This is a genomic window from Fontibacter flavus (assembly GCF_042432905.1).
In the GTDB taxonomy this organism is placed as follows: Bacteria; Bacteroidota; Bacteroidia; order Cytophagales; family Cyclobacteriaceae; genus Fontibacter; species Fontibacter flavus.
The window spans coordinates 1-49,907 of sequence record NZ_JBHLWI010000053.1 but is presented as its reverse complement, the minus strand read 5'-3'; the positions used below and the strand labels follow the sequence as shown (position 1 = coordinate 49,907).

Below are 49,907 nucleotides of genomic sequence, written 5' to 3'. Positions count from 1 at the left end.
TAAAAACTAACGATTCAAATATAAAGTTGACTCAAATTCAAGTTCAAGACCCTGTGAAGTCCCTATACGCTCCAAAAATGCGGCTTTTTCCAAAAACTGAAAGTTTTTTCACAGCCTGACGGTTTGCAGCTACACGCAGGTGGGGATTTTTAGCACTGAACTTCATTAAAAGAACAGAACTTTGGTTTAGCATTTCACTTTCATAGAAGCACTGAACCCCACTTGCGTGTAGGTGTTGTTATGCGGTCGGCTTTCTTTTTTTCATTCCTTTTGTTTGAATGTCAATCCTTCATCTTCAAGTGCTTTTTTGAAAGTCGGCATTGATGCTTTTCCAATCCCGTGAAGTCTTAGTATTTCTTTTTCAGTATGGTTAGATAGCTTTTCTATTGTGTCTATTCCATAATGAAGTAAAGCATTTCTTGCAGGATTACTCAACAAAGCTAAAAATCCCGAAGCTGGTTCTTTGAGTTTTTCACAGGTCGGGCAAGTTGGACAATCGGTACTTTTATAGAAAGTGTGTCCATATTTACAAGTTCGTTTTGTCTTTTCTTTCTCCATTCTATCTCTTTCGTTTGTAATGCAGTTGCGTTAACCCTTTGTCAAATGATTTTGCACTTACAAATTCAAGTTGTTGTTCGGGTCTATTGTCTTTGAATAATCTTGTCCCGTTACCAACCAAAATCGGTATTACTGAAATTACAAATTCGTCTATCAAGTCGTGCTGTAAAAGTTCATTTATAATTTCTGCTCCGCCATCACAATAAATGTTTTTTCCACTTTGCGATTTTAGTTGTTGCACCAAGTCCGTTAAGTTTCCTGTATAAAAAGTAGTTCTGCCAACTTTTGGTCTTTCGGTTCTTGTTATTACATAAACGTCCCGTTGTCCGTTGTCGTAATGGGAAGAGCTGATTTCTTTAAGCACATAATCATAGGTCTTTCTCCCGAGAATTATAGTGTCAATGTTTGCAGTGAATTCAGAATAGCCGTAGTCTTCGCCTTCTTTTTCAACTATTTTCAGAAAATTTAAGTCGTCATTAGGTTTTGCAATGTATCCGTCTAAACTTGTCGCTATGAAAAGTGATAAATTTCGCATTGTTGTTTATTTTTACTTATCAGTTTTGTATTTTATTGTCGTCTTTTAAGCTGCCGCATAACTTACTTATTACAACGTATTTATACTACCAAGCCTTCAATTCTTGCTGGCTTGATACTACAATTGCATTGTTTATTAAAACTAATGTTTTTTTATAAATCATCAAAAGGAGATCTTATTTCTGAGATTATTTACATATCATTTGTGGTTACTAAAATTACTCCCCCAAACCCACCTTTTCACCCAATCCTAAAATGAGAAATCCGCCAAATGACTGCAAGCCGTATATTATCTTGATTCAAAATGAAGTTGTGCAACGGTTACCCGTGTTAGTAGCTCGCAGTCTTTCAGTAGTCTGTTTGTTGATTATTTTATTATTTTGAAACTCCTGTCATTCCAGGTCTGCCAATTTGTAAATTTATACTACACCTGCATAAATCAAACCTGCCTCAACACCCCGAATCTCAGCCAATCCCTTAAGTCGGCCGATAGCGGTATACCCAGGATTTATAATAGGTTTTTGGATATCATCCAGCATCTGATGGCCATGATCTGGTCTCATAGGGATGGATATTCCTCTTCTTTTCTGGACTTTCAGGATTTCATGGATTACAGCCTCCATGGGCACATCACCCTCCAGGTGGTTGTCCTCAAAGAAATTGCCTTCTGCATCCCTTGTAGTAGCCCTGAGGTGGATGAAATGAATGTAGTCTCCAAATTCCCTGACCATGGCTGGTAAATCATTGTCTGTCCGCACGCCATACGAACCTGTACAAAAGGTAAAACCATTATTAGGGCTGTCATTGTCTGAGACCATTCGGCGCATATCTGCAGCAGTACTCACTACCCTGGGAAGGCCGAAAATGTCAAATGGAGGATCATCAGGATGTATAGCCATTTTTACACCATTTTCCGCTGCTACTTCCAATATTTCATTTAGAAATAGCCTCAAATGATTAGCCAGTTCCTTATGGCCAATGCCTATGTACGTGTCTAAGGCATTTTGGAATTCTTCCATGGTATAGCCTTCTTCCGAGCCGGGTAATCCTTTGAGAATATTGTCCTGCACTCTCTTAATATCCTCCCGAGAGGCATTTTCAAAGAAATATTTGGCCCTTTTAATTTCTTCTTGGGAATATTCTTTTTCGGCGCCAGGTCTTTTAAGGATAAAGAGGTCAAAGGCGACCACTTCCTTTTTTTCAAACCTGAGGGCCTTGGCACCATTGGGAAGTGTCCAAGCCAATGCCGTTCGGGTCCAATCCAAGATGGGCATAAAGTTGTAGCAAATAATACGAACACCTTCAGCCGCCAGGTTGGCAATGGTCTGCTTGTAATTTTCTATATATTCCCTGTATTTACCTGTGCGGGTTTTGATATTTTCATGGACAGGCACTGACTCTACTACGGACCAGGTGAGTCCAGCAGCCTCAATCATGTCTTTTCTATTCTTGATTTCTTCCCTGGACCAGACTTCTCCATTGGGAATATGATGTAAGGCAGAAACAATGCCCGTTGCACCGGCCTGTCTGATATCCGCCAAACTTACCGGATCTTTAGGACCATACCAGCGCATGGTCTGTTCCATTTTGTATATCATGGGATTGGTAATTAGTGATTGGTTAATTGGTTATTAGTAATTAGTTAATTGGTTGTATTGTTTTGCTACCAACAAATTTAAATCTGCTGCCTGTAACAATTTACATTAAATCCATATTCAAAGGACAAGCTCTCGTACTTGGTACTTGGTACTTGGTACTTCGTACATACTTCATTCCTAGACTCCTGAGTACGCCGAAAATCCCCCATCTACTGGGATGATGGTACCGTTTACAAACTTGGAGGCGTCGGAGCAAAGCCATTGCAGGGTTCCCAGAAGATCATCTGGATCCCCGAACCTGCCCATAGGTGTATGTTGGATGATTTGATGACCTCTTTGTGTAAGTTGACCATCTTTTTCTGTCAGTAGGTTGCGGTTTTGATCGGTTAGGAAGAAACCTGGAGCTATAGCATTGACCCTGTAATCAGGCCCATGCTTATGATTTATTTCTACTGCCAGCCACTTGGTGAGATTATCTATAGCTGCTTTGGCAGAAGCATAACCTGCTACGCGTGTCATTGGCCTACTGGCTGCCATAGAGGAGATGTTAATGATATTACCAGAGCCATTTGCCAACATAAAAGGAAAGAAATGTTTGATTGGAAGGAATGTTCCCTGATAATTGAGGTCCAAAACCTTTTTCATGGCATCTGCTGATAGGTCAGCTAAGGTTTGATCAGGTCTTACTACAGCTTCGGGTAAATTACCACCTGCTAAGTTGACTAGGACATCGATTTTAGTATATCTCTTTTGGATGTGTCCTGCGGCCTGGACCACATGGATTTCTGAAGTAACATCTGCCAGAAAGGCATCTGCTTTTCCTCCAGAAGATCTTATTTCTTCAACAAGCTGCTCGATCTTTGAAGCTGTTCTTCCTACAATAATGATATGAGCACCCTCATTTGCAAGGTGTTGGGCCATGGACTTGCCCAACACGCCAGTAGCTCCGGTAATGATAATTTTTTTATTTTTTACAGAAAACAGTTTCATGTTAACATTAAGAATAACCATAGGCGGTAGAGATCTACACAGCCATGAATTTATAATACATTAATTGAGCAGGTGATGAATACGATGGAGTTCATCCTTTTATCAAAACAAGTTACAAACTATTCTGCATATTTACTTATAAGAAAGGAAGAATGAAAACGTGAAAGATAGGCCAGTCATTCCTGTATAATGACAAAGGCATATAGCCATAATCTTGGTTTAGATCTAATAAATTTCAGCAAGATACTTCATTTTATACTGTACCTTGAATGCTCTAATTGAACATCTAATTTGATAAGATTTTTATATTCTGTGAGTTATTTATTAAATTTCATAGCATTAACCTGTTTACCATGAAGGTTTTAAAAATAATATTGATCGCTTTAGGAATGTTAATCATTGTACCAATGGTTATGGCACTTTTTACCAAAAAAGAATATGCAGTCGAAAGAGAAATAATAATCCAACTTCCAAAAGAAACAGTTTTTGAATATGTAAAGTATCTTAAAAACCAACAGAATTACAGCAAATGGGCGACGATGGACCCCAATCAAGTAAGTACTTTTAGAGGAGTAGACGGGGAACTCGGATTTGTATATGCCTGGGTTGGGAATGATGAAGTTGGGGAAGGAGAGCAGGAAATAATCAGTATTAGGGAGGGGGAAAGGATAGATTACGAATTGAGATTTATCAAACCATTTGAATCAACTTCAGCGGCTTATATTTCCACGGAGAAAATTGAAGAATTTAATACATTGGTGAAATGGGGCTTTAACGGAAAAATGAATTACCCCATGAATGCATTTCTATTATTTATGGATATGGATTCGATTATTGGAGAAGATCTGGAATTTGGTTTGCAAAGGTTAAAATCAATTTTGGAAGATTAAAAATTAAATGGTTGTTTAATCCAAAGAAGCGCCTGTGTTTTAATCTTTTTAGTATTTTTAAATCAGTATTTAGTTTTTACGAGAAGGAAGCCCCATCCAATAGGGACTTCCTTGTAATGAATCATTGAGAGTTTTGGGTTTAAAGAGAATTTTGAAAAGGAAATTAAAGCTTAGGCTCCCAACCTTTTTCATATTCCCTAGACCATAACTCCATACCTTTTCTGTTATAGATGTGGCCATTGGCAGGATTACAGTCAAAGTTTTCACCGATTCTGTAAGAAATATTGGCCAAATGGCAGAGTAGGGTAGAGACTGCACCTTCCTCAATGGTAGAGTTTTGCTTTTGCTTTCCCCTTATTGCCTCAAAGAAGTTGACGACATGGTCTGTGGTATTGTCTCCGCCACCACCTAAATTGGTACTGCCTTCTTCTCCTCTGGATTTGACTTCTCTGATTAATTTACCTCCCTTGTCGAATAGCCTGTAAAGTCCACGATTGACAAAAACAGAGCCTTCAGTTCCATATATCACAGTTCCTCTGTCCGCTCCGTAAGTCAAGTAGCCATTTCGGCTTTGTCCATCCCAGACAATTGATTTATCCCCTTCAAATTTGAAGGTGGCATACATGGTGTCATACATGGTCCAACCATCGTCTCTGAAATGGTATTTTCCTGCATCAACGCTTACATGACTTGGGAATTCTACCTGAAGGGCCCAACGTGCCACATCGAGTTCATGGGTGGCATTGTTTCCTGTTTCAGCTGTACCATAGTCCCATCCATACCAATGCCAATTGTAGTCCCAAGTATCGTGGGTATATTTTCTTCTAGGAGCAGGGCCTTGAAACAGTTCCCAATCCAAACCTGATGGCGGGGCCTGCTCAACTGGGTTTGGCACCCTGCCCCGATTATTGGCATAAAAGGCAACAGCCCTGTAAGGCTTACCGATTGCTCCATTATGGATTTCTTTGATGATTTCGATGGTATGGTAAGAGGACCTTTGCTGGTTTCCCATTTGGATCACCCTGTTGTATTTGTTTTTGAATGCTACAAGTAATTCTCCCTCTTTTGGATTATGGCTACAGGGTTTTTCAACGTAAACATGTTTGCCTGCGGCAACCGCTAGCCAGGTGCCGGGAGCATGCCAATGGTCAGGAGTGGCATTGATCAGTACATCTATTTCCTTGTTATCTATAACTTTTAAAATACTTTTTTCCAAGTGAGGCTTGTAATCTATGTGTTTGGCAAAACTAGCTGCTGCTTTTGTCAGCTGGGATTCCATCACATCACAGAGGGTATGTAGCCTGACATTGCTTTCTTTTCTACCAATAGGGTCATAAAATGCTCCCAATCTCCTTCCTAATCCTGCAATAGCTACATTCATCCGGTCGTTTGCACCAATAATATTGCCATAGCTTTTTGCGGAAAACCCTAAAGCTCCTATAGAAGATATTCCAACGGTAGCCAATGCTGATTTTTTCAAAAAATCCCTGCGGTTATTTTGTTTGTTATCCATATTATTTAAGGGTTTAACGTAGTTCTTTGATTTTTATATTTTTGAAATGTACTTCATTTCCATGGTCCTGCAAAAGAATATGTCCTTCTTGGGCTTCACCAAAATTTTCCCAGATTTTGTATTTACTCTCAGCGACCAATGCTCTGTATTCATCAGAGCCTCTCACGAATTCGACCACTTTGACGCCATTGAGATAATGCTCCACTTTATTATCAGGATAAACTACAATCCTTCCTTTGTTCCACTCTCCGGGGCCTTTGACAAATCTAGGTTGTTTGTCCGCTTTGATCAGGTCATATAATGAAGCCAATGTCCTATTACCATTTAAGCCCATTTTTGCATCAGGGTGTCTTTCATCATCTAAAATTTGATATTCAAGGCCTATAGCTGATCCTGTATTTCCTTCGCTCAGGGTAACAAAGTATTTGACACCGCTATTGGCACCATCGGTCATCTTGAAATCAAAAGCCAGGTCAAATGCCGAATATTTGTCAACTGTCACAATATCTCCGAAATTACTGGATTCTCCTCCGTCTGCTTCTTCTACCATCAATACCCCATCTTGGATATGCCAGCCCTTTTCAGGAAAAGTTTCTTTATAAGCACCAATCCATCCATCTGTATTGGTTCCATTGAAGAGCAACTTCCATCCTTTGTTTTTTTCATAATCAGTCAAGGAGTTTAAGGTAGTGCTCACTACAAAAACATCATCGTTAAACGGTTTTGATTGAAGGTTTTCAGTCTGAATGCCCACATTTCTAAAATACGTCTTGTTTCCTTCATCTTCTGGATTATTGATGCTATGAACCTGTAAACCAATATGTCCCTTTGCATCCATATCATCTACCACATACGCCACTTCCTGACCGTTGACCCAAGTTTTGATTTCATTTCCTATGGCTTCGACTCGGTAATGGTTCCATTCACCCATTTTGAAAGCAGATTTTGCCTGAGGATTAAGGTCTAAAGGATATAGCCAGCCTCTTCTTGCTTCATCATAAAGCCCACCAGACCAAGCTCTTTCTGTGGGATCAGCCTCTATCTGATAGCCAAATACAAGTCCTTTACTGTCTCTTGCAGCAGGATCAAATTGACCTCTTACCATAATCCCTGAATTACTGCTCAGGTCTTCAATTTTCAAATCCAATTCCAAAATGAAATCACCGAATTCCTCCTCTGTGATTAAAAAAGTGTTAGGCGTATTGGCTTTGGCAGAACCAATTATTTCCCCGTCTTTGACTTCAAATTCAGCAGCGCCCATTACCGCTTTCCATCCCTGAAGATTTTCATTATTAAACAAAGATTGCCATGCCACATCATCTTGTGTGTTTTCTTTAGGAGATTGGCATGCCAGCATCATGAAAGACATAAATGCCAATAGGTAGAGTATTCTGATTGTTTTCATTTTATAGGTATTGGTTTGATTAAGAGAATCAAATTCCTGATTATTCATCAAATTTTCAAGTTAGTGCTCGATTAAGTTATTAAATCCATGCTGGATTTGCTCCTCTAAAATTTATTTTCCATCGCTTGAAGTCAGTAAAAAAGGCATTTCCTCTTTTACCTTTAATGGTTATAATTTCAATATCCTTATTTTATTTTGTTGGCGTAGGAACTATTATTTAATTGGTTTATTTTTCATTCACAGAGGAGCCAACCATCACTTTCTCCAAAGTAGAATATTTGGAAAACCCATGTAGCAAGGTTATATTGATAGTAAAATTCAATCCAGACCCAAAAGCCTTCTGTCCTATGTACAAAGCCATTCTTTTCTTGATTTTCCTGTTTTTTAATTTTCAGGTAACCTTTGCACAACACCTTCACGCCAATCCAATCCTCAGCCCTTGGGCCGAAGAAGTTGATCCTGTCAATCCCCATCCCGAATATCCAAGACCTCAAATGATGAGGGACAATTGGAACAATTTGAATGGCTCTTGGGATTATGTCATCTTGGAGAAAGGAAGCCCTAGACCAAGTGGCTTTCAGGGTAAAATCATCGTTCCTTATCCCGTAGAATCTTACCTTTCTGGGGTGATGAAACCGGTAGGAGCTGAAAAAGAGCTTTGGTACCAAAGGCAATTTCAGATTTCCAATACCCAAAGGAAGGGAAAGGTTTTGTTGCACTTTGGAGCAGTGGATTGGGAAACTGAAGTATTTGTAAATGGCAAAGCTGTAGGAAAGCACCAAGGTGGCTATGATCCATTTTCTTTTGACATTTCGGAATATTTGAACAAAGGTCAACATCAAGAATTAAGTGTAAGAGTTTGGGATCCATCAGACCAAGGTCCTCAACCAAGAGGCAAGCAGGTCAATAACCCAAGAGGAATCTGGTATACGCCTGTAACGGGTATTTGGCAGACTGTTTGGTTGGAATTTGTACCTAAAAATTACATTGCAGGATTGAAAATAAGTCCTGATTGGGATAACAGTACTTTCGAAATCCTACCGGAATTGAATATCAGTCAAGCTGGTTTTAAAGTGACTGTGAACGCATTTGACGGAGATAACCTGGTAGGGCAGGCTGAGGCTGCTATCGGTCAATCTCTCCGACTTAAAATCCCCAATCCAAAATCATGGTCTCCTGACAATCCCCATCTTTATGATTTTGAGGTCAAATTAGTAATGGGAAATAGGGTAGTGGATGAAGTCAAATCCTATGGAGCATTGAGAAAAATAGCCATCAGCTATGACGAAAATGGTATGCAGAGAATGGCATTGAATGGTGAAACACTATTCCAATACGGACCATTGGATCAGGGTTGGTGGCCAGATGGATTGTATACAGCACCAACTGATGAGGCTTTAGCATTTGACATTCTCAAAACCCAGGAATTGGGTTTCAACATGATCCGAAAGCATGTGAAAGTAGAGCCTGCAAGATGGTACTATAATTGTGACCGCCTTGGGATGCTGGTATGGCAGGACATGCCAAGCGGTGATATGGGGAACATATGGGAACCTAAGCCGGGTATTTATAGAAAAGGCATGGATAGAGATAGAACTCCTGAATCGGAGGCTATATTTAGGAAGGAATGGAAGGCCATTATGGATGCTTTTCACCATTTTCCTTCTATTGTCGTATGGGTGCCATTCAATGAAGCCTGGGGGCAATTTAAAACCAAAGAAATCACAAATTGGACGCAGGCCTATGATCCAAGTCGTTTGGTCAACTCCGCTTCTGGGGGCAACTTTGAGCTGGAAGGAAATAAATTGGTCGGGGATATTTTCGATGTTCACAATTACCCCGATCCTGTAATGCCTTCTCCGGACCTTTTTGGAAAAGTCAATATTCTAGTTTTGGGTGAGTATGGAGGTTTAGGTTTACCAGTAGAAGGACATACCTGGCAGGAAAAAGACAACTGGGGTTACCAAAGTTTCAAAAACGAGGAAGAATTATGGGCCCGTTACCAAAGGTTGATTGGAGATTTGAAATTATTGATCCCCAAAGGCCTTGCAGCAGCAGTTTACACCCAAACTTCCGATGTAGAAGTTGAGGTCAATGGCCTGATGACCTATGATCGAAAAGTGATCAAATTTCCGGCAGATGCCATGGGAAAGTTACATAAAGGCTTGTATGAGTAGAAAAATATCGGTAAAAAGGTAGAAGACTTTGAATGGGATGATAGGTTGTTTTGAGGACCAGGATTGGTTGCGGTTTTCTGTCGAGTTTTAAATCTTTTTCAGTTTTAAAAAGCGCCAGTCAAAATCATGTCTTTTTTTTGCGTTTTCCCAATAAATTGTTGAAATTTCTTATTCAACCTTAATGACTAGCACCATGAAAAAACTATTTATTATTCCGGCATTGGCCCTAATTGCTTTCTTTTTTTTACAGGCCACTGTCAAGGACAATTATTCTGTTAATACAGAGACTACCGTTTTTGATGAACAGATTCCTGCCCATGTTAAGACAGTGATCGACCAAAAATGTTATGGCTGTCACAATGCCGATTCAAAAAACGATAAGGGAAAGGAAAAATTAGATTGGGATGTCTTCGAAGAATCCAGAAAAGCAAAACAACTGGCCACCATGTCTAAAATTAATGAAGCCCTTGTCAATGGAGATATGCCTCCAGCAAAGTATCTGGAAAATAAACCAGAAGGTAAGCTTTCAGAAGCTGAATTGAAAACGCTTTTGGACTGGAGTGCAGGCAAGAAAAAATCTCCAAAAGAATGAAATGGTGGCACTACCTCCTGAGTGTACTGGTATTGGTATTCTTAGGAATTCAGTTTGTTCCCAACGACTTACCTGAAGTTGAGCTTCAAAATCCCGGTGATATTATGCTTACAGGAATGGTCAATGATGAGGTGGCTGGACTGCTAAAAAACTCCTGCTATGATTGTCATAGCAATGAATCCAAATACCCATGGTATTCGCATATTGCTCCTTCATCCTGGTTGGTCACCAAAGACATCAGGGAAGGTAGGGAGGAATTGAATTTTTCTCAATGGAACAGTTACGATTTGATGGAGCAGCTTGGTAAGTTGGATGATATCATTGAAGAAGTCAGCAGCGGGAACATGCCCATGGGAATTTATACATTGATGCATTCCTCTGCTAAACTTAGTGATGCGCAGCGGGAATTGATTGTTGCCTGGGCAGAAGAGAGCATGGACAAGCTTGTAGAGGAAGATGAAGCGGATTTTGAAGAAAATGAAAACTAACCATTACATGCAAATACTAAAAGTTTTTACCCTAATGATGGCCTTTTTTATGGTTGTAAATTGGTGTTATGCACAAAGTGAACCTGTATCATTTGATGAAAAGAAGAAGTTTGTATTACCTGGTAATTATCAATTGGGTTTTAATTCCTTAATAGTACCCTTGGATTTGAGTGAAAAGGGTTACGATGCTATTGATAGAAATTCCATTTTCCCAAAAGGAGAGGACATTGATCCTGAAATCAAAATTTCTGATTTTAATATTGATAAGGTTATCCAATATCCTATGCCAATCAAAAAATTAAGTGGTAATCAAACCATGCAGATTTATGTTCCGGACAGTACTGTTCATTACACCATTCGGATCATAGATTTTGGTGAAAGATTTGAAGGGTTGAAAAAATAATCCAAATTACAGCCCATTTAATAAGTAATCGCTAAGGACATAATGCGTAAAATATTCTTTCTTATTCACTTAATTCTGCTTCCATTTCTTGCGAATTCGCAAACTGTCTGTTCTTTAGAAAGTAGGGAACGTTTAGAGAATTTGTTGACCGAGTTGTCACAAAAGAATCTTACAGAAAAGTCGCTTAATGAACTTAATGTAGAAATTGGCAAATGGTTTTTGGGTACATCCTACGTGGAAAAGACTTTGGAAATTCCAGGCGATGAAAAATTGGTCATCAATCTTCAAGGCCTTGATTGCACAACATACCTGGAAACAGTAGTGACCTTGAGCAGAATGGTTAAGCAGGGCGATTTAAGCTTTGAAAATTTTGAAGCAGGGTTGGAGCATTTGAGATATCGTGATGGTGAGAATACGGGATATCCTTCCCGTTTACATTATTTTTCTGATTGGATTTATGAAAATCAACAAAAGGGAATTTTAAAAGACATTACACAGGAAATCGGAGGTCAGGTGTATGATAATAAGCCTTCTTTTATGTCTTCCAATCCAAAGTTTTATGCTCAATTAAGTAATCCAGAATTTATTGAGGAGCTAAAGGCAACAGAAAAGGCAATTCAAAGTAGAAAGTATCATTATATTCCAAAAGAGGAAATTGGCAGAATAGAACCCAAAATTAAACCTGGGGATTTAATTGCCATTACAGCCACTATGAAGAATTTGGATGTCGTTCATGTGGGTTTTGCTGTTGAAAAAAACGGTAGGATTCATTTAATGCATGCCAGTACAGGCTCAATGGAAGTAGAAGTGTCTGAAAAGCCTTTAGCTGATTACCTTATGGCATTTAAATCTCAGTCTGGAATAATCGTATGTAGGTTGAAGTAAGGAGTAGGGGGATCTCGTAGATCGGTTTTGAGAAATTTGAACCATTGAGTTAAGGGAATTAAGAATTTCATTAAGATTTTGGAGTTAAGATCCAAGCAAAAAGTAAACGCTTTAAAGGTTTAAGGGATTGGGGCTTAAATGGAAAAGAATTTTTTTTCAATTACACCGAGTTACACCAAGTTACACGGAGTAGACACAGAGATTCACGGAGTTAGGTTAAGAGTTAAGGCAAAGGAGGTATTTGCTGTTTTCATGTGCTGTTGTCACGCGTTTTCAAACGCGTGAAAGATAAACAGTGAGTATTCAACTCAATACTTTGAAAAATTAAACAGATTAGAAAATGAAGTTTCGGTGATAGAAAAATCATTAATCCGGGAATCCCAGTTCAATAATCCAATTGGAGGATTTTTAAATTTTATCGCTATTTTTTGTGTATGTTCGCTGCATTCAAATAAACAAAACCGATAAAAAATATGGCAACAACTAAAATAACGGTAAATTCAAATGGGTCTTTGAAAGTTGAAGGGGACTTCGAAATTGTAGATGCACAGGGCAATGTTTATGGCCTTCAGGGGAGAACTTTGGTGAGCCTCTGTCGTTGTGGTCAATCAAAAAACAAACCTTTCTGTGATGGTTCACATAGAGGTCATTTAGACCATGATGCGCAGGCTTTTGATTTGCCTCCTAAGAAAGTATAATCCAAGTTATCAGTTTTGAAATTACAGCAGTCGATATCCTATAAATGAAGGAAATCGACTGTTTTTTTATCAAGCTTCTTCTTATATAAACTTCAGTCTAAATTTTGATGACATTGCAATAAAGCAGGATTGGAAGCTCAAAGACCATTTTTCAAATGCCTTTTCGAGATCCAATCTCATTTTATATGAGTGAGGTTATAGTTACTATCAAATGGCCTTCGATATATCAATTTCTTTGAGCCATAAGGAGTTTTTCACCTTTTCAAAAAGTAAATCTTTATCAACCGGTTTAGTGAGATAATCATCCATACCTACCTGATATACCTTGTTTTTGGCTTTATCGGTTGCATCTGCAGTGACTGCTATAATTGGAATATTTCTGTTTTCTTCACCACATTGCCCTTCCCTGATCGCTAATGTTGCCTCATATCCATCCATGTCAGGCATTTGAAGGTCCATTAGGATCAAGTCAAACTTGTTGATCTTTAATTTTTCCAGTGCCTCGATCCCATTAAAAGCAGTGTCAAACGTCGTGTTTTCCCATTTTTTCAGGATTGATTTCATCACCATTTGGTTGACGGGATTATCTTCAACCACTAGGATGTTTTTGACTTTGAGATCAAATTCATTATTCAGATTGGATTGCCACTGATTTTTATCGGTTTCCTTTGGCAAATTCATGTCCAGGGATACAATCACGGCAGTACCTTTACCTTGCTCTGAATCAATATGCAAATTCCCACCATATTGGTCTACCAGGGCTTTGACAATGCATAAACCAAGTCCAAAACCGCCAAATTTCCTTTTATCATCTATTTGTTCCTGAATAAAGGATTCAAAAATCCTTTCCATTTTTTCTTTTTGAATGCCAACTCCGGTATCAGTAATGATAATTTTTAGATTGACTTGGGAAGTAGATTTGGTTTCTGATTCTATGCTTAATTTCACTTCACCTTCATGGGTGAATTTTATGGCATTATTGAGAAGATTTTGAATAATTTGTCTTGTTCTGTTGAGATCTCCAATTACAACTGCAGGCAAAGGATTGATTTCTTCATAGATAAATTTAAGCTTTTTGTCGGTTGCCTGTTGTTCGTTGATATACCTCACTTGTTGTACAAGTTTTCTAAGATCAAAAGGTTTTGCTTCTAATTGCAACTCCTTTTTTTCAATTTTTGAATAATCAAGAATATCGTCAATGGCACTGAGTAAACCCAGGGAAGAATATTGGATGACTTCAAGATTGTTCTTGGTTTTTTCATCTTTGATTTCATCCTGTATGGATTTGGAGAGCCCAATGATAGCATTTAATGGTGTTCTCAGTTCATGGCTAATATTCGATAGGAAAAAGGATTTGATCTGATTGGATTCCTCTGATTGGATCAATGCAATTTCCTGGATTTTTTCCTTTTCAGATTTCAGAAGCCTAATTCTATTGGACATGGAAAGAGAAAGGAAGATAATTTCAAGTCCTGTAGATAACTTGGTGATATTTTCTGTTAGAAAGGAGTTGGGTATTAAGCTGAAATTATTAAGGATGAAGATGATGAATCCTACTGTTAAACTGAAAATACCCAATGAAAAGAAAATATCAACGGGGTGCTTTTTGATATAACTGCCCACCACTGAAGCAATGGATAGGATAATTAAGAGCAATGCAATGGCATTGACTGCAGGATAATAATAGGGAAGACCATTTTGCCAAATAAATACCATGGCAATCAATCCCAACATGGCCAATAAATTGATATTGAAAAGCTTATTTAAGGCTGGACTAAATGATTTCAATTCCACATAAATCTGCACATATCGTCCAAAAGCAAAAGCCGAAAATGCAGCGAATAATAAAACGGCCCTTTTGCTAAACCATGTTATTTCGGGAGTCAAGTATTGATGATAAAAGCCATCCAAAGAAAAATGCAGTAATGCGACCGAGAATACGTACAAAACGTAAAGAAGGAAGCTTTTTTGCTTGATCCCAAAATAGAAGAAGAGGTAAGTAACACCTGCCAATAAAAGAATTCCATAGAATACACCGAAAATCAATTGATCAAAGTACGCTTCTTGTATGAGGGAGGCTGAATCATGGATCCGAAGGGGCAAGTTGATAACCTCTCCGTCACTTTGATAATTGACATAAAATCGGTAGGACTTATTGGCTTCTAAAGTAATAGGGAAAATAATTTTCCTGTGGTTAAAAGCACGTTCTTCAATAGGAATCAAATCCCCATTATTCAATTGGACTACCTCTCCATCTGAAGATACCTGATAAAGGTTCACTACATCTGTAATTGGCCTTCCAGTTTCTAAATAAATTAATTTGGACTGGTTTTCCTGATTGATTAGGCTAAACCTAACCCAATAATTGTTTTCAGTGAATCCCAAATTGGTATTTTCAGTATCTAACTTAGAAAATTCAAACGAAGATTCCTGATCAAGAAATTCCATAAAAGAGAGCCTTTCCTGTTGGAGATCCACAATTTCGGAATACGGATAAATACTTTGTGGATAGGAATTTTTAAGTATTTGAGATTTTGTATTGCCTGGGAGGAGAACAGAAAGGAGAAAAACTATAAAAAAGGGTTTATGCATATTGATGAAGGTGATGGGTGGGTGAAGTACTCGAAAGTAATCTATTTTCGTTATAAACCAAAAATTAACCACCTGATAGCATGATTTGTTTAATTACAGAATCATCCTGAATCTCTTGGGCATTGGGAGAAAAACATATTATGAATAAAGTATCTGCAAATAAAGTTCAAAAATGAAAAAGAGAAATTGTTATATTCTCCAAATATGCATGTAAAAATACGAATGACTTCCATATAATTACTTGAAGAGGCTATTATCCAAAATAATGAATTAAACTATTTGGATAATAGCCCATATCTGATTGGCCAATTTGGCATTTGACTTGTGTTCTAGATCAAAAAACCTTCATGTCTATAAGCAGGATTGGGATATTTGTAAAATCCTTCACCGGATTTTTCGCCAAGTTTGCCTGCATCCACATATTGCTTTAATAATGCTGCAAATGCCTGAGAACCTTTATCAGGAAGGGTATGGGTGACATGCCATGCAGTATCCAAACCAATAGAGTCTAAGATCCCGAAAGGTCCCATTGGCATATGGAAGTTAACCATCCAGGATTTATCAATATCCTCTAAAGTTCCCACTCCTCCTGTCAAGAGTTTACCTGCGGCGCCGATAAAGGCCAACAACATACTGTTGAAAAGGTAGCCAGGATTTTCTTTTTTGACCAGAACCGGTACCTGTTCCAGACTTCTCCCAAATTCCATCAGGGTAGGGATTAAGGAAGGGTCAGTTCCGGGATGAGGCATAATATCCACTACTTTGGAGTAAAAAACATCATGGAAATGTAATGCACAGAATTTTCCAGGCCTACCCGATATTTCAGCAAACATAGAGGGCAATAGATAGGAAGTGTTGGTAGTGAAAATGGTCTTTTCAGGTGAAATTTGGCCAAATTGTTCCCAGACTGAATTTTTGATTTCCACATCTTCTGTGACACTTTCATTGATCAGGTCGGCTTCCCGGATGGCTACATTAGGATTGTCTGTGAAGGTAATTGTAGATATTGCATGCATGCCCGCTATATCCTCCAATCCGGAATTATCAGCCAGTTGCTTAACAATTCTCTGCATCAGTTTTTTGGAATTCTCCAATGCCTTGGGGTAAATGTCGAATATGGAAACCTGATAACCAGAAAGGGCAGCCTGTAGGGCCACGCGGGTCCCTAGGGTGCCTGCTCCTAAAATACAGACTTTTTTAATTTTCATCAGTTCAAATTTTATGGGTTTGGATACTTTTAAAGGCTGTTTTACCACAGGCTTTGACCACATGGATCAATCCGGCAAATCTTGGATCCTGAGCAAAACCTAATGTATGTCTTTTATAAATCTGTTGGGCAATCACACCCACCTTAAAAACTCCGAAAACATAATAAAACAACATATTGGAAAGGTCCAACCTGCTGTTCTTTGAATAATAGTCTATCACTTCTTCCCGGCTAAAATTGCCTTTGGGGTAGGTAAGATTGAACATTTTCAAAATGTCCGGATCGCCTTCCTCTGCCCAATAGGCCAAGCTTGTACCCAAATCCATCAGAGGATCGCCTACCGTGGCCATTTCCCAGTCCAGTACAGCCTTGATTTCAGGATTATCCGGCCCGTCTAATACCAGATTATCGTACTTATAATCATTATGGATAAAGCCTATTTGTTCTCTTTGAGGTATGTTGGCTTTCAGCCAGTCTGATACAGCTGCCATTTCCTTTAGCTCATCGGTTTTGGCGTTAAAATACCGCTCTGACCAGCCTAAAACCTGTCTTGTTACATAACCTTCAGGTTTTCCCAACTCCAACAATCCAGAATCTTTCAGTTCAAGTTGATGCAAGGCCAAAAGACCATCCACCGTATTCCTGCTTAATTTAGCAAAGAAATCCGAACTTAGTTCCATCCCTTCCGGAATTTTGTTTCTCAGGATCAGACCATTGACTTTTTGCATAATGAAAAATGGGGCACCAATGATCGCATCTTCTTCACAGCAAAGAATGGGTTTGGGAATTTTCTCATATCCGGCTTTTTGAAGGGCCTGTAAGACGCTGAATTCCCTCACCATATCATGAGCCTTGTTGATTTTCAGACCTAAGGGTGGCCTTCTCAATACAAATTCACCCTCAGGTGAGCTGATCAGGTACGTTAGGTTAGAATACCCTCCCATGAATTGGGTAATGACTGTTGAATTTGGGTCAAGATTCAATTCAGATTCGAGATATGGAAAAATACCGTCTACACCTTTAGGAGCTTTGTTGATCATGAGGCAGCGTATTGTTTGAGGATTCTTTTGGCTAAAACTGTTTTATGGACTTCATCCGGCCCATCATAAATCCTGGCACCTCTTTCATGCCGGTAATAAAAAGAAAGAATGGTATCGTCTGTAATACCCAATGCACCATGAATCTGTATGGCCTTATCCAGTGTTTTCATAAGCACATCAGAAACAAAAAATTTAATGGTCGAAATATCCTCTTTTGCTGCTTTTGCGCCTTCCTGATCTATTTTTTCTGCAGTAGCCAAAACCATCAAGCGGGATGCTTTGACACTTGCCACGGATTCAGCAATCCAATTTTGAACACTTTGCTGAGCCGCTAATGGATTGCCTGGATCAAGTTCCCTGCTAAGTGCTCTTTTGCACATCAGTTCTATTGCCCTTTCACATATTCCGATCCAGCGCATGCAATGGTGAATTCTTCCAGGTCCAAGTCTTTCTTGGGCGAGAGCAAAACCCCAACCCTCCTGACCTATAAGGTTACTGGCTGGAACCCTGCAATCTGTAAACTTAACCTCTCCATGAGAAAAATAATCTTCACCGACATCGCCCATAATCGGAATATTCCTGACTAATTGGTAACCGGGATTATCTAATGGTACAAGGATCATACTGGCTCTTTGGTAAGGATTTGGATTTTCAGGATCAGTGACAGCCATGACAATCGTGAAGGCAGCACCATCAGCAGAGGAGGTAAACCATTTGTGTCCATTGATAATGTATTCATCTCCTACCTTTACAGCCGTAGTAGAAAGTTGTACCGGATTGCTACCCGCATGTTGAGGTTCGGTCATCGCGAAGCAACTTCTAATTTCACCTTGCTGTAGCGGTTTGAGATATTTGTCCTTAAGTTCTTTGCTGGCAAACTGATGCATCAATTCCATATTACCTATATCTGGAGCCTGACAGTTAAAAACATAATGTCCTAACGGACTTTTGCCCAAGACTTCTGAAATTCGACCAAATTCAGATAGACTAAGGCCCAGTCCTCCATCTTCTTTAGAAAGATGCGGAGCAAATAACCCCATCTCCTTTGCTTTACTTCGAAGGGCTTTAAGTTTAGGTAAGGCATTTTTAAATGAACCATAAATTGCATCTTGTTCAATAGGGAATAGATAATCCCTGACAAAGTTCTCATATTGCAAAAGCAATGCTTGTACGTTGGCCTTTCCTTGAAGATTTAATTCCATCAAACTTTAAATTTAAATTGTAAAACCACCATCAGCTTTCAGGACTTCACCTGTGGTATAAGAAGAAGCAGTGGAAGCCAAAAACAGCGCTGCGGCACCTATTTCTTCGCTAGTTCCGACCCGTTTGATGGGCAGATTTTTCATGAGATGGTTCATGATCTTGTCATTACTCCATAAAGCTTCAGAAAATTTAGTCTTGATCAGACCTGGGCAGATGGCATTTACCCTTATTTTATGATCCCCCCATTCTTTAGCAAAAACTTTTGTCATGGATATTAAAGCAGCTTTGGAAACAGAATAAATGCCTAATCCCTGTTCCGGTGAAATACCCCCAATTGAACTTATATTAATGACGGAGGCATTGGATGATGCCCTTAAATATGGAAAGCAAAGTTTCATCAGATGAAAAGGTGCTTTAACATTGACATCCATGATTTTATCATAAGCTTCGATACTGGTTTCATGAACAGGACCAAATACCGGATTGGTAGCGGCATTGTTGACCAGAACATCAATTTGACCATATAATTCGACTGTTTTTTTTACCAAGTCATCCAACTCATTCATATTGCCAACATTACAGGCTATACCGGTTACATCATAACCTCTCTGTCTTAACTTGCCTGCCATTTCATCCAATGCCTCCTGCTTACGGCTACTGATGACCACTTTTGCACCTGCTGCAGCAAAAATCTCCGCAATACTGTATCCAATTCCTTTACTAGCCCCAGTGATTAGGGCTACTTTGTTCATAAGTGAAAATAATGATGATAGATCCATTTGTTTAATCCTTGTTGAGTGTTGGTACAAGATAAAAAATTATAGGTAGCCTTCCTCTGTCTTGGATGAAAAATATTATGCATACCGAGTATTTTTTTTTACCTTCAAGGACTATTTATGATTTAAATGCAATCTTTAAAGTATATGAAACAAGTAGTTTTTTATGAAACCGGTTTACCGGAAGAAGTGCTAAAATTAGAAGAGGCACCTATGCCTCAGCCAAAACCTCATGAAATCTTGATCAGGGTCACGGCTAGAAATATCAACCCTTCAGATATCATGTTTATCAGAGGTATGTACGGCATTACGCCCAAATTACCAAGTAGCGCTGGTTTTGAAGCAGCAGGAATTGTGGAAAAGTCAGATGAAAAGAATAGTATTCCTGTTGGCACAAAGGTGATTTTTACAGCAATCGGTACTTGGAAAGAATATGTTTGTGTCCCAGCTCATTTGGTAATTCCAAGTCCTTCTGGAATGACAGATGAGGTAGCTTGTCAAGCTTTTGTCAATCCACTTACTGCCTATGGGATGTTGGAAAGCAGTGGTTTACAGGAAGGTGATTGGTTGTTGGTCACAGCAGGTGCTTCTGCTTATGGAAAGCAGGTAATCCAGATGGCCAAGCAGAAAGGAATCAAAGTTGCCTGTACAGTGAGAAGAGAAGAACAGAAATCCCTATTGACTCAATTGGGGGCAGATTTGGTGATCAATACAGATAAGGAAAAACTTCAAAAAGTAATCATGGAAAAAACCGGGGAAGGGGTAAATGTTGTATTTGATGCGGTTGGAGGAGTCCTAGGGGCAAGAGCTTTAGCCAGCTTAAAAGCGGGTGGTAAAATGATGGTTTTTGGATTGCTTAGTTTGGAAAATATCCCTTTGAATTCTGGTTTATTGATATTCAAAAATCTGAAAGTTGAAGGATTTTGGTTGACCACATGGATGAACAGTCTAAGCCCTGAAGCAACAGGCAAGGCATTCAAAACGGTTTTTGCTTATTTACTTTCCCAAAAAGTAAAGGTTGACGTGGAAGCTTCTTTTCCTATGGAGCAATTTAAAGAAGCTTTGGCTGCTTATGAAAAAGAGGGCCGTAATGGAAAAATTATCCTGATTTCCTGAATATTATCCTGAGTTTTTAACTCATAGGAAAACGTACAGTAAAGGAAATGACAGCTATTGAAGCACCATCATGATGCGCCACTGAGGGACAACTTGTCGCAGATATATATTTTTAACCACAACTTGTCCCGAATTCGGAATAGAAAATAGGAGAACACATAGTAATCCTAGGACCAACTGCCTGAATTAAAAAATAATGGCTTGGTGCCGCGCAGTTATGCTTTCTATGTCAATATTCCGATTTGGAGAAGTATCTCTTTTGCTACAAGAGAACCATCCCGCCTCAGGATAAAAGTTTCTATAATCTGTCATTGGTAGGAAGGGTGAATATTACAGTTGATACACGCTTATAAACAAAAAGTATGATTTCCGCATGGCGGTTGCGGCAAATTGCTACAACCGCCATGTGGAATCTTTAAAACAAAGAAGCCTGAACCACTTGTGGTTTTTGAGCTTGAATGGTTCCTTTCAACATGTCCTGCATCAATTTGATAAATCCTGGTTTCCAGTTGTCTAAGTGGATTTTGATTTCTTTTTCGTCAAACCCTACAGGTCCGGTTAACCTTTCATATCCGATGATCATCGCCCAAATCGTGTAAAAAGTAACTTCAGGCTGCAATTCAGGCCGAATACTGCCGTCTTTAACTCCATGGGATACCATTTGAATCCCTATTCTGCCACAATCATGTTGAATGTCCAATAATTTTTGAAAATGTTCGCTTTCCAATATCAAATGATGAATCTGATTTCTGGTCAACTCGTTGTTATACAATTGCATTATCCCCATAAAATTGAGGATAGCTTCGTTATACATACGATTGGCTTTTGTAAAAGTAATATACCCTGAGGCCAAATCCGTGAGCATTTGGAGCCCAGTTCTACCTTTTTGTTTGAAAATATCTCTGAAAACACCTTTGAGCTCATCAAAAGCCTTTTTGGTTACAGCCATGTATAGGTCCTCTTTGTTTTTAAAATAAAAATAAGTGAGCCCTTTACTTATATTTGCTGTTTTGGCTACCTCATCCATGGTAGTAGCCATATATCCCTTACTAGTAAAAAGCTTGATCGCTACATCAAGAATCAATTTACTTTTTTTCTCCCTTGCTGAACTTGCCATATTTTATGTTTGACTGTAGTTCAAATATATTAAACGTTGGTCAAAAATGCAGCAAAAATTTTTCGTTAAAAGGGTAAAATATTGACAGAAAGGCTATAAAAATGTTTTAGAAACTGGCCTAAACAGCCTTCATTTTAATTTAACACTGATAAAAGAATTGAAGACTTATTCCTACAAAAAGTAAAAGCTGCTCTATTCGAAATCTTTGACAACTAAAACCATTATAGGATTTCGTTAGTTAGAAGATTAATGAAGAGCAGCTTTTTGCTTGATTATTTTACTGAAATGATGAAATACTGTTTTTTCCCTTTTTGTATAAGCAAGTATTTACCTTGGAGTAAGGGGTAATTCACAGGTTCATTAGGATCATTGATTTTACCTCTATTGATAGATACACCACCACCCTGGATCATTTTACGAGCTTCACCTTTAGAGGCAAAAATAACACCATTTGATTTTTCGGATAACAGCTCCACGACATTGGCTGTTCCAGCAAATTCTTCTTTTGAAATTTCAGTCTGGGGAACACCCTCAAAAACCTGAAGGAATGTTCTTTCATTTAAGGTAGTCAGATCTTCTGTAGAAGATTTTCCAAACAGAATCTCAGAGGCTTTAATTGCCATTTCATATTCCTGTTCTCCATGTACCATAATCGTCACCTGTTTGGCAATTTCTTTTTGGAGAATTCTTAAATGGGGGGTTTCTGCATGTTCTTTTTCCAGTCCCTCAATGGTTTTCTGATCCAGTACAGTAAATATTCTGATGTATTTGGAAGCATCCTGATCGGAAACATTCAACCAAAATTGATAGAAAGCATATGGTGAAGTTTTTTCAGGGTCTAGCCAAACAGAACCGCTTTCGGTTTTTCCGAATTTGGAACCATCCGCCTTGGTAATCAAAGGAACAGTCAAGGCATAGGCTGAACCACCTTCCATTTTTCTGATCAGTTCAGTTCCCGTGACGATATTACCCCATTGATCAGAACCGCCCAATTGGATAGATACATTATGGTTTTTCCATAAATGATAGAAATCATATCCCTGAATCAATTGATAAGTAAATTCTGTGAATGACAATCCATTTCCTTCTTCCAGTCTCCTTTTCACAGAATCCTTGGCCATCATATAATTGACAGTGATATATTTACCCACATCCCTGATAAAATCCAGGAATGAAAAGGTGGACATCCAATCGTAATTATTGACCAATTCAGCCTTATTTTCAGATCCTTGACTAAAGTTCAAAAATCGGGATAATTGCTTTTTCAGGCATTCAACATTGTGATCAAGCGTTTCTTTGTCCAATAAGTTTCTTTCCGCTGATTTAAAACTTGGATCACCAATCATTCCAGTAGCACCACCTACTAAAGCATAGGGCTTATGTCCTGCTCTTTGGAAGTGCAATAAAGTCATCACACCCACCAAGTGACCTATATGCAATGAATCTGCAGTGGGATCGAAACCTAAATAAGCTGAAGCCATTCCTTTTTTAAGGTGTTCTTCAATTTCAGGTGTCATATCCTGAAGCATTCCTCTCCAGCGCAGTTCATCTATAAAATTCTCCATAAATACCTTTTGATTTTTTGCAAGGTGCAAATATAGGTTTTAGCATTAAGAGATTAAAAATATTGCTCACTTTTGCGGGGTATAAGTAATCATTTATCAGGAAATTCGAACTTTATTGTTCTTATGTTCTGTTATTAAAATTATTTTCCCAGACCATGTCAAAAACTAAGAATCCTGAAAACAGGGTAACCATGTCCCATGTTTTCAAAACCATTATTTGGCCAAGAAGAAGGCATTTATTTTTAGGCCTCTTTTTGATCATCATTTCCAGATTGTCAGGTTTGGTACTACCTGGAGCAAGTAAATACCTTATCGATGATGTCATACCTTCGAATGATATCAATATGCTCAAATGGCTGGTCATCATTGTAATAGGCGCTATAGCCATTCAATCCACTACATCCTATGCCCTGACACAGATACTAAGTGTGGAAGCCCAGCATTTGATCGCCAAACTCAGGGTTAAGGTGCAAAGACATATTATCCAATTACCCATCCGATATTTTGACAATACCAAAACAGGGGAGCTTGTTTCCAGAATCATGACTGATGTGGAAGGTGTAAGAAATCTGGTGGGTACGGGATTTGCCCAAATGGTAGGTGGAATTTTGACCGCCGTAATTTCATTGGCTTTATTGATTTATATCAGTCCCTTGATGACAGTATACGTCCTTGTTCCAGTAATCATCTTTGGATTGATCTCTTTGAAGGCATTTGGAAAAATTAGGCCAATTTTCAGGGAAAGGGGCAAGATCAATGCAGAAGTAACGGGAAGATTGACAGAGACGCTTGGTGGCATTAGGGTAATAAAAGGTTTTAATGCGGAAGAACAGGAGATCAAGACTTTTGAAAATGGGGTTGATAGGTTGTTTTTGAACGTCAAAGCAAGCTTGACGGCAACAAGTTTTGTGACCTCTTCGGCTACTTTCTTGTTAGGTTTGGCCTCTGCAGGTATTATGGGGATCGGTGGTTATATGATCATGGAAAGTCAGATGACCTTTGGGGATTTTCTGGCATTTACCTTGTATTTGGGCTTCATGATTGCACCAATCGTGCAGATGAGCAATATTGGAAGTCAGTTTACAGAAGCTTTTGCAGGATTGGATAGGACAGAGGAAATCATGAATATGCCCTTGGAAAGTGATGTCAAATCAAGAACCCTGACTTTGCCCAATATAAAAGGAAATATAGCTTTTCAGGATGTTTCCTTTGCTTATGAAGAAGGAAAAGAAGTCTTGAAAGGCATCAGTTTTCACGCCCCAGAAGGGTCAGTTACTGCTTTGGTAGGAACTTCTGGCTCAGGGAAGACCACCATTGCTGGATTGGCTGCTTCATTTTTAAATCCTGATTCGGGAATCATCACAGTTGACGGGGTGAATATGCAACAGATTACCCTGGATAGTTTAAGATCACAATTGGGAGTTGTCTTACAAGATGACTTTTTGTTTGAGGGTACCATAAGAGAAAACATTCTTTTTCCAAGACCTGATGCTTCAGAAGAGAGACTGATGAAAGCAGTAAGGGCAGCTCATGTTCAGGAATTTACAGATCGCTTTGAAGATGGGCTGGATACCGTGATAGGAGAAAGAGGCGTGAAATTATCCGGTGGACAAAGGCAGCGTATAGCCATAGCCCGTGCTATTTTAGCAGATCCAAGAATCTTGATCTTGGATGAAGCGACTTCCAATTTGGATACAGAAAGTGAAGCTTTGATTCAGGCAAGTTTAAAAGAATTGATGAAAGGCAGGACTACTTTTGTCATTGCCCATAGATTGAGCACCATCAGACAGGCAGATCAGATTTTGGTTATTGAGCAAGGAGAGATTGTAGAGCAGGGAAGACATGAAGAGTTGATTGAAAAACAGGGCAGGTATTATCAGTTGTACATGTATCAGGCGAGGATTTAAATGTAGAGTGATGAATTTAGAATTAGAAATTAGGAATTAAGAATGAAACTGTTCTGATGTTGGAAGTCTATGACTAATTCAGAACCAGAGTTTTTAAACCGGTAATAATTAGATTGATTGATGACACCCGTCATATTTTAATGGATTGATTATCACTATTTTCCCATATCAAAACTTTTAAAAGGATTGTTATGGGGTGTATTCAAGTCAAAAAACTTTCAGGAAAAAAGGAAAGGGCTAATTATTTCCATCATTTAAACAGGGATCTCGAGGCTTTGGATATAATGGTATCCGAGAACTTGATTGAAAGATCACCAACAAGGATAGGAGCAGAGCAGGAATTCTTTATTGTAAAAGATGATTTTTTACCTAATAACAATGCGCTTGAACTTTTAAATAAAATCAATGACCCTCATTTCACTACAGAAATTGGCAATTTTAACCTGGAAATCAATCTTGATCCTTTGGAATTGAAAGGGGATTGTTTTTCCCAAATGCAGACCCAATTGAACGGTCTTCTTCAAAAAGCCCAGCAAGTGGCGCAAGAGAATAGCTCAAAAATCATTATAACCGGTATTTTGCCCACCTTAAACCATGCCCATATTACCATGGAAAATATGACAAATGTTCCAAGGTATTATGTCTTAAATGAGGCTGCAAAAGAATACAGGGGACAGGATTTCAGTTTTCATATCAAAGGTGTGGATGAACTTAACCTACTCCATGATTCGGTAATGTTGGAAAGCTGTAATACCAGCTGGCAAATGCATCTGCAGGTTGATCCTGATGAATTTATGGATATGTTCAATTGGGCTCAGGCGATATCTGGTCCAGTCTTAGCGGTATGTTGTAATTCTCCTTTGCTTTTTGGAAAGGAGTTGTGGAGTGAAACCAGGATAGCCCTTTTCACACAAAGTGTGGACATACGAACCAATTCCTATTTATTGAATGAAAGTCAACCGAGAGTTGGCTTTGAAGATCATTGGCAAACAGGCAGTATTTCAGAAATTTTTAAAGACAATGTGTCAAGGTTTAGGAGTTTACTGACTTCTGATTTTGATCAGGATAGTGTTGCGATGTTAAAGGATGGTGTTATTCCAAAATTAAGAGCTTTATGTCTACATAACGGTACAGTTTACAGATGGAATCGTGCATGCTATGGGGTAGGTAGTGGAAAACCACATTTGAGGATTGAAAACCGATATGTCCCCGCCGGGCCAACGGTAATTGACCAAATTGCCAATATGGCTTTTTGGGTTGGATTGATGAAGGGAAGAAAGGAAGAGTATCATGATATCCATCAAAAAATGGACTTTAAAGATATCAAAGCAAATTTTTTCAAAGCTGCCCGATATGGCCTGGCTACCCAGTTTGTTTGGGATAATAAGCTGATATCAAGTCAAGAGTTGATCTTGGGTATCCTTATCCCTATGGCAAGAATCGGCCTGAATAGGTTGAATATTCCAGCGGAGGAAATAGACCGGTATATATCGATTATTGAAAATAGAATGAAAGGCAAGACAGGAGCTGATTGGATAATAGGAAGTTATCGTAATCTTTTGAAGAGCAAGAAGAAAAATGAAGCCCATCAGGTGTTAACAGCCCATTTATTCCTCAATCAGGAGAAAGGAAAACCTGTAGGAGAGTGGGACTTACTTGAACCCGATGCGATGACCACCTTCGGTATCACAAAGCGGGTGATGCATGTGATGAATACAGACATTTTTTCTGTGGAAGAAAATGACTCCGTAGAACTTGTAGTTCAGATGATGCAATGGAAAAATATCCACCACATACCGGTTATCAGAGGTGATAAGGAGCTCGTTGGCTTATTATCTTGGTCAGATGTAGAAAGGTTTTTCAAAATTCCGGACGAGGTCCAAATATGTGTGGGGAGAATTATGAAGATGGAACTGATCACAATTACCCAGGATAAAACAGTGGATGAAGCGAGACAATTAATGGCAGAACATCAGATCAGTTCTTTGCCAGTGGTTAAGGGAAATAAGTTGGTGGGGATTGTCACGACAAAAGATATTTAAAAGTCATGATCGATATTGCTTCAGATTTTAATGGTGAAGTTTTGAGAAACAGGGTTATCGCAAAAGTCAAGGGAAAGCAAAATGGTTCCACTGTATTGTTTTTTGCAGGAATACATGGAAATGAAAATGCTGGAATTACCGCGTTAGAAAAGACCTTGCCAATGTTGGAAAGTAATCAACTCTCCGGTACAGTGTACGGGATCATTGGAAATCTGAAAGCTCTCCAAAAAAATAAAAGGTATGTAGATGAAGACCTGAACCGGATATGGACGAAAGAAAGGATTGGGCAATTGGAGAGAAAGCCCACATTGCTCGATGAAGAAAAGGAAATGCAGGATTTATTGAACCTCATTCAACAAATCCTGAAAGATTGTAATGGGCCTGTTTATTTCATCGATTTCCACACTACTTCCAGCAAATCCTATCCATTTATTACCATTAATGATGCCCTGATCAATAGGAAGTTTGCCATGCAATTTCCTGTTCCCATCGTTCTTGGAATAGAGGAATACCTGGATGGGCCTATGCTCAGCTACATCAATCAAAAGGGGTATGTAGCTATTGGTTTTGAAGCCGGACAGCATCAGGATGAAAGGTCAGTAAGTCATACCGAGGCTTTTATTTATCTGACATTGAATTTCACCGGCAGTATTAAAAAGAGAAACTTTCCGAACCTTGTTCAGAATTATGATGAACTGAACCAAAGTTCAGGAGCATTGCATAAGGTTTTTGAAATCGTTTATCTCCATAAGATCGGTCAATGGGACAGATTCAAAATGCATGTGGGTTTTGAGAGTTTCCAGGTAATCCGTAAAGGAATGGACCTGGCCATCCACAATGATCAAATAGTTAAATCACCCTACAGCGGGCGCATTTTTATGCCTTTATACCAAAGTCAGGGGAGTGATGGATTCTTTATCATCCACAGGATTCCTTACTTTGCCCTGAAGCTTTCAGCTTTTTTGAGAAAATTGAAAATCGATAGCCTGCTGACTTTTCTTCCCGGAGTGAGTTGGGATGAGAAGGATAAAATGGTCCTAAAAGTCAACCTTAAAACAGCCATATTTCAGGCCAAACCCTTTTTCCATTTATTGGGATACAGGGTCAGGCTGCAGGAAGGGGACTTTTTGATAATGTCCAACCGGGAGAGGGTGGCCAAGAAAAAAATGTACCGAAAAGAGAAGTGGTATTGATTTTAGGAATGGTCATTGTAAGATAAATATGACAAATCTTAATTGCTTAAAATTTTTCAAAAGGTATTTAAACCTGTTTTTTCAAGTGTATTTAAAACCAATCTTCCTGCATTTCCAAAGTAGGCATATCAGTGGAAAGTAAACGCTTCCCTAAAGCATCCATTTTTACAAGTTCGTACTCGAAGAAATACCTAAGGCACATGATTTTTCCTTGGTAAAATTCCTGTTCTGAAGAGCCTTTTTCCAGTTGTTCCTGTGCAGTCATTCCCTGTTTCAGCCATTGCCATGCAATAGTCAAAATACCGATATACTCCAAATACAATGTGGCATCGGCCAAAAATGCATCTGTCTTATCAGCTGCCTTTGACAGCAGGTGCAGGGTAGTTTGTTGGGCTTTGCCCATATATTTTTCAAGCTTCTCTGCGAAACCTGATAGCCCGCTTAATTCCTTGGCATGAAAGATCGTGGTCGCTATTTCCCTTCCATACAATTGAAGTGCCTTGCCTTCTTTTATCGGTACTTTTCTGCCCAACAAATCCAGCCCATGGATTCCGGTCGTTCCTTCATGAATGGGGTGAATCCTTGCCTCTCTGTAGTACTGCTCCACTGGGAAATCGGTCGTGTAACCGGCACCGCCCAGCACCTGTACCGCTGCAGAAGTTGTCAGGCAACACATTTCTGAAGGGTAAGACTTGGCTATAGGGGTCAGGAAATCGAGTAGGAGCGAGGCTTCTTCTTTTTCCAGTCCTTCTGCGGCATGGGCGATATCACCTAATTTGCTGCAGTAAAGAAGCAGGGAAAGGGATCCTTCAATAATTGATTTTTGGAAAAGCAACAAGCGCTTCACATCCGCATGCTGGATGATGGGAATCTGGGGTTTTGAGGGGTCTTTTTCTCCTATTTTTCTTCCCTGTGGTCTTTCTTTGGCATAAGATAGAGAAGAGTAGTAAGCGGCAGTTCCAATGGCAGCTGCATTCATCCCAACACCTACGCGCGCTTCATTCATCATTTGGAACATATAGGAAAGTCCTTTGTGTGGCTCACCCACCAAAAATCCTTCACAACCATCATTGGATCCGATCATCAAATGTGCAATAGGCGCACCTTTGTATCCCATTTTATGGTAAATACCCTCTGTCAAAACATCATTGGACTCACCGAAAGGCACTTTTTTTTGGGGGACTACAAAGAGTGAAATGCCTTTGACACCTGCAGGAGCATCTTTGATTCTTGCCAACATGAGGTGGATGACATTTTCGCAGGCATCATGGTCACCACAGGAAATGTATATTTTTTGGCCCTGTATCTTATAGACACCTTCTTTTTCTGTTGGATAGGCGGTGGTGCTGATATCAGATAAAGAGGATCCTGCATCCGGTTCTGTCAAGGCCATGGTTCCCTGCCATTTTCCGCTATACATGTTTGGAGTAAATTTTTCGATCAATTCCTGACTACCAAAAGTAAGGATCAGGTTGGCCGCACCGGTGGTCAAAAAAGGATAGACCGAAGCGGAATAATTAGCTGCCTGAAAGATGAATCCTGCGGCCATATGCAGGGTATTGGGGAGTTGCTGTCCTCCTTGATCATAAGGAAAGGTGGCGTTGATCCAGCCATTTTCTCCAAATTGACGGATGATGGCTTTCATTCCCTCATGCACCTTGATCTTTCCATTGACCAATTTTGGCTCATTCCTATCCATTTCTGTCAATAAGGGTCTGAGGTAGTTTTCAGCTATTTGCTCAGCCGCTTCCAATACCAAGTGAAAGATTTCCTTGGTATGGTCATGGAAATAGGCATGCCGGGTAAGTTCCATGACCCTGAGATTTTCAAATAACTGAAATTGCAGGTCCCTTTTCGAATAGAAAGTCATAGCTGATCTTTGGTTTTAATGATGGAATATACTCTTAACGTCTCAATTAGTATAAAAGCCTGATCATTTTGCAGGGTTTTGAGAATATAATACATCATTTGAACAGGGTTTAATATAGCAATCTGATTAAACACCCTATTGCTTCTCGATATATTTTTCCATTTTCGCCCCATCATTATATCCCTTTTTAAAAGCTTCAACAGTTTGATCCCAATTTAATATGGTATCAAGAAGAAAAATGGAAAAAATCCCAAGGAAAAAGAAACCTACATCTCTTTTGGTGATTTTGATTTTCATGACTAACTGGTTTTAAAATTGAACAAAAGATATCAAAGAATTTACTTACCGAAATAAACAAAAAAACTCCTAAGTTCCAAGTTTCAATTAGCTATTAACCAGACATTTTAGCCTCTTCTCAAGTTGATGGCTTAATTTTTTCAAGAACATTTTTTGCCTGTTCAAGATGCCGTTTTTCATGGGCAATGATTATATCCAAAGCCTGGGGAAGGGAATATACGATCAGTTTATTGGCAGGAGAATGGATGATGGCCTCTTTTTCAATGTAAGGTCCTAGTTCTTTGATCCAGTTTTTTAAATCTTCCTGATGCGCCAAAAAATTCTTTATGATATCCGCTTCACCCTCTTTAATCTTTGGTTCCCATAATGGGAATGTGCGGATTTTCTTTTTCCCTCCATCGGAAACAGACTGATAAATCATATTTCCAAATAGTTTTGTGAAAAAACTGAATTTACCTATAAATGCGCCTACAAAAGTATTGTCAATCAATTGCTTGAAAATGGGAAAATAACTGCTGTTTACCGTGATCAGGTGTTCCAGAATTTCTGCGATGCTCCAGGATTTGCTATCGGGTTTTAAGAAAAGTATCTCCTTATCAAGGTTGCCAAAAGAATCCCTGATATCCCCGCTCAGTTTATCGAGTTCATTGATCCATTGCTTCGGTTTGATATCCATGGGCTGTAATTTTTGCTGAATTTCCGAAAAACTTCCATCATTTTATCCATGGAGCGGGGGATTTTTGCCAGCTTAAGGCTAATGTTTATTTTGCTAAAGCTAAATCTTCCAAGGTTTTCATGATTTGTTGTCCAGTGAATTTCCCTAAAGACATCCTGGTCAAATAAGGAGCATGCGGTAAACTTTGATCTTCAAAATATTCGGGTTTGACAATATAGCCCAAGGCATCCTGTCCAAGCCCCAGAACAAATTGTGGACCTTCCGGCATCAAAGCCTTGGTCTGAAGCCCAAAAATCGGAGCTGTTTCGCCCGGATGGGTAGCAAAATTGGCCTCTCCAATAGAAAACCAAACCACTTCTGTTTCAACTACATCTGAAATGGCTCTTTGAATAATCCCCCCAGCAGCCAACTGTTGCCAAGCTTCATTTTCTACAGGTAAATCAATCTTCTTACTCCGAAAAGACAAGGAGGCCGACTGTAGGTTTTTCCCTTCTTTCAATGCAGAAACCGCTGCATTGGCCAAGCCCGATCCCCTTCGTAGAACTTCCGAATATGGAACACCTTTATCCATAGGTTGAATCCATCCACCAATAGCCCCTTGTAGAAAGAGGTGTTCTCCACCCATCTGCTTTTCCATTTCTTGGTAAAATCCCGCTACATAATCCGCAGAAACCTCATTATATACGGCATCCAGGTAGGTAGGATGGCAGGCAAAATTCGTCAAAGAAAGGATGTTTTGACCTTTATCATTGAGAAACTGCAGCACGGTAACAGATCGGTCAATTTCTTCCTCACAGATATTGGCTACCCAATTATGCCCATATTCAGTACTTCCATATTTAGCATTGGCTTTTTCCAGTTTGGAGGCTGCAATTTGGATTTGTTCAGTCGTGGTTTTTATCAAAAAATCCATATAATCCGGATCCACGCCAGATTGGGTGTAATCTTCTCCCCATAATCCGACTACATCCGGTCCAGAATGGGTATGGGTGGAGCTGATGACGATTTTTTCGGGAGAAAAGGGGATGCCCAAGTCCATTGTGCCAACTTTTCCCCTGATTTTCAACAGGTCCTGATAGAGCAAGCCGATACAGTCAACGGTTACCAAGGCAAAACTTTCGTTGCCGTCATAAAAGACGGCAGCTTTCACGTACAAATTGTCCAAAACCCCTGAAAACCTTCGATTTTGTTTGTCCCCTGCGATAAAAGCGCCTATTGGGGGATTTATAACCGCTTTTGATACCCCCACTTGAAGATTTTGAGCTTCCTGTTCTTTTTGACCACAAGAAACAAGTACAAGAAAAAGAATAATGGAGAAAAGGTAGCCTTTCATTTGGCGGGATAGAATTGAATTAGGTGATTTATTTGAATCAGTAAAGTAGAGCTGTCAGGATACTTAAGCATCCTGAAGGCTCTACTCTATTGGTTAAATTTGATTTTCACAGAAAAAAGACATTTTGTCTTTTTTCTGTGGTTTCAATAAGGTCACTTTTTACTCAGGATGTCTTCAATGGCATCTAGTTCTTCTTTTGTAAAGCGGATATTGTCCAAGGCTTTTACATTATCAGCTAGTTGCTCAGCTTTGCTTACCCCGACCAGTACGGTGGTCACCCTTTCATCTTTCAATAACCAGGCAATGGCCATCTGAGCCAAGCTTTGTCCCCTTTTTTTGGCGATGTCGTTCAAGGCTTTTACTTTGGTGATAACCACATCTGAAATCTGTTCCTTTTTCAGATAGCGACCATCTTTTGCTACCCTGCTGTCTTCAGGAATGCCCTTGAGGTATTTGTCTGTCAGAACACCCTGTTCAAGTGGCGAAAAGGCAATGGAGCCAATGCCCTCATCTCCCAAGACATCCAATAAGCCATTTTCCACCCAGCGGTCAAACATGCTATAGCGGGGTTGATGGATTAATAAAGGAGTTCCCATTTCTTTGAGAATTTGGGAAGCTCTTAGGGTATCTTCTGCAGAATACTGGGAAATGCCCACGTAAAGGGCTTTACCGGAACGAACAATCTGGTCCAAAGCGCCCATAGTTTCTTCCAAAGGTGTATCTGGATCGGGTCTGTGAGAATAGAAAATATCCACATAATCAAGCCCCATTCTTTTCAGACTTTGGTCCAAAGAGGCGATGAGGTATTTCCTCGAACCAAGATTCCCATATGGTCCAGGCCACATATCCCAACCTGCTTTGGTGGAAATAATCAGTTCATCTCGATAAGGTCGGAAATCCTTATCCAGGATCCTACCAAAGGTTTCCTCTGCGGAACCATATGGAGGCCCATAGTTATTGGCAAGGTCAAAGTGGGTAATGCCATGATCAAAAGCTTGTCTGATAATACTTCTGGCATTTTTGAAATCAGCATTGTGACCGAAATTATGCCAAAGACCTAACGAAATCTGAGGAAGGAGTATGCCACTTCGGCCACATCTGCGGAATGGCATATGGTCATAGCGGGCTTCATTGGCAACATAAGTGAGTAAAGGTTGGTGATCGTTGATTCGCATAGGTTATTTAGGTTGGTCTATATTAAAGTTTGAATTTAAACAATGATTCAAGAAGAATAAACCATTTCAAAAACTTCTTTCTTAAAGTAGAAAAATTCCTCCTACTACTGATACCGCAGCAATAGTAAATACTACCAAAATAGGTTTCCAAGCATATTGTATCCAATCCTTGTAAGAAATTCCTGCTGCAGCCAGAATAGCCATCAGGCCCCCATTACTTGGAGTGACCATATCCATAATGCCTGCACCATACTGATAAGCTAAAACCACCACTTGCCTTGACATGCCAATCAGGTCTGCCAAAGGTGTCAACAAGGGCATGGTTAGTACGGCCTGACCCGAAGTGCTGGGAACAGGTATATGTAGAATGGCCTGGGCGATCATCATCCCAAAAGCAGAAAGTCCCAAAGGCAATCCTTCCAAAGGATTAAAAAGGGCATAAATGATGGTGTCAATAATCTGTCCGTTCTGTAGGACCAAGTAAATGCTTCTGGCCAAACCGACGATAATCCCGGCAAAAATCAGTTCTGCAAAGCCTTCTGAATAAGCTTTGGCCGTACCATTTACACCCAATTTCCCGATAATTCCTGCTGCCAAACCCATGGCAAAAAAGATAGCTGACATTTCGTTGTAGTCCCAGTCCCAGTTGCTCAGGCCATAAATCATGACCCCAAAAGTAAGAGCTACCAAAACTAAGATCAGGGAATGTGATTTAGACATTTTATCAGGCACTTCCTCTGATGGATTAGCCTGATGATTGGGGTCTTTTCCTGTACGGATGACATAGACGATCCAAAAGCCTAAGGCCATCACCAAAAAAATCATCCTGTATAGTCCTGCTGAAAATAAAGGTACCTCTGCAAAGTTCTGAGCAATCAACACCGAAAAAGGATTAGAAGGCCCAAAGGCTCCACCTATTAAGGCACAACCCAAAGAGATGGCCACGCCGGCAATAGGTGTATAGCCCACTTTTCGGCTCAGGATCATCAGTACAGGCACCATCGCGATGATTTCTTCCTGAAGGCCGTTCAAAGCTCCAGCAGTGGCGAATAGAATTCCGACCAAGGCGAGCAAGTAGGCCTTTGCATTTTTGAATCTATGGATCAAACTTTCTAGGCCTGATTGAAAAGCTCCGGTTTTGTCCACTACATAAAAGGCCCCTCCAATAATCAGGATCAACACCACAACTTCTGCGCCTTCTATAATTCCTTCCGGTACGCTGAGAAACATTTTCCCCAAACCCACCGGTTGATTTTCCATTACTTTATAACTTCCTTCTACCACTACTTCACGACCTGTGGCCTCATCCAGGACCCGATCGAAAGAACCCGTAGGGATCAAGTAAGTACACAATGTCGCCAATGCTACAAAAGATAGCATAATGATCATGGGGTGAGGAAAGGAGAATTTCATTGGCTATGAAGTTGTTTCATTTTTTCAAATAACAAAGACATGTGACGTGGGCTTGGCTGATGATCACAGATTTCTTCACTTTGAATGAAGCCATGGCCTTGACAGGTTTTACAGTCAGAAAATTCGGTCAAATTACCATCACAGGTTGGGCATGTATGCTTTCCTTCACCGTTACATTTATCACATTCATAGTATTCTATGATATTAAAAACATTCCTTTTGGTCAGAAGACCTTTTCCAAAACACTTGTTGCAACCCACAATTCCCCTTCCCTTACATAGGCTACAGGTTTGATTGATTTGTTTTTTCCCTTCACAGGTAGGGCAGGTATGTATCCTATAGCCTTGATTACTACAAAAATTACAGGCCAAAATAGCTCTTATAGGTTCTTCAAGTTTTTGTTCCAGTTCTTTGGCCTCATCATACTTTTCTGCATTTCTGCCATTAATCTGAAGGTACCTTTTGATAAAGTTTAGACTATTATCATATTGCTTTAGTTCATATAAAGTCACAGCAAAGAAATAAGGCATTTCTGGTGAAATAGGAAGGCCGCTTTCAATAATCTGCCTGAAAAAGGTGTTGGCTTTTTCATAATCGCCATTTTCCATTTCAGCAAGAGCATTTGAATATAAACGTGAACCACCACCTAATGCAGGCCTGACCTGTGCCGAACTTTCTGTAATGGTCAACAGAAAAATCAGAAAAGCAAATATTAAAGCAGGCCGGAATTTAATTTTGAGATTATTTAGGATATTCAAGGTTAAGATGTCTTTTATTAAAGAGCAAAGTAAGGATGATATCATTAATTTACAAAAAATAGAAGTGGAAGGAAAACTGTATGTACGAGTCAAATAATTAACAAAAAAGTTCTTAATATATATTTAATTCTGTACCTTATAGGAGTCAAAGTGATCGTATAAAAAAATACAGTGATCTTTCTTAAAACTGGTATTAATAACCAAAAACCCTCAAAGATATGATACAAGAAATCTTGAGTAAACTTTCACCTGAATTAATTAATGGATTGACCAATCAAATTGGCTTGGATTCCACTCAAGCAAAAAACGCTTTAGATACTACTAAAGATAGTCTAATGGGATCTTTGGGAAAAGAGATTGCAGGGGGAAATTTTGACGGAATTTTGAATATGCTTAATGAAGGAAGCAGTGCTTCAAATACACCCATGTTCCAAAAAATAATCGGTTCACTTTCTTCCAGCTACATGTCAAAACTAGGTCTTTCAGCCGACAAGGCATCAATGATCAGTTCCTTCATTCTCCCCAAAATCATTTCAGCTATCAGTAATAGTAAAAGTGGAAACTTCAACCAAACTGATCTGATTGGTATGTTAGGAAAAAACCTTGGTGATTCCTTAGGTGAAAAAGCAGGGAATCTTCTCAAAGGTGGATTAGGAAACTTATTTAAATAACACAATACAACTTAAATTTTATTCTTATGGCAAAAACAATCACCATGATCGAAGGTATCGGTCCAGTTAACAAAGAAAAATTGTCAGCAGCTGGCATTAAAACAGTTGAACATTTATTACAAAAAGGAGGCAGTAAAAAAGGAAGAAAAGAAATTGCTGAAACCTGCGGTATAGGTGAGGGTGTTATTTTGGATTGGGTGAATATGGCAGATCTTTTTAGAATTAAAGGGGTTGCCAGTCAGTTTGCAGAATTGTTAAAAGCAACTGGTGTGGATACAGTTAAGGAATTAAAGATGAGAAATCCAGAAAATCTTCACAAAATGCTGACAGAAACCAACGCCCAGAAAAAACTGACGAGGGTAGTACCGGCATTGACGCAAGTGACCAACTTTATTGAGCAGGCGAAAAGTCTGGAACCAATGGTAACGCATTAAGGCATCCTACAAAAATCAAAAAACCTGAATGTGGCTTACATTCAGGTTTTTTTTTGAATTGAACTCAACAATAGGGAGTGTTTTTATTTTGAATTATATTCGGTCATGAAAATCATTTTATTAGTTATACTTAAAGCTGTTTTGATCTTTCTTTTCCTATTGATAGGGATATTGGTTTTATCTTATAGATCTGATTTGGATGCAGAGGGGCTTGTCAATAAATACAGTGATGAATATTCACATTTCCTAGAAATAGACAGTGTCAGAGTTCATGTAAAAGTAAAAGGTGAAGGGGAACCGATTTTTCTTATCCATGGCAGTTTTTCCTCCTTACATACTTGGGAAGCTTGGGAGAAAGAATTAAGCCCCTATTTTATGACCATATCCATGGATTTGCCAGGTCATGGTCTTACCGGTCCAGATCCTAAAATGAGGTATGGAATAGAAGACTATGCTTCCCTAGTTTTTAAAATTGCAGATCAATTGGGCATAGGGGAATTTCATGTAGCTGGCAACAGCATGGGAGGGGGAGTTGCTTTGAAAATGGCCTCCGATCAACCGGATAGGATATTGACCTTGAATCTAATTGATTCATCTGGAGCAAATCTTAGGTTGGATCAAGATAAAAAAAATAAAACTCCTCAAAATAACAGTTCTGTGGCTTTGATTTTTAAAATTGCCAACCATCCAATTCTGAATAAACTGATGTTAAAATGTACACCTGAGTTTGTTTTTAAACTTAACCTCAAACAGGTTTATTACGATGACTCAAAAATAAGAGAAGACCAGGTAAGAAGATATTATGAATTGATGAGAAGGGAAGGTAACAGGAAAGCAACTCTTAACAGACTGACAACAAGAAAGCCATATCAGGTGGAATTTAGTCAGATCAATATGCCAGTATTGATCATGTGGGGAGCACAGGATCAATGGATTCCTTTAAGTCAGGGTGAAAAACTTGCCAGTATGATCCCTGACTCAATTCTTAAAGTTTTTGATCAGGCAGGACATGTCCCAATGGAAGAAATCCCGACGAAATCTGTCGCAGAATATCTGTCTTTTCTAGGCATTCAAATGGACGTGGATTATCTTTCCCCTCCAAAATTCTTCAGTTATGCCTATTGATCAAATTCTTCTTATTTTTCTTTCAGTACAGTTTACTCTGATCGTGTATTTGGTTTTCCTACTTAAGAATAAAAGTGATAATTCTGAAAAAATGGATCAAGAATTGGCTGCATTTAGGACTGCGGTGGAAACTCAAATGCAGTCCAACAGAACAGAAATCAATCAGGGCTTATTGCAACAGTTTGCCTTGGTATTCGAATCCTTGCGGGCCAATGCCAAAGATCAAGCTGAGGTGCTGAAAGATTTTGGTCAGCTGTTCAGGAGCAATGTTCAGGAATTTAATGAACTACAGCGGGAGAAATTTCAGGAGCTTGTCAATAAACAGGAAAGGATGTTGGCCTCTACAGAGGAGAGACTCGATAAGATGAGGGAAACTGTTGACGAAAAATTACAGAAAACCCTTGAAGCTCGATTAGGGCATTCATTCGAATTGGTGAGCAAACAACTATTGGCTGTGCAGAAAGGGCTAGGAGAGATGCAAACATTGGCCACAGGTGTGGGTGATTTGAAACGGGTTTTGAGTAATGTCAAAAGCAGGGGAATCTTAGGAGAGTATCAGCTCCAGGGAATTTTGGAAAATGTGTTGTCTCCGGAGCAATACGCATATAATGTCCCTGTTAGAAAAGGAAATAATGAAAGGGTAGAATATGCTGTAAAAATGCCTGGAAGTATGGAAAATGAGCCGGTATACCTTCCCATTGATGCTAAGTTTCCACAGGAAACCTATTACAGGTTATTGGATTCTTATGATACTGGAGATAAGGTTTTGATTGAGAATGCCAGGCAGGAATTGTTCAAGGCGATCCGAAAGGCTGCTCAGGATATCAGTAACAAATACCTGCATCCTCCTTACACCACGGATTTTGGTCTATTATTTTTACCCATGGAGAGTTTATACGCAGAAGTCGTAAGAGATCCCATTCTGGCCCAATCCCTACAAAAAGATTATAAGATAGTAGTCACAGGCCCGACTACTTTGGCCGCAATGCTGAATAGCCTTCAAATGGGATTCAGAACCTTAGCCATTCAGCAGAGGAGTTCTGAAGTTTGGAAAGTTTTAGGAGCGGTGAAAGCAGAATTTTCTAAATTTGGAGACCTGATCAGCAAGGCTCAGAAGAAAATCTCAGAGGCGCATAATGATTTGGATTCACTAGTTGGCACAAGAACAAGAGTAATCCAAAGGAAGTTAAAGGAAGTGGAAGAATTACCAGAGGAAGAAAGCCGAAAATTGCTTGAATGAATTGCTTCTTGAAATCACATGATCTATTTTGCTTAAAAAAATGAATGAAATGAAATATCTTTCTTCAGTATTTTTCTTATTCATCAGTTTTTTGACTTTCGGTCAAGATGTCTATGATGTGGAGATTGAGGTAAGGGAAAACTCTATCGTGATCAACAATACTGCAGTAAGTATGATTGCGGAGGGCAATTATAAATCAGCTGTCAGGATTTTAGAAAAAGTCATTGTAGATGACCCATCTTTCCATTCTGCCTATCTCAATTATTATAGAGCAGGAAGTAATGTGGATGAGGCGAAGGATAAAGTCATAGAGACTTTAAGAAGCGGCTTGAAGATTTTTAAAGAAGATGATGAAATGGCCTATTATTTGGGCAATATCCTCCAAAGGGAAAAAAGATTGGATGAAGCCATACAGGCATATTCAGATGCAATAGCTTACAGTAAAATAAATGGGGAAGATTATCCATTGGTTTGGGCATATTATTTCAATAGGGCTAATTGCTATTTAAAAAGCAATCAGCATGCAAAAGCTATCCCTGATTATGATTATGCCTTGATTTTAAGTCCTGAAAACGCTGATATTTTGACAAACAGAGGATTTTGCCATTATAAAACAAATAACAACGGCAAAGCTTGTGCAGATTGGCAAAAAGCTTCAAGCCTTGGAAGTACGACTACGAGTAGATATATTCAGACCTATTGCCAATAAAATTTTGACAATAATTTTGGGCATACTGTTAAAACATCCTACCTTTTGGCCATAATGGTTAGTTTCAGTATTTACCATTGATTTTCAATGTATTATAAATAGCGAATATGAACATCGTCATAGCAGGTGCAGGAGATATGGGATACCATTTGGCTGAGCAGCTTAGTTACGAAAATCAGGATATTATTTTAATAGATGTGGATAAGGATGTCTTGGATAATGCATCTTCGCATCTTGATGTCATGACAGTATTGGGTGATTCCACTTCATTGGAAGTATTGAAAAATGCCAATGTCAAAGATGCCAGTATGTTCATGGCAGTGACTACATCCGAAAAAACCAATATTGTAGCTGCTGTATTGGCCAAACAGCTTGGAGCTAAAAGAGTAATTGCCAGAGTAAGAAATCATGACTATTTGATACCTGAACATGACGTTTACTTTAAAAACCTTGGCATTGACAATATTATTTCTCCCACAATGCTTTGTAGTGGGGAAATCTATCGGATGATCAAGAATTCAACATTTACGGATGTATTTGAATTTGAAGGAGGTAAACTCAATGTAGTGGGAATAACCCTGGATCAATACTGTTCTTTGGTCAATAAAAAAATTGCAGATATGAGGAATGATTCTCTTTTTGAGGATATCCGGATTATCGCCATTGTCAGGGACCAAATGACCATTATTCCTAGAGGGAATACTATTATTAGGAACAATGATCACGTATTTTTCATATCCAATAAGAAAGCTGTTTCTTCGATAATAGAGCTTCTAGGCCAGCAAATGGTCAAAATCTCAAATGTAATGATCATCGGTGGCGATGACATGGCATTGACCACAGCATTGAAACTTGAAAATGAATACCGGGTAACCTTGGTGCACAAGGACAAAGAGCGTTGCAAGTGGCTTTCTGAACGGTTGAACAACACTTTGGTCATAAACGGTGATTATAAAAATATTGACCTCCTGATTGAAGAAGGATTGGAGCAGATGGAGGCATTTATTTCTTTGACTGAATCATCAGAAACGAATATTATTACTTCTCTTACAGCCAAAAATCATGGGGTGTACAAAACCATTGCCCATGTGGATACAAGGGAGTATATTCACATTTCTCACAGTATTGGCGTGGATTCTTTGATCAATAAGAAGCTTGTCGCCGCCAATCAAGTGACCCGATACCTCAGAAAAGGAACAGTTGAAGCTGTGTCCGGTATATATGGTGTAGATGCGGAAATTATTCAATATGTAATCACAAAGAACAACAGGGTTACCAAAAACTCCCTGAAGGATTTACATTTTCCAGATACCGCTATAGTCGCTGGTGTAATTAGGGGAGAAGAAGTCTATATACCTGATGGTGATTTTACCCTGCAAATGGATGATAAAGTTATCGTTCTGGCCCTGCCGGCAGCCAAAATCGCATTAGAAAAATTATTTCATTGAGTTAGATGATCCACTTTAAAGCCATCGGTAAAATCATGGGAGCATTGTTGATGCTCTTATCCCTTCTAATGTTACCGGGTGTAGGTTTTGCCCTTTATTTTGACAGTGGAGATGAAAGAGCTCTTCTTTTATCTGCTTTATCTTCTTTTACCGTAGGAGGGGTTTTGTTTTTTTCTTTTTCTAAGCAAGATCAAAATATTAGGAAAAGAGAAGGATACATGATTGTGTCATTAAGTTGGCTGCTGATGTCGATTTTTGGGATGTTGCCTTATATCTTAAGTGGTACGATTATCAACTTTAGTGATGCCATTTTTGAAACCATATCGGGTTTAACCACAACTGGTGCTACGGTCCTTCAAGATATTGAGTCAACTCCCAAAGGAGTTCTTTTTTGGAGGTCCATGACCCAATGGATCGGAGGTTTGGGTATTATCGTGTTGACAGTAGCCATCTTCCCGCTTTTGGGTATTGGTGGAATTGAACTCTTTGTTGCGGAATCTCCAGGACCTACTTCCGACAAACTTCACCCAAGAATAAGGGAGACAGCCAAAAGACTATGGTATGTCTATGTTGGACTGACTATCTTGGCAGGAGTTTTGTACTTAGTGGGTGGGATGACTTTTTATGATGCTATCAATCATGCCTTGACAACAATGGCTACCGGTGGTTTTTCAACGAAAAATGCCAGCATGGCTTATTACACCTCTCCCTTTATTCAGTATGTGGCAATTTTGTTTATGTTTCTTGCTGGAACAAACTTTACCGTCATCTACTTTGGTATAACGGGTAAATTTTCTAGGGTATGGAGATCAGATGAGTTTAAAGCTTATACAACTGTTCTTATTGTCTTAGCTGTTATTCTATCGTTTCCTGTCTATCATTATTCTGGCCAGGAAATTGAAAAATCTTTTAGGGACACTTTGTTTCAGGTAGTGTCTTTGATTACAACCACTGGCTTTGTGACTGCAGACTATACTTCCTACCATTCTGGTTTGACACTTTTGTTTTTTATGATGCTGTTTTTTGGAGCTTCAGCCGGGTCTACCAGTGGTGGAATCAAATTTGTGCGACACCTAACGTTTTTTAAGAATTCCTGGTTAGAATTTAAAAGGATTGTACATCCAAGGGCTGTGGTACCTTTAAAAATTAATGGGGATAGAGTTACCGGGAAAATTATTACCCACATAATGAATTTTCTGCTGATTTACCTGATGATTTTTACTTTTGGGTCAGTAGTCATAGCCATTATGGGGTATGATATAATGACCGCATTTGGGGCAGTAGCCACAAGTTTGGGAAATGTTGGACCAGCTATAGGAAGAGTCGGCCCTATGGATAACTTTGCCTTCTTCGATCCATTTTCCAAGATTTTCCTTTCCTTTTTAATGCTTTTGGGAAGGTTAGAATTATTTACAATCTTGGTTTTGTTCACCCCGTATTTTTGGAGGGCAAATTAGGCTTTGGGAATTTCGAAGTAAAAATCTGTACCCAATCCAAACTCACTTTCAACCCAAATAGAACCTTTATTGAACTCTACCAATTCCTTTGCAAGAAAAAGCCCAATTCCAGTTCCTGTTTCTAAATGGGTTCCAGGAGTCGTGAAAAATTCATTGGCAAAAATCTTATCAAGGTTTTCTTTCTTGATACCTACTCCCTGATCGCTTACTTTGATCAGCAGTTTATCTCCTTTATTAGATGCACTTACTGAAATCCTGTGGTTCTCTTTGGTGAATTTGAGTGAATTGGTCAACAAATTCCGAATGACCATCTCTATCATAGCCTTATCAGCATAAGCCATCGTGTCACCCTGAATTTCATTGATCAGCAATTGGCCTTTATAGTAACCTGAATGGTAGAGCATATCAATATTACATTGAATTAACTCCCTCAAATCGAATACTTTTTCATTTAACTCTAATCCTTTAAGCTGACTTCTGGACCATATGAGTAAATTCTCCAATAGGATTTTGTTATAACCGAGATTTTGGGAAATAATTGGGATATATTCTGAGAACTCTTCTTTGGTCAGGTTATCATCTTTGATCAGTTTGATAAGGCCTGTAAGTGAATTAAGAGGGCTTTTCAAATCATGTGCAAGAATCGAGAATATTTTATCCTTAACTTTATTGAGCTTGTCTAAATCCGATGCCTGATTTTCAATTTGCAGCTTTTGAACAGAAAGCTGTTTGTGGTTATGTTTTTCCCTTTTAAACGCCCAATAAGCAATAAAAAATGCAACACTGATAACCAGGACAAGAAAGATAAGACCATAAGTAAGATAAAGTTTAAATTTCTCATTTTGCGCTACAAGTGCTTTCTCCCGATTTAAAAATTCAATCTCCTCTTTTTGTTTTTGTATCGTCAGGCCAGCGAGGTAGATTTTTGTTTTCTCCTCTTTTATAACATTTCGTTCTTTTTGTAGCAACTCCTGATAAACTTTGGATTTTTCAAAATTTCCCAAATTAAAATAAACTTGGTTCATCATTTGATACACTGCAATCATGGATTCAGAAACTGGTTTTTCCTGATGAAGTAAATGTGCTTTTTCAGCATATTGAATGGCTTGGGTAATTTCACCACTCTTTACCTTTAATTCTACCAACTTTTCAAGGGCATTTACTGCTCTCACCTTGTCATTTACCAATCCATATTCATATAGTTTTAATATATCTTTTTCAGCCTCTCGGTAATTGCCCAAAGCGATCAAAAGATCTGCTTTGTTGAATTTGGAGACCATAACCTGACGTGTTTGACCAAGTTCCTCTCTTATTTTGATGGCCATATCAATTTTTTCCAAGGCTTCCTGATACCTTCCCAATTCTCCAAGTACCAAGCTTATACCTGTATAATTATAGCCTAATCCACTTTTATCGTCGATTTCCAAAAAATATTTTTCAGCTTGTTCATAATAATCCAAAGCCTCATCAAAATATTCCCTGTAATAATACATCTGACCAATGTTATTGAGAGAATGACCAATCTGTATGTTCTCTTTGGATTCCAGACTGAGTTGTAGGGCTTCTTCATAAAGTTTTAAAGCTTCTTCCTGAAGGTTCATATTTCGGTAATAAACCCCTAATCTATTGATGTTTTGAGCTTCAAGTTCTTTATTGCCCAAGATTCGGGACAACTCAATGGCTTCATGATAATATTTGAGTGCAGAATCAGAATAGTGAATTTCCTGCACAAGTAAGGACAACACATTCAACTTCGATTCTTCTGTATTTGCTTTTTGATACTGAATGTACAGACTATCTGCCTTATGCCGGTGAAGTTCTTCCTGAAAGGCCTTCGCTGGTAAACAAAAAATAAGGACTACGACAGTCGTTATTGTGGCTGTCTTAAGTAATTTCCATTTTGGGAAAAAATACGATGGAATCATTGTATGCTGGGAAAGGGTCAGATTGCATGACAAGTTAAAACTTTGATATTGAATAAAAAAAGCCCTTTTAAAGTTAATCAATCATTTGTGCTCTCATTTTGGCAATCCGGTCTTCCAATGACTCTGAAGACAATTGCGCCCTCAATCTGTCAACCATAATTGGAAAGGAAAATGGGGTGAACTGTCCCGGTGTTTTAAGCACAATTCTTTGTCTGTTAATTTTCCGGATAGCCTGAAGAATTTTATCCTTTTCCATTTGCATATCCAATACTTCCCTGTGTGCTTGTTGAAGCAATAAGTTATGGGGATCATATTCTTCAAAAACACCATACAAAATCCCGGAATTGGCCTGAAGATGTCTGAATTTTATGGGTTTTCCCGGATATCCCTGAAAAATCAATCCCGAAATTGTGGCAATATCCCTGAATTTTCTTTTAGTCATTTCGCTCTCATTGATGCAGGTAAGGATATCTTCTTCCAGGTTCATTTCTGAAAATACATCCTCTTCTAGAATCTCTTCAATTGGTATAGGTGAATCAGAAAGGAGCTCGAATCCATAATCGTTCATGGCGATGCTGAATGAAATAGGAAAGCTTACACTTATTCGATAAGCAACCAATGCCCCTAGAATTTCATGTACCATTCGCCCTTCAAAAGGGTAAAAGAAGATATGATGACCCTCTCGGGAAATATTTCTTTCAACCAAAAGTGTATGGTTATCAGGTATTAATGACAGCCTCTGCTGGAGATCCAAAAGAGGATGAATATAAGCCACTTCATCAGACTCGAAAATTCCTTTGGCAGCATTTTCCAAAATTTCCCTGATTTTACCTGCAAGCTTTGAAGTGAGTGAAATTCTTCCCCCCATGTATGATGGGGTATTATTACTTTTTTTGGTGGACAATTTGACAATAGCACTTAACTCCTTTATTGACACAAATTCCAAATTTCGACCTGAAAAGAAAAAACGGTCACCTGGTTTTAATTTTGAAAGGAAGTATTCCTCTATCATGCCAAGGTATGTGCCATTTTGAAATTTCACTTTTAGCATGGGATCACTGACTATAGTTCCCATGGAAAGCCGGTGCCTCATGGCCGTTTTCTTATTTTTTACTGTATAAACACCCTCTTCATTCAAACTGACTTTAGAAAACTCCTCATAGCCCGATAAAGAAGTGCCTCCTTCAGTTATAAATTTCATGATCCAGTCAAATTCTTCTTGGCTTAATTCATGGTATGAATAGCAGCTTTTAATCACCTGAAATATCAGCTCAGGTCTCAAACCATCTCCAACAGCTAAAGTGATCAAGAATTGTATCAGGACATCATAAGTAAGGGTAGGAGCATGTATGCTTTCCATCTCTTCCTTTTCTACCGCACTTCTCAGCGCTGCGGCCTCCAACAATTCCAATGAATGGGTGGGTACAAAATAAATCTTGCTTGGAAGTCCAGGCTGATGTCCTGCCCTGCCCGCTCTTTGGACAAATCTAGCGACTCCTTTGGGACTTCCAATTTGAATCACGGCATCAACCGGCCTAAAATCTACTCCCAAATCCAAAGAAGAAGTGCAGACGACCACTTTGAGTTTCCCTGCATTCAGCGCATTCTCTACCCAAGACCTAACACTCTGATCGAGAGAACCGTGGTGAAGCGCCACCAAGCCTGCCCAATCAGGTCTGATCGACATGATATGATGGTACCAGATCTCTGTCTGAGCCCGTGTATTGGTGAATATTAGCAAAGACTGATGTGCTTCAATTATGGGAATGATTTTATCAATCAGTTTCAGACCAAGATGACCTGACCAAGGATATTTCTCTAATTCATCAGGATAGACCGTATAAAGCTGGATATTTTTTTGAACATCTGCCCGAACCAAATGAACAGGCAGTTTATTGCCTAAAAGAATACGGCAGCTTTCTTCCAAATTTCCAATTGTGGCTGAGATTCCCCAAAGTCTAAAATTTTGTGGACAAATAGACTTAATATAAGCCAATGCAAGTTGGACTTGGACCCCCCTTTTATTACCCATTAACTCATGCCATTCATCGATAACAATCGCTTTTACATCTTTGAAAACCTTTTGGTTTTCTTTTTGGGCCAATAATATCTGAAGTGTCTCTGGTGTGGTTACCAGACATTCTGGGGGATTTCTCTTTTGTGCCTGCCGCTCTTTCGTATCTGTGTCTCCATTTCGGACAGCTACTTGCCAGGGTAATCCGATGCTTGTACATACTTCTTGCATCGCCTTTTGGATATCCAATGCCAATGCTCTCAAAGGCGTAACCCAAATCAATTGTGTTCCGTTTTTCCTTGGTTTTTGCCAATCGATGGGATGTTGACGGATATAGTCCAAAATTACCGGAAACCACAAAGCAAAAGTTTTTCCACTGCCAGTGGGGGCATTGAGCATACCTGATTTTCCCTGCAAAAAATCCTTCCATGTGTTGACCTGAAATTCAAATGGTTTCCAACCTTTTTCCTCAAAATATTGAAAAGCTATCGCAAGCTCTTTATGCTCCATAAACAGACAGTAATGCTTTTAAATCCTTCAACGTATTGGCTTCTTCAATAGGCTTGTCCACACGCCATCTTTGTATTCTTGGGAAACGCAATGCTATTCCTGATTTATGTCTTGGACTTTCCTGTATTCCTTCGAAAGCAATTTCGAAAACCAAAGCAGGTTTGACCGTCCTTACCGGTCCAAATCTTTCTACCGTATTTTGTTTGATATAATTGTCTACCGCCATGATTTCTGCATCTGTCAAGCCAGCATAGGCTTTGGCAAAAGGCACCAATTTATCCTCATCCCATACGGCCAAGGTATAATCCGTATAGAGGTTTGCCCTTCTTCCATGTCCTTTCTGGGCATAAAGCAGGACACCGTCTATGGTTAAAGGATCGATTTTCCATTTCCACCAGTTGCCTCTCTTTCTTCCAACCTCATAAGGTGAGTTTTTTCTCTTTAACATAAAACCTTCAGCCATCATAGATCTTGATTGCTGGTGCAATTTTGTCAATTCTTCCCAAGATTCTGACTCAATTATGGGTGATGCGATCAACTTTGGATGTGCTATTTCATCAATGACTACTTCAAGTCTTTTTCTTCTATGTTCAAGAGAATGATTCCTGATATCTGTTCCGTTTTCTTCCAGAATATCATATGCTATAAAACTGACGGGTGACTCTTCCAGAATTTTTTTACTTAGGTTTTTCCTGCCAATTCTTGTTTGCAATGAAGAAAAGGGCAGGGGTTTATCGTTCTTGAAAGCAATTATCTCCCCATCCAAAACAGTTCCTGAAGGAAAGTTAGATAGCATTTCAAGCAATTCAGGGAATTTTTCACTCATTAGCTCTTCACCTCTGGACCAAATAAATGACTCTTTTGATCTTTTGATAATTTGGCCTCTGATGCCATCCCACTTCCATTCTATTTGCCAATCCATTACCGGTCCCAGATTGGCAAATTGAAGATCCAGTGGATGTGCCAAATAAAAAGGGTAAGGTCGGGAAAGGTTATCGGTTTGATTTTTTGATAGGATTAAAGTATCAAAATCTACAGATAGGGGAGACCAGTCCCCCATTATCCTATGGGCTACTTCAGACTTCTCCATATCAAATACATCAGCAACAGCCTGCGTAATGAGATTTTGGCTGACCCCCACTCTAAAACCCCCGGTAATAATTTTGGTAAAGATAAACCGTTCTTCTCGACCTAAATTTCTCCATGCCTCGAGGATTTTTTCTTTTTTACTTTCCACTTCCATGTTTTCCATATCCATCAAATACCGTATCCAAAATGATAGCGGTTGGTCTTTGGTACCTTGGGACAAAGGTAAAAGGAGGGAAATCGTTTCTGCCAAATCACCTACAGTTTGGTAAGACTCTTCAAATAACCAATCCGGTATTCCGGACCATTCACAGCACCATTCTATCAATAACTTGGTATTTACTTGTCTTTTGGGACGCTTATGCGTAAAAAGTGCTATTGTCCATAATCTATCTTCTCCAGAGGCATTTTCAAAATATTGCCTAAGTGCTTCCATTTTGTCAGATGTTTTATTGCTCTGGTCAAGTTGGGTAAACAGTTCAGCAAAATGCTTCATATTTTTTTGGGAGGGAAATTCAATGTGACTTGATTCACTTTGAATGGAAAATAATTTAAGTAAATTTAAATTGGTAAAGAAAACTTAAATTCTTTTAAAGGCGTTTTAACAGTATAACACCACTACAATGAAAAAGTTAACAATCTTAATTCTAATGAGCCTAGTTCTTTTTTCCTGTCAGAAGGAAGAAGAAGAGGTTGCGCTACAAAATGAATTGACCTTCGCCTTGTATAAAGGTTCGGATTTTAATTATACAGGAAATGTCTCCGTTAGAGAATTACTGAATGGAGATTTGGAATTGACATTGGAATTAGCAGGGGAGAAAGATGTGCTTGAGTATTATTTTCCTGCCCATCTTCATTTTGGGGCCTATGATCAAATTGATTCCCCAATAGCCTATCTATTGAACCCTGTAGATATCAGAAGCTTGAAAAGTGTTACCGTTTTAGGAAACTTATCAGATGGAAGAAAATTAAGTTTTGAGGATTTCAAGTCCTTTGACGGACACATCAAAGTCCATTTGGCTGACTCCGGTCCTGAATATTTGGTTATTTTGAGTGTCGGGAATGTAGGTAAAAATGACAATTCTCCCGAAGCCTTCAAAATTGATAACATGACAATGTGTTCTCCATATTATTAAGAATAATGAGCATTCAAAAAAGGGGGTGTCCGAAAAGTCGAGACACCCTTTTTTTATTGTTGATCTTCTCTAAAATTATTATTTTAGAGTTGAACAAAATACAACAATGTCTAAGGTAGTTTTTAAAAATCAGACTGGCAA

At 39.0% G+C, this 49,907-nt stretch carries 42 protein-coding genes; 19 read left to right on the top strand and 23 right to left on the bottom strand.

Features of this window, described 5'->3' with window-relative positions:
- Positions 1–261: 261 nt before the first annotated feature.
- The 4 genes from ACFFIP_RS17290 to ACFFIP_RS17275 all read right to left on the bottom strand — a co-directional run bounded on the left by ACFFIP_RS17290 (position 262) and on the right by ACFFIP_RS17275 (position 3,680).
- Positions 262–558: an RNA polymerase alpha subunit C-terminal domain-containing protein gene (locus tag ACFFIP_RS17290; RefSeq protein WP_382388998.1), complete on the bottom strand. Its 297-nt coding sequence runs from the start codon at positions 556–558 to the stop codon at positions 262–264.
- Between the two features lies 1 nt (position 559).
- Complete coding sequence (locus tag ACFFIP_RS17285; RefSeq protein ID WP_382388997.1) at positions 560–1,093, bottom strand: dihydrofolate reductase family protein; 534 nt, start codon at positions 1,091–1,093, stop codon at positions 560–562.
- Between the two features lie 418 nt (positions 1,094–1,511).
- Positions 1,512–2,690 (bottom strand): mannonate dehydratase, encoded by a 1,179-nt coding sequence (gene uxuA, locus ACFFIP_RS17280; RefSeq protein WP_382388996.1) that lies wholly within the window; start codon positions 2,688–2,690, stop codon positions 1,512–1,514.
- 177 nt (positions 2,691–2,867) lie between these two features.
- The gene (locus ACFFIP_RS17275; RefSeq protein ID WP_382388995.1) at positions 2,868–3,680 is read right to left on the bottom strand and encodes an SDR family oxidoreductase; all 813 of its coding nucleotides are present in this window, start codon (positions 3,678–3,680) and stop codon (positions 2,868–2,870) included.
- A gap of 353 nt (positions 3,681–4,033) precedes the next feature.
- Here ACFFIP_RS17275 and ACFFIP_RS17270 point away from each other — a divergent pair, with 353 nt between their 5' ends.
- Complete coding sequence (locus ACFFIP_RS17270; RefSeq protein ID WP_382388994.1) at positions 4,034–4,570, top strand: SRPBCC family protein; 537 nt, start codon at positions 4,034–4,036, stop codon at positions 4,568–4,570.
- 163 nt (positions 4,571–4,733) lie between these two features.
- Here the strand turns inward: ACFFIP_RS17270 and ACFFIP_RS17265 are convergent, their stop codons facing one another.
- Both ACFFIP_RS17265 and ACFFIP_RS17260 read right to left on the bottom strand, forming a co-directional pair.
- The gene (locus tag ACFFIP_RS17265) at positions 4,734–6,083 is read right to left on the bottom strand and encodes a Gfo/Idh/MocA family protein (RefSeq protein ID WP_382388993.1); all 1,350 of its coding nucleotides are present in this window, start codon (positions 6,081–6,083) and stop codon (positions 4,734–4,736) included.
- Positions 6,084–6,096: 13 nt separating this feature from the next.
- Positions 6,097–7,452: a 3-keto-disaccharide hydrolase gene (locus tag ACFFIP_RS17260; protein ID WP_382388999.1), complete on the bottom strand. Its 1,356-nt coding sequence runs from the start codon at positions 7,450–7,452 to the stop codon at positions 6,097–6,099.
- 383 nt (positions 7,453–7,835) lie between these two features.
- Here ACFFIP_RS17260 and ACFFIP_RS17255 point away from each other — a divergent pair, with 383 nt between their 5' ends.
- The 6 genes from ACFFIP_RS17255 to ACFFIP_RS17230 all read left to right on the top strand — a co-directional run bounded on the left by ACFFIP_RS17255 (position 7,836) and on the right by ACFFIP_RS17230 (position 12,731).
- Complete coding sequence (locus ACFFIP_RS17255; RefSeq protein ID WP_382388992.1) at positions 7,836–9,665, top strand: glycoside hydrolase family 2 protein; 1,830 nt, start codon at positions 7,836–7,838, stop codon at positions 9,663–9,665.
- Positions 9,666–9,858: 193 nt separating this feature from the next.
- Complete coding sequence (locus ACFFIP_RS17250; protein ID WP_382388991.1) at positions 9,859–10,257, top strand: heme-binding domain-containing protein; 399 nt, start codon at positions 9,859–9,861, stop codon at positions 10,255–10,257.
- Entirely contained in the window at positions 10,254–10,745 is a 492-nt protein-coding gene (locus tag ACFFIP_RS17245) for a heme-binding domain-containing protein (protein ID WP_382388990.1), read from the top strand. Before ACFFIP_RS17250 ends, ACFFIP_RS17245 begins: the two co-directional genes overlap by 4 nt.
- Positions 10,746–10,752: 7 nt before the next feature.
- Complete coding sequence (locus tag ACFFIP_RS17240) at positions 10,753–11,148, top strand: hypothetical protein (RefSeq protein WP_382388989.1); 396 nt, start codon at positions 10,753–10,755, stop codon at positions 11,146–11,148.
- Positions 11,149–11,190: 42 nt separating this feature from the next.
- Positions 11,191–12,033 carry an N-acetylmuramoyl-L-alanine amidase-like domain-containing protein gene (locus ACFFIP_RS17235; RefSeq protein ID WP_382388988.1) on the top strand — a complete coding sequence of 281 codons (843 nt, stop codon included), beginning with the start codon at positions 11,191–11,193 and terminating at the stop codon, positions 12,031–12,033.
- Between the two features lie 473 nt (positions 12,034–12,506).
- Positions 12,507–12,731 carry a CDGSH iron-sulfur domain-containing protein gene (locus ACFFIP_RS17230; protein ID WP_382388987.1) on the top strand — a complete coding sequence of 75 codons (225 nt, stop codon included), beginning with the start codon at positions 12,507–12,509 and terminating at the stop codon, positions 12,729–12,731.
- Between the two features lie 207 nt (positions 12,732–12,938).
- On the opposite strand, the gene ACFFIP_RS17225 is transcribed toward ACFFIP_RS17230, so the two are convergent.
- The 5 genes from ACFFIP_RS17225 to ACFFIP_RS17205 form a co-directional block, all read right to left on the bottom strand.
- On the bottom strand, positions 12,939–15,323 hold the full coding sequence (locus tag ACFFIP_RS17225; protein ID WP_382388986.1) for a 7TM diverse intracellular signaling domain-containing protein: 2,385 nt from the start codon (positions 15,321–15,323) through the stop codon (positions 12,939–12,941).
- A gap of 329 nt (positions 15,324–15,652) precedes the next feature.
- Positions 15,653–16,531 carry a 3-hydroxyacyl-CoA dehydrogenase gene (locus ACFFIP_RS17220; protein WP_382388985.1) on the bottom strand — a complete coding sequence of 293 codons (879 nt, stop codon included), beginning with the start codon at positions 16,529–16,531 and terminating at the stop codon, positions 15,653–15,655.
- Positions 16,532–16,535: 4 nt separating this feature from the next.
- Positions 16,536–17,570 carry a phosphotransferase family protein gene (locus tag ACFFIP_RS17215; protein ID WP_382388984.1) on the bottom strand — a complete coding sequence of 345 codons (1,035 nt, stop codon included), beginning with the start codon at positions 17,568–17,570 and terminating at the stop codon, positions 16,536–16,538.
- Positions 17,567–18,772: an acyl-CoA dehydrogenase family protein gene (locus ACFFIP_RS17210; protein ID WP_382388983.1), complete on the bottom strand. Its 1,206-nt coding sequence runs from the start codon at positions 18,770–18,772 to the stop codon at positions 17,567–17,569. Before ACFFIP_RS17210 ends, ACFFIP_RS17215 begins: the two co-directional genes overlap by 4 nt.
- Before the next feature lie 12 nt (positions 18,773–18,784).
- The gene (locus ACFFIP_RS17205; protein ID WP_382388982.1) at positions 18,785–19,552 is read right to left on the bottom strand and encodes an SDR family NAD(P)-dependent oxidoreductase; all 768 of its coding nucleotides are present in this window, start codon (positions 19,550–19,552) and stop codon (positions 18,785–18,787) included.
- A 144-nt stretch (positions 19,553–19,696) separates the two neighbouring features.
- Here ACFFIP_RS17205 and ACFFIP_RS17200 point away from each other — a divergent pair, with 144 nt between their 5' ends.
- A complete protein-coding gene (locus ACFFIP_RS17200; protein ID WP_382388980.1) occupies positions 19,697–20,665 on the top strand; it encodes a zinc-dependent alcohol dehydrogenase family protein in 969 nt (322 codons plus the stop codon).
- Positions 20,666–21,080: 415 nt separating this feature from the next.
- Here ACFFIP_RS17200 and ACFFIP_RS17195 read toward each other — a convergent pair whose 3' ends face one another.
- Positions 21,081–21,782, bottom strand: a complete 702-nt coding sequence (locus ACFFIP_RS17195; RefSeq protein WP_382388979.1) for a TetR/AcrR family transcriptional regulator — start codon at positions 21,780–21,782, stop codon at positions 21,081–21,083.
- 272 nt (positions 21,783–22,054) lie between these two features.
- Complete coding sequence (gene tyrS / locus ACFFIP_RS17190; RefSeq protein WP_382388978.1) at positions 22,055–23,347, bottom strand: tyrosine--tRNA ligase; 1,293 nt, start codon at positions 23,345–23,347, stop codon at positions 22,055–22,057.
- A 155-nt stretch (positions 23,348–23,502) separates the two neighbouring features.
- Here tyrS and ACFFIP_RS17185 point away from each other — a divergent pair, with 155 nt between their 5' ends.
- The 3 genes from ACFFIP_RS17185 to ACFFIP_RS17175 all read left to right on the top strand — a co-directional run bounded on the left by ACFFIP_RS17185 (position 23,503) and on the right by ACFFIP_RS17175 (position 28,489).
- A complete protein-coding gene (locus ACFFIP_RS17185) occupies positions 23,503–25,254 on the top strand; it encodes an ABC transporter ATP-binding protein (RefSeq protein WP_382388977.1) in 1,752 nt (583 codons plus the stop codon).
- A 191-nt stretch (positions 25,255–25,445) separates the two neighbouring features.
- Positions 25,446–27,296, top strand: a complete 1,851-nt coding sequence (locus ACFFIP_RS17180) for a glutamate-cysteine ligase family protein (protein WP_382388975.1) — start codon at positions 25,446–25,448, stop codon at positions 27,294–27,296.
- Between the two features lie 5 nt (positions 27,297–27,301).
- Entirely contained in the window at positions 27,302–28,489 is a 1,188-nt protein-coding gene (locus ACFFIP_RS17175) for a succinylglutamate desuccinylase/aspartoacylase family protein (protein ID WP_382388974.1), read from the top strand.
- Between the two features lie 91 nt (positions 28,490–28,580).
- Here the strand turns inward: ACFFIP_RS17175 and ACFFIP_RS17170 are convergent, their stop codons facing one another.
- The 7 genes from ACFFIP_RS17170 to ACFFIP_RS17140 all read right to left on the bottom strand — a co-directional run bounded on the left by ACFFIP_RS17170 (position 28,581) and on the right by ACFFIP_RS17140 (position 36,011).
- Positions 28,581–30,359, bottom strand: a complete 1,779-nt coding sequence (locus ACFFIP_RS17170) for an acyl-CoA dehydrogenase family protein (protein ID WP_382388972.1) — start codon at positions 30,357–30,359, stop codon at positions 28,581–28,583.
- Positions 30,360–30,494: 135 nt separating this feature from the next.
- Complete coding sequence (locus ACFFIP_RS17165) at positions 30,495–30,656, bottom strand: hypothetical protein (RefSeq protein ID WP_382388970.1); 162 nt, start codon at positions 30,654–30,656, stop codon at positions 30,495–30,497.
- Between the two features lie 118 nt (positions 30,657–30,774).
- Positions 30,775–31,332: a DinB family protein gene (locus tag ACFFIP_RS17160; protein ID WP_382388969.1), complete on the bottom strand. Its 558-nt coding sequence runs from the start codon at positions 31,330–31,332 to the stop codon at positions 30,775–30,777.
- Between the two features lie 85 nt (positions 31,333–31,417).
- The gene (locus ACFFIP_RS17155) at positions 31,418–32,665 is read right to left on the bottom strand and encodes a neutral/alkaline non-lysosomal ceramidase N-terminal domain-containing protein (RefSeq protein ID WP_382388968.1); all 1,248 of its coding nucleotides are present in this window, start codon (positions 32,663–32,665) and stop codon (positions 31,418–31,420) included.
- 152 nt (positions 32,666–32,817) lie between these two features.
- Complete coding sequence (gene mgrA, locus ACFFIP_RS17150; RefSeq protein ID WP_382388967.1) at positions 32,818–33,840, bottom strand: L-glyceraldehyde 3-phosphate reductase; 1,023 nt, start codon at positions 33,838–33,840, stop codon at positions 32,818–32,820.
- An 81-nt stretch (positions 33,841–33,921) separates the two neighbouring features.
- Positions 33,922–35,253, bottom strand: a complete 1,332-nt coding sequence (locus ACFFIP_RS17145; RefSeq protein ID WP_382388966.1) for a YfcC family protein — start codon at positions 35,251–35,253, stop codon at positions 33,922–33,924.
- Positions 35,250–36,011 carry a molecular chaperone DnaJ gene (locus tag ACFFIP_RS17140; RefSeq protein WP_382388965.1) on the bottom strand — a complete coding sequence of 254 codons (762 nt, stop codon included), beginning with the start codon at positions 36,009–36,011 and terminating at the stop codon, positions 35,250–35,252. Before ACFFIP_RS17140 ends, ACFFIP_RS17145 begins: the two co-directional genes overlap by 4 nt.
- A 218-nt stretch (positions 36,012–36,229) precedes the next feature.
- Between ACFFIP_RS17140 and ACFFIP_RS17135 the strand changes: the two genes are divergently transcribed.
- The 7 genes from ACFFIP_RS17135 to ACFFIP_RS17105 all read left to right on the top strand — a co-directional run bounded on the left by ACFFIP_RS17135 (position 36,230) and on the right by ACFFIP_RS17105 (position 43,095).
- Positions 36,230–36,682 carry a DUF937 domain-containing protein gene (locus ACFFIP_RS17135; RefSeq protein ID WP_382388964.1) on the top strand — a complete coding sequence of 151 codons (453 nt, stop codon included), beginning with the start codon at positions 36,230–36,232 and terminating at the stop codon, positions 36,680–36,682.
- Between the two features lie 26 nt (positions 36,683–36,708).
- Positions 36,709–37,116 (top strand): DUF4332 domain-containing protein, encoded by a 408-nt coding sequence (locus ACFFIP_RS17130; protein WP_382388963.1) that lies wholly within the window; start codon positions 36,709–36,711, stop codon positions 37,114–37,116.
- Between the two features lie 105 nt (positions 37,117–37,221).
- Entirely contained in the window at positions 37,222–38,241 is a 1,020-nt protein-coding gene (locus tag ACFFIP_RS17125; RefSeq protein WP_382388962.1) for an alpha/beta fold hydrolase, read from the top strand.
- Positions 38,231–39,481 (top strand): DNA recombination protein RmuC, encoded by a 1,251-nt coding sequence (locus ACFFIP_RS17120; protein WP_382388961.1) that lies wholly within the window; start codon positions 38,231–38,233, stop codon positions 39,479–39,481. Before ACFFIP_RS17125 ends, ACFFIP_RS17120 begins: the two co-directional genes overlap by 11 nt.
- Positions 39,482–39,530: 49 nt before the next feature.
- The gene (locus ACFFIP_RS17115; protein WP_382388960.1) at positions 39,531–40,190 is read left to right on the top strand and encodes a tetratricopeptide repeat protein; all 660 of its coding nucleotides are present in this window, start codon (positions 39,531–39,533) and stop codon (positions 40,188–40,190) included.
- Positions 40,191–40,297: 107 nt separating this feature from the next.
- Positions 40,298–41,638 carry a Trk system potassium transporter TrkA gene (gene trkA, locus ACFFIP_RS17110; RefSeq protein WP_382388959.1) on the top strand — a complete coding sequence of 447 codons (1,341 nt, stop codon included), beginning with the start codon at positions 40,298–40,300 and terminating at the stop codon, positions 41,636–41,638.
- A 5-nt stretch (positions 41,639–41,643) separates the two neighbouring features.
- A complete protein-coding gene (locus ACFFIP_RS17105) occupies positions 41,644–43,095 on the top strand; it encodes a TrkH family potassium uptake protein (protein ID WP_382388957.1) in 1,452 nt (483 codons plus the stop codon).
- On the opposite strand, the gene ACFFIP_RS17100 is transcribed toward ACFFIP_RS17105, so the two are convergent.
- The 3 genes from ACFFIP_RS17100 to ACFFIP_RS17090 form a co-directional block, all read right to left on the bottom strand.
- Positions 43,092–45,020 (bottom strand): tetratricopeptide repeat-containing sensor histidine kinase, encoded by a 1,929-nt coding sequence (locus ACFFIP_RS17100; protein ID WP_382388955.1) that lies wholly within the window; start codon positions 45,018–45,020, stop codon positions 43,092–43,094. The genes ACFFIP_RS17105 and ACFFIP_RS17100 overlap by 4 nt on opposite strands.
- Before the next feature lie 73 nt (positions 45,021–45,093).
- Positions 45,094–47,544, bottom strand: coding sequence for a ligase-associated DNA damage response DEXH box helicase (locus ACFFIP_RS17095; RefSeq protein WP_382388954.1), 2,451 nt, complete (start codon positions 47,542–47,544; stop codon positions 45,094–45,096).
- Positions 47,534–49,126, bottom strand: coding sequence for an ATP-dependent DNA ligase (locus tag ACFFIP_RS17090; RefSeq protein ID WP_382388953.1), 1,593 nt, complete (start codon positions 49,124–49,126; stop codon positions 47,534–47,536). Before ACFFIP_RS17090 ends, ACFFIP_RS17095 begins: the two co-directional genes overlap by 11 nt.
- A gap of 154 nt (positions 49,127–49,280) precedes the next feature.
- Between ACFFIP_RS17090 and ACFFIP_RS17085 the strand changes: the two genes are divergently transcribed.
- Positions 49,281–49,766, top strand: coding sequence for a hypothetical protein (locus ACFFIP_RS17085; protein WP_382388952.1), 486 nt, complete (start codon positions 49,281–49,283; stop codon positions 49,764–49,766).
- Positions 49,767–49,907: the final 141 nt, after the last annotated feature.

Excerpts from the sequence above, each read along its gene's own strand:
- ACFFIP_RS17260 (WP_382388999.1), bottom strand. The coding sequence starts at position 7,452 with ATGTCTTTCATGATGCTGGCATGCCAATCTCCTAAAGAAAACACACAA.
- ACFFIP_RS17215 (WP_382388984.1), bottom strand. The coding sequence starts at position 17,570 with ATGATCAACAAAGCTCCTAAAGGTGTAGACGGTATTTTTCCATATCTC.
- ACFFIP_RS17225 (WP_382388986.1), bottom strand. The coding sequence starts at position 15,323 with ATGCATAAACCCTTTTTTATAGTTTTTCTCCTTTCTGTTCTCCTCCCA.
- ACFFIP_RS17145 (WP_382388966.1), bottom strand. The coding sequence starts at position 35,253 with ATGAAATTCTCCTTTCCTCACCCCATGATCATTATGCTATCTTTTGTA.
- ACFFIP_RS17085 (WP_382388952.1), top strand. The coding sequence starts at position 49,281 with ATGAGCCTAGTTCTTTTTTCCTGTCAGAAGGAAGAAGAAGAGGTTGCG.
- ACFFIP_RS17100 (WP_382388955.1), bottom strand. The coding sequence starts at position 45,020 with ATGATTCCATCGTATTTTTTCCCAAAATGGAAATTACTTAAGACAGCC.
- ACFFIP_RS17105 (WP_382388957.1), top strand. The coding sequence starts at position 41,644 with ATGATCCACTTTAAAGCCATCGGTAAAATCATGGGAGCATTGTTGATG.
- ACFFIP_RS17180 (WP_382388975.1), top strand. The coding sequence starts at position 25,446 with ATGGGGTGTATTCAAGTCAAAAAACTTTCAGGAAAAAAGGAAAGGGCT.
- ACFFIP_RS17265 (WP_382388993.1), bottom strand. The coding sequence starts at position 6,083 with ATGGATAACAAACAAAATAACCGCAGGGATTTTTTGAAAAAATCAGCA.
- ACFFIP_RS17195 (WP_382388979.1), bottom strand. The coding sequence starts at position 21,782 with ATGGCAAGTTCAGCAAGGGAGAAAAAAAGTAAATTGATTCTTGATGTA.
- ACFFIP_RS17245 (WP_382388990.1), top strand. The coding sequence starts at position 10,254 with ATGAAATGGTGGCACTACCTCCTGAGTGTACTGGTATTGGTATTCTTA.
- uxuA (WP_382388996.1), bottom strand. The coding sequence starts at position 2,690 with ATGATATACAAAATGGAACAGACCATGCGCTGGTATGGTCCTAAAGAT.
- ACFFIP_RS17270 (WP_382388994.1), top strand. The coding sequence starts at position 4,034 with ATGAAGGTTTTAAAAATAATATTGATCGCTTTAGGAATGTTAATCATT.
- ACFFIP_RS17235 (WP_382388988.1), top strand. The coding sequence starts at position 11,191 with ATGCGTAAAATATTCTTTCTTATTCACTTAATTCTGCTTCCATTTCTT.
- ACFFIP_RS17095 (WP_382388954.1), bottom strand. The coding sequence starts at position 47,544 with ATGGAGCATAAAGAGCTTGCGATAGCTTTTCAATATTTTGAGGAAAAA.
- ACFFIP_RS17285 (WP_382388997.1), bottom strand. The coding sequence starts at position 1,093 with ATGCGAAATTTATCACTTTTCATAGCGACAAGTTTAGACGGATACATT.
- ACFFIP_RS17220 (WP_382388985.1), bottom strand. The coding sequence starts at position 16,531 with ATGAAAATTAAAAAAGTCTGTATTTTAGGAGCAGGCACCCTAGGGACC.
- trkA (WP_382388959.1), top strand. The coding sequence starts at position 40,298 with ATGAACATCGTCATAGCAGGTGCAGGAGATATGGGATACCATTTGGCT.
- ACFFIP_RS17170 (WP_382388972.1), bottom strand. The coding sequence starts at position 30,359 with ATGACTTTCTATTCGAAAAGGGACCTGCAATTTCAGTTATTTGAAAAT.
- ACFFIP_RS17120 (WP_382388961.1), top strand. The coding sequence starts at position 38,231 with ATGCCTATTGATCAAATTCTTCTTATTTTTCTTTCAGTACAGTTTACT.
- ACFFIP_RS17205 (WP_382388982.1), bottom strand. The coding sequence starts at position 19,552 with ATGGATCTATCATCATTATTTTCACTTATGAACAAAGTAGCCCTAATC.
- ACFFIP_RS17255 (WP_382388992.1), top strand. The coding sequence starts at position 7,836 with ATGTACAAAGCCATTCTTTTCTTGATTTTCCTGTTTTTTAATTTTCAG.
- mgrA (WP_382388967.1), bottom strand. The coding sequence starts at position 33,840 with ATGCGAATCAACGATCACCAACCTTTACTCACTTATGTTGCCAATGAA.
- ACFFIP_RS17240 (WP_382388989.1), top strand. The coding sequence starts at position 10,753 with ATGCAAATACTAAAAGTTTTTACCCTAATGATGGCCTTTTTTATGGTT.
- ACFFIP_RS17175 (WP_382388974.1), top strand. The coding sequence starts at position 27,302 with ATGATCGATATTGCTTCAGATTTTAATGGTGAAGTTTTGAGAAACAGG.
- ACFFIP_RS17130 (WP_382388963.1), top strand. The coding sequence starts at position 36,709 with ATGGCAAAAACAATCACCATGATCGAAGGTATCGGTCCAGTTAACAAA.
- ACFFIP_RS17155 (WP_382388968.1), bottom strand. The coding sequence starts at position 32,665 with ATGAAAGGCTACCTTTTCTCCATTATTCTTTTTCTTGTACTTGTTTCT.
- tyrS (WP_382388978.1), bottom strand. The coding sequence starts at position 23,347 with ATGGAGAATTTTATAGATGAACTGCGCTGGAGAGGAATGCTTCAGGAT.
- ACFFIP_RS17200 (WP_382388980.1), top strand. The coding sequence starts at position 19,697 with ATGAAACAAGTAGTTTTTTATGAAACCGGTTTACCGGAAGAAGTGCTA.
- ACFFIP_RS17210 (WP_382388983.1), bottom strand. The coding sequence starts at position 18,772 with ATGGAATTAAATCTTCAAGGAAAGGCCAACGTACAAGCATTGCTTTTG.
- ACFFIP_RS17135 (WP_382388964.1), top strand. The coding sequence starts at position 36,230 with ATGATACAAGAAATCTTGAGTAAACTTTCACCTGAATTAATTAATGGA.
- ACFFIP_RS17290 (WP_382388998.1), bottom strand. The coding sequence starts at position 558 with ATGGAGAAAGAAAAGACAAAACGAACTTGTAAATATGGACACACTTTC.
- ACFFIP_RS17250 (WP_382388991.1), top strand. The coding sequence starts at position 9,859 with ATGAAAAAACTATTTATTATTCCGGCATTGGCCCTAATTGCTTTCTTT.
- ACFFIP_RS17165 (WP_382388970.1), bottom strand. The coding sequence starts at position 30,656 with ATGAAAATCAAAATCACCAAAAGAGATGTAGGTTTCTTTTTCCTTGGG.
- ACFFIP_RS17275 (WP_382388995.1), bottom strand. The coding sequence starts at position 3,680 with ATGAAACTGTTTTCTGTAAAAAATAAAAAAATTATCATTACCGGAGCT.
- ACFFIP_RS17090 (WP_382388953.1), bottom strand. The coding sequence starts at position 49,126 with ATGAAGCATTTTGCTGAACTGTTTACCCAACTTGACCAGAGCAATAAA.
- ACFFIP_RS17115 (WP_382388960.1), top strand. The coding sequence starts at position 39,531 with ATGAAATATCTTTCTTCAGTATTTTTCTTATTCATCAGTTTTTTGACT.
- ACFFIP_RS17125 (WP_382388962.1), top strand. The coding sequence starts at position 37,222 with ATGAAAATCATTTTATTAGTTATACTTAAAGCTGTTTTGATCTTTCTT.
- ACFFIP_RS17185 (WP_382388977.1), top strand. The coding sequence starts at position 23,503 with ATGTCAAAAACTAAGAATCCTGAAAACAGGGTAACCATGTCCCATGTT.
- ACFFIP_RS17230 (WP_382388987.1), top strand. The coding sequence starts at position 12,507 with ATGGCAACAACTAAAATAACGGTAAATTCAAATGGGTCTTTGAAAGTT.
- ACFFIP_RS17160 (WP_382388969.1), bottom strand. The coding sequence starts at position 31,332 with ATGGATATCAAACCGAAGCAATGGATCAATGAACTCGATAAACTGAGC.